49 protein-coding genes (2 of these 49 cut by a window edge) are annotated in these 57,671 nt (G+C 74.0%); 39 read left to right on the forward strand and 10 right to left on the reverse strand.

All coding sequences use genetic code 11. The features are described from left to right. The 4 genes from ACIG3E_RS35355 to ACIG3E_RS35370 all read left to right on the forward strand — a co-directional run. A protein-coding gene (locus ACIG3E_RS35355) for an ADP-ribosylglycohydrolase family protein (RefSeq protein ID WP_399624123.1) crosses the window boundary here: on the forward strand, positions 1–1,050 show its 3' portion. 27 nt of this gene lie to the left of the window's left edge; the window shows 1,050 of its 1,077 coding nt (coding positions 28–1,077); the start codon falls outside the window, past its left edge; its stop codon occupies positions 1,048–1,050. 68 nt (positions 1,051–1,118) lie between these two features. Beyond that, complete coding sequence (locus ACIG3E_RS35360; RefSeq protein ID WP_399624125.1) at positions 1,119–1,451, forward strand: 4a-hydroxytetrahydrobiopterin dehydratase; 333 nt, start codon at positions 1,119–1,121, stop codon at positions 1,449–1,451. A gap of 23 nt (positions 1,452–1,474) precedes the next feature. After that, positions 1,475–2,221, forward strand: coding sequence for a class I SAM-dependent methyltransferase (locus ACIG3E_RS35365; RefSeq protein WP_399624293.1), 747 nt, complete (start codon positions 1,475–1,477; stop codon positions 2,219–2,221). A 106-nt stretch (positions 2,222–2,327) separates the two neighbouring features. Continuing rightward, complete coding sequence (locus tag ACIG3E_RS35370; protein WP_399624126.1) at positions 2,328–3,275, forward strand: class I SAM-dependent methyltransferase; 948 nt, start codon at positions 2,328–2,330, stop codon at positions 3,273–3,275. A gap of 59 nt (positions 3,276–3,334) precedes the next feature. Here ACIG3E_RS35370 and ACIG3E_RS35375 read toward each other — a convergent pair whose 3' ends face one another. Further along, positions 3,335–4,057, reverse strand: coding sequence for a bleomycin resistance protein (locus tag ACIG3E_RS35375; RefSeq protein WP_399624128.1), 723 nt, complete (start codon positions 4,055–4,057; stop codon positions 3,335–3,337). A gap of 121 nt (positions 4,058–4,178) precedes the next feature. On the opposite strand from ACIG3E_RS35375, the gene ACIG3E_RS35380 reads away from it, so the two are divergent. The 4 genes from ACIG3E_RS35380 to ACIG3E_RS35395 are packed head-to-tail and all read left to right on the forward strand — an operon-like array spanning position 4,179 to position 11,703. Next, entirely contained in the window at positions 4,179–4,535 is a 357-nt protein-coding gene (locus ACIG3E_RS35380; protein WP_399624130.1) for a CU044_2847 family protein, read from the forward strand. 8 nt (positions 4,536–4,543) lie between these two features. Further along, the gene (locus ACIG3E_RS35385) at positions 4,544–6,259 is read left to right on the forward strand and encodes a trypsin-like peptidase domain-containing protein (protein ID WP_399624133.1); all 1,716 of its coding nucleotides are present in this window, start codon (positions 4,544–4,546) and stop codon (positions 6,257–6,259) included. A gap of 1 nt (position 6,260) precedes the next feature. Continuing rightward, entirely contained in the window at positions 6,261–7,307 is a 1,047-nt protein-coding gene (locus tag ACIG3E_RS35390) for an AAA family ATPase (protein WP_399624136.1), read from the forward strand. After that, positions 7,297–11,703 (forward strand): SAV_2336 N-terminal domain-related protein, encoded by a 4,407-nt coding sequence (locus tag ACIG3E_RS35395; protein ID WP_399624138.1) that lies wholly within the window; start codon positions 7,297–7,299, stop codon positions 11,701–11,703. Before ACIG3E_RS35390 ends, ACIG3E_RS35395 begins: the two co-directional genes overlap by 11 nt. Positions 11,704–11,718: 15 nt before the next feature. On the opposite strand, the gene ACIG3E_RS35400 is transcribed toward ACIG3E_RS35395, so the two are convergent. Then, positions 11,719–12,510, reverse strand: a complete 792-nt coding sequence (locus tag ACIG3E_RS35400; protein ID WP_399624295.1) for an aldo/keto reductase — start codon at positions 12,508–12,510, stop codon at positions 11,719–11,721. A gap of 380 nt (positions 12,511–12,890) precedes the next feature. Here ACIG3E_RS35400 and pqqA point away from each other — a divergent pair, with 380 nt between their 5' ends. The 8 genes from pqqA to ACIG3E_RS35440 all read left to right on the forward strand — a co-directional run bounded on the left by pqqA (position 12,891) and on the right by ACIG3E_RS35440 (position 19,322). Then, entirely contained in the window at positions 12,891–13,022 is a 132-nt protein-coding gene (gene pqqA, locus ACIG3E_RS35405) for a pyrroloquinoline quinone precursor peptide PqqA (protein WP_399624141.1), read from the forward strand. A 9-nt stretch (positions 13,023–13,031) separates the two neighbouring features. Further along, positions 13,032–14,000 (forward strand): pyrroloquinoline quinone biosynthesis protein PqqB, encoded by a 969-nt coding sequence (pqqB, locus tag ACIG3E_RS35410; protein WP_399624143.1) that lies wholly within the window; start codon positions 13,032–13,034, stop codon positions 13,998–14,000. Between the two features lie 146 nt (positions 14,001–14,146). Further along, complete coding sequence (gene pqqC / locus ACIG3E_RS35415; protein ID WP_399624297.1) at positions 14,147–14,815, forward strand: pyrroloquinoline-quinone synthase PqqC; 669 nt, start codon at positions 14,147–14,149, stop codon at positions 14,813–14,815. 6 nt (positions 14,816–14,821) lie between these two features. Then, a complete protein-coding gene (gene pqqD / locus ACIG3E_RS35420) occupies positions 14,822–15,094 on the forward strand; it encodes a pyrroloquinoline quinone biosynthesis peptide chaperone PqqD (protein WP_399624145.1) in 273 nt (90 codons plus the stop codon). Next, the gene (pqqE, locus tag ACIG3E_RS35425) at positions 15,091–16,224 is read left to right on the forward strand and encodes a pyrroloquinoline quinone biosynthesis protein PqqE (protein WP_399624146.1); all 1,134 of its coding nucleotides are present in this window, start codon (positions 15,091–15,093) and stop codon (positions 16,222–16,224) included. Before pqqD ends, pqqE begins: the two co-directional genes overlap by 4 nt. After that, a complete protein-coding gene (locus tag ACIG3E_RS35430; protein ID WP_399624147.1) occupies positions 16,221–17,387 on the forward strand; it encodes a glycoside hydrolase family 105 protein in 1,167 nt (388 codons plus the stop codon). The genes pqqE and ACIG3E_RS35430 overlap by 4 nt, the downstream gene beginning before the upstream one ends. Positions 17,388–17,394: 7 nt before the next feature. Further along, positions 17,395–18,174 carry a Tat pathway signal sequence domain protein gene (locus ACIG3E_RS35435; protein WP_399624150.1) on the forward strand — a complete coding sequence of 260 codons (780 nt, stop codon included), beginning with the start codon at positions 17,395–17,397 and terminating at the stop codon, positions 18,172–18,174. 47 nt (positions 18,175–18,221) lie between these two features. Then, complete coding sequence (locus tag ACIG3E_RS35440; RefSeq protein ID WP_399624151.1) at positions 18,222–19,322, forward strand: PQQ-dependent sugar dehydrogenase; 1,101 nt, start codon at positions 18,222–18,224, stop codon at positions 19,320–19,322. A 30-nt stretch (positions 19,323–19,352) separates the two neighbouring features. On the opposite strand, the gene ACIG3E_RS35445 is transcribed toward ACIG3E_RS35440, so the two are convergent. After that, the gene (locus ACIG3E_RS35445; RefSeq protein ID WP_399624153.1) at positions 19,353–21,176 is read right to left on the reverse strand and encodes an AMP-dependent synthetase/ligase; all 1,824 of its coding nucleotides are present in this window, start codon (positions 21,174–21,176) and stop codon (positions 19,353–19,355) included. Between the two features lie 204 nt (positions 21,177–21,380). After that, a complete protein-coding gene (locus ACIG3E_RS35450) occupies positions 21,381–22,886 on the reverse strand; it encodes an MFS transporter (RefSeq protein ID WP_399624156.1) in 1,506 nt (501 codons plus the stop codon). Positions 22,887–23,014: 128 nt separating this feature from the next. Between ACIG3E_RS35450 and ACIG3E_RS35455 the strand changes: the two genes are divergently transcribed. After that, positions 23,015–23,992 carry an Lrp/AsnC family transcriptional regulator gene (locus tag ACIG3E_RS35455; protein ID WP_399624159.1) on the forward strand — a complete coding sequence of 326 codons (978 nt, stop codon included), beginning with the start codon at positions 23,015–23,017 and terminating at the stop codon, positions 23,990–23,992. Between the two features lie 13 nt (positions 23,993–24,005). Here ACIG3E_RS35455 and ACIG3E_RS35460 read toward each other — a convergent pair whose 3' ends face one another. Continuing rightward, positions 24,006–24,884 (reverse strand): LysR substrate-binding domain-containing protein, encoded by an 879-nt coding sequence (locus ACIG3E_RS35460; protein WP_399624161.1) that lies wholly within the window; start codon positions 24,882–24,884, stop codon positions 24,006–24,008. Between the two features lie 149 nt (positions 24,885–25,033). Between ACIG3E_RS35460 and ACIG3E_RS35465 the strand changes: the two genes are divergently transcribed. Beyond that, a complete protein-coding gene (locus tag ACIG3E_RS35465; protein ID WP_399624163.1) occupies positions 25,034–26,071 on the forward strand; it encodes a bile acid:sodium symporter family protein in 1,038 nt (345 codons plus the stop codon). Here ACIG3E_RS35465 and ACIG3E_RS35470 read toward each other — a convergent pair. The 3 genes from ACIG3E_RS35470 to ACIG3E_RS35480 form a co-directional block, all read right to left on the reverse strand. Beyond that, positions 26,007–27,290 (reverse strand): DUF4185 domain-containing protein, encoded by a 1,284-nt coding sequence (locus ACIG3E_RS35470; protein ID WP_399624164.1) that lies wholly within the window; start codon positions 27,288–27,290, stop codon positions 26,007–26,009. The two genes, ACIG3E_RS35465 and ACIG3E_RS35470, sit on opposite strands and share 65 nt — an antisense overlap. A 10-nt stretch (positions 27,291–27,300) precedes the next feature. Further along, positions 27,301–29,271 carry an exo-alpha-sialidase gene (locus ACIG3E_RS35475; RefSeq protein ID WP_399624166.1) on the reverse strand — a complete coding sequence of 657 codons (1,971 nt, stop codon included), beginning with the start codon at positions 29,269–29,271 and terminating at the stop codon, positions 27,301–27,303. A gap of 196 nt (positions 29,272–29,467) precedes the next feature. Further along, the gene (locus tag ACIG3E_RS35480; RefSeq protein WP_399624169.1) at positions 29,468–30,391 is read right to left on the reverse strand and encodes a zinc-binding alcohol dehydrogenase family protein; all 924 of its coding nucleotides are present in this window, start codon (positions 30,389–30,391) and stop codon (positions 29,468–29,470) included. 90 nt (positions 30,392–30,481) lie between these two features. On the opposite strand from ACIG3E_RS35480, the gene ACIG3E_RS35485 reads away from it, so the two are divergent. After that, positions 30,482–30,919, forward strand: a complete 438-nt coding sequence (locus tag ACIG3E_RS35485; RefSeq protein WP_399624173.1) for a MarR family winged helix-turn-helix transcriptional regulator — start codon at positions 30,482–30,484, stop codon at positions 30,917–30,919. 157 nt (positions 30,920–31,076) lie between these two features. Here the strand turns inward: ACIG3E_RS35485 and fdhD are convergent, their stop codons facing one another. Continuing rightward, positions 31,077–31,928 (reverse strand): formate dehydrogenase accessory sulfurtransferase FdhD, encoded by an 852-nt coding sequence (fdhD, locus tag ACIG3E_RS35490; protein WP_399624175.1) that lies wholly within the window; start codon positions 31,926–31,928, stop codon positions 31,077–31,079. A 251-nt stretch (positions 31,929–32,179) separates the two neighbouring features. Between fdhD and ACIG3E_RS35495 the strand changes: the two genes are divergently transcribed. The 20 genes from ACIG3E_RS35495 (at position 32,180) to ACIG3E_RS35590 (ending at position 56,941) form a co-directional block, all read left to right on the forward strand. Then, positions 32,180–33,514 (forward strand): OFA family MFS transporter, encoded by a 1,335-nt coding sequence (locus ACIG3E_RS35495; RefSeq protein ID WP_399624178.1) that lies wholly within the window; start codon positions 32,180–32,182, stop codon positions 33,512–33,514. Continuing rightward, a complete protein-coding gene (locus ACIG3E_RS35500) occupies positions 33,483–33,644 on the forward strand; it encodes a hypothetical protein (protein ID WP_172382705.1) in 162 nt (53 codons plus the stop codon). The genes ACIG3E_RS35495 and ACIG3E_RS35500 overlap by 32 nt, the downstream gene beginning before the upstream one ends. 123 nt (positions 33,645–33,767) lie before the next feature. Beyond that, positions 33,768–34,715 (forward strand): beta-ketoacyl-ACP synthase III, encoded by a 948-nt coding sequence (locus ACIG3E_RS35505; protein WP_399624180.1) that lies wholly within the window; start codon positions 33,768–33,770, stop codon positions 34,713–34,715. 99 nt (positions 34,716–34,814) lie between these two features. Beyond that, positions 34,815–35,492, forward strand: a complete 678-nt coding sequence (locus ACIG3E_RS35510) for a GntR family transcriptional regulator (protein WP_399624183.1) — start codon at positions 34,815–34,817, stop codon at positions 35,490–35,492. A 389-nt stretch (positions 35,493–35,881) separates the two neighbouring features. Continuing rightward, a complete protein-coding gene (locus ACIG3E_RS35515) occupies positions 35,882–37,063 on the forward strand; it encodes an ROK family transcriptional regulator (protein ID WP_242726096.1) in 1,182 nt (393 codons plus the stop codon). A gap of 98 nt (positions 37,064–37,161) precedes the next feature. Further along, positions 37,162–38,838 (forward strand): ATP-binding cassette domain-containing protein, encoded by a 1,677-nt coding sequence (locus ACIG3E_RS35520; protein WP_399624185.1) that lies wholly within the window; start codon positions 37,162–37,164, stop codon positions 38,836–38,838. Further along, positions 38,835–39,854: an ABC transporter permease gene (locus ACIG3E_RS35525; protein ID WP_399624187.1), complete on the forward strand. Its 1,020-nt coding sequence runs from the start codon at positions 38,835–38,837 to the stop codon at positions 39,852–39,854. The genes ACIG3E_RS35520 and ACIG3E_RS35525 overlap by 4 nt, the downstream gene beginning before the upstream one ends. A 24-nt stretch (positions 39,855–39,878) precedes the next feature. Continuing rightward, positions 39,879–40,928 (forward strand): substrate-binding domain-containing protein, encoded by a 1,050-nt coding sequence (locus tag ACIG3E_RS35530; protein WP_399624189.1) that lies wholly within the window; start codon positions 39,879–39,881, stop codon positions 40,926–40,928. 66 nt (positions 40,929–40,994) lie between these two features. After that, positions 40,995–42,395, forward strand: coding sequence for a Gfo/Idh/MocA family protein (locus tag ACIG3E_RS35535; RefSeq protein ID WP_399624191.1), 1,401 nt, complete (start codon positions 40,995–40,997; stop codon positions 42,393–42,395). Between the two features lie 49 nt (positions 42,396–42,444). Continuing rightward, positions 42,445–43,443 carry a sugar phosphate isomerase/epimerase family protein gene (locus ACIG3E_RS35540; protein WP_399624194.1) on the forward strand — a complete coding sequence of 333 codons (999 nt, stop codon included), beginning with the start codon at positions 42,445–42,447 and terminating at the stop codon, positions 43,441–43,443. A 390-nt stretch (positions 43,444–43,833) separates the two neighbouring features. Beyond that, positions 43,834–46,281, forward strand: a complete 2,448-nt coding sequence (locus ACIG3E_RS35545; protein WP_399624196.1) for a PQQ-dependent sugar dehydrogenase — start codon at positions 43,834–43,836, stop codon at positions 46,279–46,281. A gap of 15 nt (positions 46,282–46,296) precedes the next feature. Next, positions 46,297–47,709, forward strand: a complete 1,413-nt coding sequence (locus ACIG3E_RS35550; RefSeq protein WP_399624198.1) for a ThuA domain-containing protein — start codon at positions 46,297–46,299, stop codon at positions 47,707–47,709. Positions 47,710–47,804: 95 nt separating this feature from the next. Continuing rightward, complete coding sequence (locus ACIG3E_RS35555; protein ID WP_399624299.1) at positions 47,805–49,151, forward strand: inositol-3-phosphate synthase; 1,347 nt, start codon at positions 47,805–47,807, stop codon at positions 49,149–49,151. A gap of 2 nt (positions 49,152–49,153) precedes the next feature. Then, on the forward strand, positions 49,154–50,446 hold the full coding sequence (locus tag ACIG3E_RS35560; RefSeq protein ID WP_399624200.1) for a UbiA family prenyltransferase: 1,293 nt from the start codon (positions 49,154–49,156) through the stop codon (positions 50,444–50,446). Continuing rightward, on the forward strand, positions 50,443–51,516 hold the full coding sequence (locus ACIG3E_RS35565) for a sugar phosphate isomerase/epimerase family protein (protein WP_399624202.1): 1,074 nt from the start codon (positions 50,443–50,445) through the stop codon (positions 51,514–51,516). The genes ACIG3E_RS35560 and ACIG3E_RS35565 overlap by 4 nt, the downstream gene beginning before the upstream one ends. After that, positions 51,513–52,211 carry an EboA domain-containing protein gene (locus tag ACIG3E_RS35570; protein ID WP_399624204.1) on the forward strand — a complete coding sequence of 233 codons (699 nt, stop codon included), beginning with the start codon at positions 51,513–51,515 and terminating at the stop codon, positions 52,209–52,211. Before ACIG3E_RS35565 ends, ACIG3E_RS35570 begins: the two co-directional genes overlap by 4 nt. Next, positions 52,211–53,059, forward strand: coding sequence for a TatD family hydrolase (locus ACIG3E_RS35575; RefSeq protein ID WP_399624206.1), 849 nt, complete (start codon positions 52,211–52,213; stop codon positions 53,057–53,059). The genes ACIG3E_RS35570 and ACIG3E_RS35575 overlap by 1 nt, the downstream gene beginning before the upstream one ends. A gap of 3 nt (positions 53,060–53,062) precedes the next feature. Beyond that, positions 53,063–54,268: a metabolite traffic protein EboE gene (gene eboE, locus ACIG3E_RS35580; protein ID WP_399624208.1), complete on the forward strand. Its 1,206-nt coding sequence runs from the start codon at positions 53,063–53,065 to the stop codon at positions 54,266–54,268. Further along, positions 54,265–55,665 (forward strand): nucleotide pyrophosphatase/phosphodiesterase family protein, encoded by a 1,401-nt coding sequence (locus ACIG3E_RS35585; protein ID WP_399624210.1) that lies wholly within the window; start codon positions 54,265–54,267, stop codon positions 55,663–55,665. The genes eboE and ACIG3E_RS35585 overlap by 4 nt, the downstream gene beginning before the upstream one ends. Before the next feature lie 199 nt (positions 55,666–55,864). Then, on the forward strand, positions 55,865–56,941 hold the full coding sequence (locus ACIG3E_RS35590; protein WP_399624212.1) for a sugar phosphate isomerase/epimerase family protein: 1,077 nt from the start codon (positions 55,865–55,867) through the stop codon (positions 56,939–56,941). A 131-nt stretch (positions 56,942–57,072) separates the two neighbouring features. Here ACIG3E_RS35590 and ACIG3E_RS35595 read toward each other — a convergent pair whose 3' ends face one another. Then, positions 57,073–57,671, reverse strand: the end of a protein-coding gene (locus ACIG3E_RS35595; RefSeq protein WP_399624214.1) for an OFA family MFS transporter. 919 nt of this gene lie beyond the right edge of the window; only the last 599 of its 1,518 coding nucleotides appear in the window; its start codon lies beyond the right edge, outside the window; its stop codon occupies positions 57,073–57,075.

Raw genomic sequence — 57,671 nt, forward strand, 5'->3', positions numbered from 1 at the left:
CCGCTGTCGTGGGAGGCCGCCGCCAGCTACCGGGCACGGGTGCGCGGCTGTCTGCTGGGCGGCGCGATCGGTGACGCGCTCGGCTACGCCGTCGAGTTCGACTCGCTGGCGGCCATCCGCGCCGCCCACGGCCCGCGCGGCGTGACCGGCCCGCTGCCCGACGCCGACGGCGTGTGGCGGATCAGCGACGACACCCAGATGACGCTGTTCACCGTGGAGGCCCTGGAGGCCGCCCACGCGCGCGAGCGCCGCAAGGGCATCGGCGGCGCGGCGCCCCAGCTCGTCCTTCAGGCGTATCTGCGCTGGCTGGACACCCAGCAGCGGCCGGGCCCAGCGGCACAGACACGCGGCGGCCTCGCCGCCGAGGCCTGGCTCTACGCCCGCCGCGCGCCCGGCAACGCCTGCCTCAGCGGCCTGGCCCACGCGCACGCGCCCGACCCGCGCGCCCCGCTCGGGCCGCCCGGGCCGGTCAACCCGGAGTCCAAGGGCTGCGGCACCGTCATGCGTTCCGCGCCCTTCGGGCTCACCCGCGCCCCCGCCGGGCGGGCCTTCGAGCTCGCCGCGCGCTGCGCGCGGATCACCCACGGCCACCCCACCGGCTCCTACGCCGCGGGCGCGCTCGCCGCGATCGTGGCGCACCTGGTCGCGGGGGACTCGCTGGAGGGCGCGGTCCTGCGCACCCTGCGGCTGCTCGCCCGGTACCCCGGGCACGAGGAGACATCCACCGCGCTCGCCCGCGCCGTCGACCTGGCCGCCGAGGGGGAGCCGGACGCCGCCCGGGTGGAGTCCCTGGGCGCGGGCTGGATCGCCGAGGAGGCCCTCGCCATCGCGGTGTACGCGGCCCTGGCCGCGCCCCGGGCCGAGGACGCCCTGACCCTTGCCGTGAACCACTCGGGCGACAGCGACTCCACCGGCTCGGTCTGCGGCAATCTGCTCGGCGCGCTCCACGGCGACCACGGCCTTCCGGCCGACTGGCTGAAAGCCGTCGAGGGCCGGGCGGTGATCGCGGCGCTCGCGGACGACCTCGCGACGGAATGCGCGCGCCGCTGAGTGCCGTGCCCGCGACGCGTTGTGGCAGGCTGACAGCGCACCCCCGACACCAAGGAAGGAGCGCGGCCATGCCTCTCGAACCGCTGTCGCAGAAGGAGATCGAGGACCGGCTCGCCGAGCTGCCCGGCTGGTCCGTCACCCAGGACACGGGCGGCGCGGGCACCTCCGGGAGCGTCCTCACCCGCTCCTACCGCCTCGGCTCGCACTACGCGGCCACCGCGCTCGTCGTCCACGTCTCCCAGGTGCAGCAGGAGCTCGACCACCATGCCGAGATCACCCTCGGCTACGACACGGTGGCGCTCGCGGTGTGCACCCACAGCGCGGGCGGCGCCCTCACCGAGCGCGACTTCGAACTCGCCCGCAGGGTCGAGGAGCTGGCGCCCGGCCATGGTGCCGCGTGACGACCGACGGGCCGGGCGGCGTCATGCTCGACTACGCCAAGGAGGCCGTCCGCTACGACGCGTCGCGCGGCGGCGAGCCTAGGGCCGCCGCCGCGGCCGATGCGGTCCTCTCGCTGCTGGCGCCGGGCACCCGCACCCTGCTCGACGTGGCCTGCGGCACGGGCCTCGTCACCCGGCGGCTCGCCGACCGGCCGGGCCTCGGCGTGACCGGGGTGGACGCCACGTACGCCATGGCCCGCATGGCCGCCGAGCGCGTTCCGGGCGCCGTCGTCCTGGGGGACAGCCGCCGACTGCCCTTCCCCGACGGCGCGTTCGACGCGGTGGCCACGGTCTGGCTGCTGCACCTGTTCGCCGATCCCGCACAGGCCGCGGCCGTGGTGGCGGAGTGCGCCCGGGTCCTCAGGCCCGGCGGCCGCTACGTCACCACCGTCGACAAGGCCGCGTCCCACGACGTGGGCAGCGACATCGACGCCGTCCTGGCGGGCCGCCCCGTCCGTGAGCCCGTGGACGGGGCCGCCCGCGTCGAGGGCTACGCCGCGGCGTGCGGGCTGACCCCCGCGGGCCGCGCCCGCTTCACCGGCCACGGCCAGGGCCGCAGCCCGCGCAGCACCGCGGAGGACCTGTTCCGCGGCTGGTTCACCAGCATCCCGACGGACAGCGCGATGGCACGGGAGTACGCGGAGCGGCTCGCGCGGCTGCCGGACCAGGACGTGCGGCGGCCCGACCCGGAGTTCGCGCTGCGCGCGTTCACGAAGGGCGCCCCTGGGTGAAGGCCCTGGACGCCGTTTGCCGAAACAGCAACGGAAGTGGCCGTTCGGGGAACGCCGACGCACGCTGGCAGCGTTCGCGAAGACCAGGCGAGAGGGCGGCGGAACGATGACGGCGTACGAGACCAAGACCGGCGGCCACGACCACGGCTCCGGCCACAGCCACGGGCACGGCCACAGCCACGGCCACGGCGACCACGACATCGACTGGGCCGAGATGGCGCCCGTCCTGGAGCAGAACGCCGAGGTCACGGCCCCGCTGTACCGGCAGGTCGCCGCGTGGCTGCGCGAGCTGCGCGCGGCGGCCGCGGAGCCGTCCCTGATCGTCGACGCGGGCAGCGGCCCGGGCGTCGTCACCAGCCTGCTCGCCCAGGCGTTCCCCAAGGCCGAGGTGGTCGCGGCGGACCCGGAGCGGGCCCTCCTTGAGCGGGCCGAGGCGCGGGCCGCCCGGCTCGGCCTGGCGGACCGGGTGCGCGCGCACCGCGCGGAACTCCCCGACGGCCTGGGCGAGCTGCCGCCCGCCAACCTGATCTGGGCGGCACGGTCCGTGCACCACGTGGGCGACCAGGTCGCCGCGCTCACCGCGCTCGGGGAGCGGCTCGCGCCGGGCGGCGCGCTCGCGGTCCTCGAAGGCGGCCTGCCGCCGCGCAGCCTGCCGCGCGACATCGGCGCGGGCCGCCCCGGCCTGCAGGCCCGCCTCGACGCGGCCAACGAGGAGTGGTTCGCGCGCATGCGCGCGTCCCTGCCCGGCGCCACGGAGACCACGGAGGACTGGGCCGCGCTGCTCACGGCGGCGGGCCTGCGCCACACGGCGACCCGCACGTTCCTGCTCGACCTGCCCGCGCCCCTGGACGAGCGGGCGCGGGCGCACGTCGTCGACACCTTCGAGCGCTACCGAGGCCTCGCGGCCGCCGAGGGGCCGCAGGCGCTCGCGGCGGACGACATGGCGGTCCTGAACCGCCTGCTCGACCCCGAGGACGAGCTGAGCCTGCACCGCCGCCGGGACGTCTTCCTGCTCGTGGCGCACACGGTGCACGTGGCGGTGAAGGAGGGCTGACCCGGGGCCCCGGCCCACCTCGGGGCCCGCCGTGCACCGCGACCGCCCTCGGCCCACCCTTACGACCGCAGCTCGTCGAGCCGCGCCAGCGCGTCCCGTACGGCCTCCCGCTCGTCCTCACCGAGTTCGCCGAGCCGTTCGCCGAGCCCGATCCCCGCGGCCCGCTCCAGGAGGCGCTCCGCCAACTCGTCGTCGCCCTGCCGCTGGGCGATGTCCCCGCGCAGCACGAGCAGCCGCAGGTGCTGCGCGGGCGTGGGCCGCTCGTCCCGAAGGGCGAGCGCCCGGTCGACGACCTTGGCGGCGCCCTCCAGGTCCTCCTTGGAGTCGACGAAGAGATCGGCGATGTGCAGCGCCCGCGCGAAGGTCTCCTTCGGCGCGGGCCGGTGGCTCTGGTCCTCGCTCAGCTGCTGCCCGACGCGGATGCAGTTGCCCGCGGGGTCGGTCATCAGGAACTGCCGCACGCCGTACGACATGTCCTTCAGCGGCCCGATCCGGGGCAGCCCCCGCCGCGGCACCTTTCCGTACGCGGCCTTGAGCCCGGCCCGGAACGCCGCGTACAGCGCCTCCACGTCGTCGGTGAGGACGTAGCACCCGGAGTACGACCCGGCGGGGTCGTACTGCTTCATGCCGAAGAACTGGAGCTCCACGGGGCCGCGTTCGACGACGGCGTACGCGTACGGGCTCTTCTGGAGGTAGGTCGTCTCGAAGCCGAGGGCGGTGTAGAAGTCGACGACCGGCTGGATGGCCGGACAGGGGAGCAGCGGGATGGTTTTCTCAGCCATTCCGTCAGTCTAGTCAAACTTGAATAATTGGAGGGAGGGGATGCGTATTCGCGCGCTGTAGTGGACGTAGATTTCGCCACTTCCCTGCTCCGGCAGGCCTGTTGCGTCTACGTTCTGCGCCATGAGGGAGCTGATGCGCTGGGAGTCCGACGACGGGCCCGTCGTCGTGGAGATGGACTCGCGGGACGTGGGCTACCGGTCTGTCTCGCGCCGGGACGAGGACGGGGTCAGGGAGGTCGAGGGCCGTTTCGAGTCGGCCCTCGGCAATGTGCGCGGCGCCGCGCTCTCGGCGCTCCGCACGTTCCGGGAGCAAGCGCTCGACCCGGACGGGATCGAGCTGGAGTTCGGCGTGAAGCTGAGCGTCGCCGCGGGCGCCGTCATCGCGAAGACCGCGGCCGAGGGCCATCTGACGGTCAAGCTGACGTGGTCGAAAGGGGGCGCCCCAGGGGGCGCGGAAGGCGCGGCGCGGGGCGAATAATGGCGGACATGCACTGGTGTGCCCGCATCCACGCGGTCGGCGGCGGCCCGCCGTTGGGAGCGGGCGTGCTGGTCGACGGCGAGCGGGTGATCACCTGCGCCCACGTCGTCGACGGCCACGCCGAGGTCCGCGTGGCGCTGCCCGGAGACGGCGGCGAGGAACCGGCGCGCGTCGTGTGGAGGGGCGCCTGGCGCACCCTCGGCGACCCCGGGGACCTCGCGGTGCTCGCGCTCGACCACCCGGTCCGCGCGGCGCCCTGCGCCCTCGCCCCCCTCGGCGCGCTGCGCCCGGACCGCGGCCGCCCCGCCCACGTGCTGCGCGCCCTCGGCTTCCCCGAGGGCCACGAGCGCGACGGCACGTACGTCACGGTGACCACCAGCGCCGACCGGCGACTGCACGGCGAATGGCTGGAGCTGGACGTCGACAAGGCCCATCTGCGCCGCCTCGACGAGGGGTTCAGCGGCGCCGGGGTGTACGACCCGGTGAGCGGCGAGGTCGTCGGCATCGTCACCGACGCGGACCTCGAGGGCGAGCGCGGCGGCACCCAGGGCCGCATGCTGCCCCTCGACACCGCGCGCCGCCACTGGGAGGGCCTGGACGACCTGCTGCCCCTCGGCTGGATGGAACCCGCGCCGCGCCGCGAGCTGCGGGCCGCCCTCGGCGGCGGCGAACTGGCGCCCGCCGCCGTGGCGTTGGCGGTGCGCCAGGCCTTCCCGACGTTCCTGCGGGAGCTGCCCGCCTTCCGGTCGGCCTGGCACGCCGTGCGGTACGTCGCCGAGGAGCTGACCGGCGAGGGCCGCGTCGAACGGCTGCTGCGCGAGCTGCGGGACCACGCGCCCGGCGCCGTCGCCGCCCGCCTCACCGCCTGGACGCGGCGCTGGCAGCCGGACGACGCAGGGCGCGGCCCGGCCGCCGGGGCCGTGCGCACCGGGTCCCTCATGGTCCGGGTGGAGCCGATGACGAAGGCCAAGAGCCTGGATTTGTCCGTGTGCGCCCTCGTCGACGGGGTCCCGGTCGGCCGGGCGGGACCCGTCCGCGTCCGCCCCCAGCAGCTGCGGGCGAAGGTCGAGGCGCTGCTCGCCGCGCAGGTCGGCGCCGTCGCCGACTTCGACTGGATCGCGGAGTTCGTCGTGCCGCAGGGGCTCATGGACGAGCCCTTCGAGGAGTGGCTGCTGCACGAGCCCGGCGCGGCCCGGCCCCGGGCGCTGCGCGCCGTGCCTGTCGTGGTCCGCCACACGGACCGCCTCAAACCCCTCATGGTCTGCCGCTTCACCCGTCGGCGCTGGGAGACCGTGCGGGCCCGCGGCGAGACCCGGCCCCACCCCGTCGCCTGCTCCCTGACGTGGGACTACCAGGAGTTCTACGACTGGCTCGACGGCCAGGAGCAGCTGTGCGCCCTCGCCTACGCGGCGACCCCCGGCGACGCCTGGCTGTCGGCGGCGCTCGACATCGGCATGCCCATCATGCTGTGGCGGCGGCGCGACTGCGGCGGCGGGGGCCACGCGGACTGCGCGTCCGCCGCCTTCCTCGACCGGCTCACCCGGGCGGTGTCCGCGCTCGACCCCGACCGGCTCCCGTACGAGGTCATGAGGTTGCGCAAGGAGGCCCGCTCCCCGGAGCGCGGCGGCGACGGCCACTGCGGACACCGCCTCGCGCTGTTCTGGGACGACCCGGAGCGCAGGCCCGACCCGCCGCTGGCCATGGGAAACAAGGAGAGAGGCTGAGGTGACCGCACACCCGTCGCGCGCCTGGCACGTCTACACCGGCGGCCGCACCCCGCACGACCGCGTCGACCTGCTGCCCGACCCGCCGCCCTGGCGGCGCTTCACCGGCGGCCCGCCGCTGCCCACCCCGCCCGGCGACAGCGGCAACCGGCACGCGGCCGTCAGCTACCGCCCCGGCGCCGACGCCGTCCGCCAGGTCAACGCCGCCCTCTATCTGCGCAGGCCGCTCCTGGTCACCGGCGCCCCCGGCACCGGCAAGTCGTCCCTCGCCTACGCCGTCGCCCACGAACTCGGCCTCGGCAAGGTCCTGCACTGGCCCATCACCAGCCGCGTCACCCTGCGCGAAGGGCTGTACGCGTACGACCCGCTGACGCGCCTGTACGCCGCCGGGCGCGCCCGCGACGGGGCGCAGGGCTCCGAACGGGCCGACGACATCGGCGACTACCTGCGCCTCGGCCCGCTCGGCACCGCCCTGCTGCCCTACGCCCGCCCCCGCGTGCTGCTCATCGACGAGATCGACAAGAGCGACATCGACCTGCCGAACGACCTCCTCACCATCTTCGAGAAGGGGTCGTACGAACTCGTCGAGCTGGCCCGGCGCGCCGAGCCCACCGCCGAGGTGATGACGGCCGACAGCATCACGGAGCGGGTGGAGATCCGCGACGGCACCGTCACCTGCCGGGCCTTCCCCTTCGTGGTCATGACCAGCAACGGCGAGCGCGAGTTCCCGCCCGCGTTCCTGCGCCGCTGCGTGACCGTCGACCTGAAGCAGCCCGCCACGGTCGAGGAGCTGACCGCGATCGTCGGCGAACACCTCGGCGGTGTCGTCGGCGACGCCTCGGGCGCCCTGCCCGAGGGCGCGCACGACGTGATCCGGCGCTTCTTCGACCGGCGCAGCGACGGCCTGCTCGCCAACGACCAGCTCCTGAACGCCATCTACATGTGCCACCACGCGGCCTTCAGCGAACCGCCCGAGAGCGTGGCCGAACTGGCCGAGCAGGTCGCCCCGTACCTGAGCGGCGAGGCGACGGGCCCCGATGACGCTTGACCGGCTGCGCGCCGCCCTTGAGGCCCTCGGCCCGCCGGTCACGCCCCTCGAACTCGCGGAGATGCTGTGGCTCGCCCGTACGCTGCCCGAGGCACCCGAGAGCCCCGAGAGCACGGACGGCCCCCGGCCGCCTCCGGGCGGGCCCCGCCTGCCGCCGGACGCGCTCGCGCCGGGCGGCGCGGGGGAGCGGGCGCCGACGCCGCGCCCGGGGCCGGAGCACCCCGAGGAGCAGGCCGAGGGCGACCTGGCGGCGGCCGCGGAGCCCGGCGGGAAGCCCCTGCACCTGCCGCGCGGCGCCGCCCGGCCCGGCACCGACGCCGACGACGTGCTCGTGCCCGCCCCGCAGGCGCTGCGCCACGAACTCGCCATCCAGCGCGCCCTGCGCCCCCTCAAGCGGCGCGTGCCCGACCCCCGCCGCCGCGTCCTGGACGAGGACGCCACCGCCGCGCGCGCCGCCGAGCACGCCGCCACCGCCGGGCACGCCGAACGCCGCCCCTGGGCACCCGTCCTGGTGCCCGCCGCCTGCCGCCCGCTGCGCCTGGCCCTCGTCGTCGACACCGGCTCCGCGATGGCCGTGTGGCGGCCGCTGGCCGGGGAGCTGCGGGCCGCGCTCCAGCGCACGGGCGCCTTCCGCGACGTCCGCCTCTGGTACGTCGCCGACCTCGGCACCCGCGTCGGCCTGCGGCCCGCACCCGGCCGCCCGGCCGTGCCCCCCGCCGCCGCGGTCGACCCCACGGGCCGTCAGCTCACCCTGGTCCTCAGCGACTGCTCCGGCCCTCACTGGTGGGCGGGGCGCGCCGGACAGACCCTGCACACCTGGGCGCGGCGCGGCCCCACCGCCGTCCTTCAGCCGCTGCCCGAACGCCTGTGGCGGCGCACCGCCGCGCCCACCGTGCCCGGCAGGGCGACCGCCGCGCGCGCCCACGCCCCGAACACCGCGCTCCGCTTCACCCCGCACCACGGCCGCGCCCACCGCCCCGCCGGGACCCTGCCCGTGCCCGTACTCGAACTCGCGCCGGAGTGGCTCGCCGATTGGGCCGCCCTGGTCGCGGCGGCGGGCGACCGGCCCCGCGACACCGCCGTCACCTACGTCGGCGCCGCCCCGCCCGCCCTCGCCGAGCCCCTCGCGGAAGAGAGCGACCTGCCCATCGCCGAGCGCGTCCTGCGCTTCCAGCTCGCCGCGTCCCGCACGGCCGCCGACCTCGCCGCGCACGTGGCCCTCTCGGTGCCCGCGCTCCCCGTGATGCGCCTCATCCAGCAGCGCGTCACCCCCGGCTCCCGGCCGAGCGACCTCGCCGAGGTCCTGCTCAGCGGCCTCCTGGAACCCGTCGATCTGGAGCGCGGCCTCTACGACTTCGCCCCCGGCGCCCGCGCCGCCCTCATCGAGACCCTGCCGCGCCCCGAGTCCCTGGCCGTCGCCGACCTCCTCACCCGCCTCGGCGAGGAGATCGAGTCCCGCATGGGCTCCACCGCCCGCTCCTTCCGCGCGGTGGTCCCCGTGGCGGACGGCGGGGGCACCCGTCAACTGGGCCCGGCGGGGCAGCCGTTCGCGCTGGTCAGCGAGGAGGCGCTGGAGGTGCTTCGGGGGGCGGCGATCCGGGTGGCGCCCAGGCCCGGGCCGGACACGGACGCCCTGTCCGCCACGGGGGGAGAGCCCTGGGCGACCGCTCTCCCCGCGCCCCACGAGGTGGCGGCTCCGCCGGGGCTGACGCACGCTCCGCGCCCGACGCCGTTCGTGGGCCGGGTGGCGGAACTCCAGCACCTGGACGAGGCGCTGCTCGCTCCCCGCCCGCAGCCGGAAGGCCCGCACGCGGTGGTCGTACGGGGAAGCGCAGGATCGGGCAAGTCGGCGCTGGCCGCGCGGTGGGCGGCGAGCGACGCCGTCCGCGCGTCACTGAACCCGATGTGGTGGCTGCGCGCGTCGTTCCTGACCGAAGGCCTCGCGGAGCTCGCCCACGACCTGCGGCCCGCGTCCTCGGACGCCGTGACGCGGGAGCAGGCGAGCGAGTGGGCCGTCGCCTGGCTGGCCGCGCACCGCGACTGGCTGCTGGTCCTCGACGACGCGGACAACCCGGCCGACATTGCCGCGCTCCTGGAACGCCTGGGCACGGGCGGCCGCGTCCTGGTCACCAGCAGGCGGACCCACGGCTGGGAGGCCGTCGGCCCAGTCCTCGAACTCGGCGCCATGGAGCCGACGGAGGCCGTCGACCTGCTCCGCGTCCGCCTGAACCAGGACCTGGCGGAGGGGGACGCGCACCGCCTGGCCGAAGCCCTCGGCCGACTGCCGCTCGCCTTGTTGGTAGCGGCCGCGCACATGGCGGGGAAGGGGATGTCCCCTGCCCAGTACCTGAGGCTCCTCGAACGCGATCGGACCCTGCCGCGCGGGGACCGGCCCGTGGCCGCGAACGTCCTCCGCGCCACCTTGCGCGGGGTGGACGACCCGACCGCACACCGCGTCCTGACCGTCCTCGCCCGGCTGGCCCCCGAGCCGGTCCCGCTGGGCCTGCTGTCCGGCATCGACGCCGTCGTCGCTCTGGAGACCTTGGCGGAGCTCGGCCTCGTCAGCGCCGACGGCGACACGCTGCGAATGCACCCCGTGGTGCACGAGTTCCTCAACGAGCCGGACGAGGACGACCCGTGGCGCAGCCCGGCGGCCGTGCGGGCGGCACGGTCGGATGCCACGGCCTGCCTCGACGGCGCGCTGCCTGAAGACGCCGAGGACCCCGTCACCTGGCCGCGCTGGCAGGCCCTGCTGCCGCACGTCGACCACGTGGCCGAGCGGGTCGCGCCCGAGGACGACGACGCGGACTTCGTCCACGTCCTGGAGGCGACGGCGGAGTTCGTCACCGGGCAGGGCCAGGTGGAGCGCGCCGTCGCCCTGCTGGAGCGCGCGGAGGCGGGCCGGGAGCGCGGTCCCGGGCTCGGTTCCCCGGAGAGCCTGCGGACGACCCGGCGGCTGGTGGACGCGCTGCGGCGGGCGGGCCGCCTGCCGGAAGCGGTGCGGCGCTGCGAGACCGCGCGCTGGCTGCCCGTCCCGAACGACCCCGAAGCCCGCCTCGACGTCCTCCTGCTGCGGGTCGAACTCGCCTCGCTCAAGCACCAGTTGGGAGACGTGGACGCGGCGAGCGAGCAGTTCACGAAGATGCGCGAGTCCGTGTTCCGCGCCCTCGACAGGCAGGTGTCCCCCCAACTGGTCCTGCCCTGCGCGGCCATCGCGGACCTGGCCCTGACCCTGGGGAGGTCGCACACGGCGGTGGAGCTGTACGAGGTGACCCTGGCCGCCGCGCGCCGGGAGCTGGGGGAGGACCACCCGGACACCCTCGCGGTCCGGGGCCGCCTCGCCGCCGCCCTGTACGCGGCGGGGGTGCGGGGGCGGGCGTCGCGCGAGGGCACGCGGGTCCTCGTCGACCTCACCCGCGTCTTCGGGCCGGACCACCCCCGGGTGATCAGCGCCCTCAGCGACGTCGCCCACGCCCTGGAGGGCGGCGATGAGACGCTGCCCGACGCCGTCAACGCGTACGGCGAGGCCCTGCGGCGCAGTCGCGCGACGCGTGGCGAGGCGCATCCGGAGACGCAGCGGCTGTGGGGCCACCTGGTCGACGTCGAGCTGCGGGCGGGGAATCCGCAGAGCGCGGTCGAGGCGGCGAAGGAGTGGCGGTCCGTGGCGGACGAGGTGCTCGGCCCCCGGCACCCCGCCACCCTGCGCGCGTCCGCGTGCCTGGCCCGCGCGTACGGGGAGAACGGCGCGTGGAGCCTGGCCATTCCGCTGTACGAGCGCACGCTGGACCTCCAGCGCGAGGTGCTCGGCGAGGACTCCCCGGAGACCTGGGAGTCGTACGACCGCCTCGCCGCGTTCTTCGCGGAGGTGGGCGACGTGGCCCGGGCGCTGCCCCTGTACAAACAAGCGCTGCGCGTACGGCGGGAGAGCCTGGGGGACGAGCACGAGGAGACCCTGGCCGCGCTCGACCGCACGGCGATCGCGCTGCTCGGCGCCGGACGCCACGACAGGGCCGTCGCCCTGCTCGACCAGGTCCTAGCCCTGCGCCGCCGGGCGCTCGGCGACGGGCACGCCGACGTGCTGAAGACGTACAGCTATCTGGGATACGCGCACCTGGAGGCGAGGAACCCCGCGCGGGCCGTCGTGACGTATCGGACCGCGCTCCAAGAGTGCGTCGAGCTGTTCGGCTACGCGGACCCCCGCACCGTGGCGATGACCAGGAACCTCGTCGACGCGCAGCTCTCCGGAGGCGACCGCCTCGCGGCCGTCGAGGTCCTGGAACGCGCGGTGGCCGCCCTCGTGCCCGCGCTCGGCACGGAGCACCGCGACGTCCTCGCCTTCCTGGGCGAACTGACCCGTCTGCGCCCCCGGGAAAGTGGGGGCGCGGACGGGCCGTGATGCCGCTCGCGCGCGTCAGGCGACGTGGAAGTCCGCCGGGTCGGGGCCGAGCCGCCGGTCCTCGTTCAGGGCGCTGATCGCCGCCATGTCCTCCGGGTCGAGCTCGAAGTCGAACACCGCGATGTTCTCGGCGATGCGGGACGGGGTCACCGACTTGGGGATGACCACGTTGCCCAGCTGGAGGTGCCAGCGCAGGACGACCTGGGCCGGGGTGCGGCCGTGCTTCTGGGCGATCGCGACGATCGCCGGGACCTCCAGGAGGCCCTTGCCCTGGCCGAGCGGCGACCAGGCCTCGGTGGCGATGCCCTGCTCCGCGTGGTACTCGCGGGCGGCGCGCTGCTGGAGGTGCGGGTGCAGCTCGATCTGGTTCACGGCCGGGATCACCGACGTGGCGTCGATGAGGCGCTCCAGGTGCTCCGGCAGGAAGTTGGAGACGCCGATCGACTTGGCGCGGCCGTCCGCGAGGACCTTCTCGAAGGCCTTGTACGTGTCGATGTACGTGTCCTTGTCCGGCATCGGCCAGTGGATCAGATACAGATCCACGTAGTCGAGGCCGAGCTTGCCGAGGGACTCGTCGAACGCCCGGAGCGTCGAGTCGTAACCCTGCGCGCTGTTCCAGAGCTTCGTCGTGACGAAGAGCTCCTCGCGGGCGACTCCGGAGGCGGCGATGGCCTTGCCGGTGCCCGTCTCGTTCTCGTAGACGGCCGCCGTGTCGATGCTGCGGTACCCGGACTCCAGAGCCGTCGCGACGGCCCGCTCCGCCTCGTCGTCCGGCACCTGCCAGACGCCGAAGCCCAGCTGGGGCATCTCGATGCCGTTGTTCAGGATGATCGGGGGGACCTTGCTCACGGGCTTTCGATCCTTATGCGTCGTCGGGTGGTACGTCCATGGTCAACGATCAGGGGCCGTGCCGCATTCCTGGCGGGGGATCCGGGACGCACCGGGGCAGGTCCGGGCCGTGGCGGCGCCTGGAGAACGGCCGGAGGGCCGTGATGGCCCCCTGGAGAATGGCCGGATATAGCTCCGACCTCATCGGTCCGAACCATTGACCGCGTCCCGTCATGCCGCGACTCTGTTGCACGTCACTGAACGCAGGCCATCCATGTGAACACCCTGTGCACAGCGATGGTGGTGTATCCCAGTGGCTCCTGAACCCCCCACTTCTTCAGGAAAGGCAGGACACGCCCATGAACAGCCACGACACGCAGACGTCGGAGCTTCCTGCGGACCCGGCCGCCCCCACGGCCTGGCAGACCCCCGAGTACACAGTCGTCGAGACCTCGCTCGAGGTCACCGCGTACCGCCTCGCCGACCGGTAAGCAGCGGCCGTGCTGCTCCAGGTGCTCGGCACCGCGGCGGGCGGCGGGCTGCCCCAGTGGAACTGCGCGTGCCCCGGCTGCGCCGGGGCCCGTGCCCACCCCGGGCGCCGCCGACGCCACGCCTCGCTCGCCGTCCGCGCGGGCCCGGGCCGCTGGTACCTCGTCAACGCGACCCCCGACATCGGCGAGCAGATCGAAGGGTGCCCCGATCTGCTGCCCGACCCCTCGGCTCTGCCCGACCCCTCGGCTCTGCCCGACCCCTCGGCTCTGCCCGACCCCACGGCCGACATCCGCCGCTCCCCGCTCGCCGGAGTCCTGCTCACCGACGCGGAGCTCGACCACACCCTCGGCGTCGCCCGGCTGCGCGAGGCCCGCGACGGCGTGGACGTGTGGGCCACGGCGCCGGTGCGCCACGCCGTCCGCGACCGGCTCGGCCTCGGCGCCGTGCTCGGCCCCTACACCACCTTCCGCTGGCACGAGCTGACCGCCGCGGCCGTGCCCCTGGGCGAGGGGGCCGAGGTCGCCGTCAGCGCGGTGCCCGTTTCGGCCAAGCGCCCGCGCTACGCGGCCGATATCACCGGGCCCGCCGCCGAGGGGGACGCCTGGTCCGTCGCCCTGCTCCTGCGGGACACCGGGACCGGCGCCACCGCCCTGTACGCACCGGCCCTCGCCGCCTGGACCGACGCCTTCGAGGAGGCCGCCCGCGCGGCGGACCTCGTCCTCGTCGACGGCACCTTCTGGGACGACGAGGAGCCGCTGCGGGCCGGGTTCTCGCGCGCCACCGCCACCGGGATGGGCCATCTGCCGATCACCGGTCCGGGTGGCACCGCGGACCGGCTCGCGCGCCTGCCGGGCCGCTGCCTGTACACGCATCTGAACAATACGAACCCCCTCGGGGACCCCGGCGCCGAGCAGCACAAGCAGCTCGCGGAGCGGGGACTCGACGTCGCGGCGGAGCGGATGGTGATCGAGCTGTGAGGACGGCCACCCAGGACGACACGGGGCCGGACGGCACGACGGCGGACGGCGCGGTGCCGGACGACACGAGCGCGAGGCCCGGCGAGCGCGAGCCGTGGACACCGGACGGGCGCCAGCCGTGGACGCCCGACGAGCTCACCGAGCGGCTGCGGGCCGTCTCCGCCGAGCGCTACCACGACCACCACCCCTTCAACGTCCGCATGCACGAAGGCGACCTCAGCCCCGGCGAGCTGCGCCGCTGGATCGCCAACCGGTTCCACTACCAGCGCCACATCCCCGTCAAGGACGCCCTGATCCTGGCCAAGTTCGACGACTCGGCCGTGCGCCGCGGCTGGCTGCGCCGGATCCGGGACCACGACGGCGAGCGCCCCGGCGACGGCGGCATCGAGCGCTGGCTGCGGCTCGGCGAGGCCGCGGGCCTCGGGCGCGACGAGCTTCAGGACGCGTCGCGGGTGCTTCCGGGGGTGCGGCTCGCCGTCGAGGGATACGTCAACTTCTGCCGCCTCAGGCCCGCCCTCGACGCGGTGGCCGCCTCGCTCACCGAGCTGTCCGCGCCGGACCTGATGCGCACCCGGATCGCCGCGTTCGAGAAGCACTACCCGTGGATCGACGCCGACGGGCTCGCCTACTTCCGCGGCCGGGTGGAACAGGGTGGCCGCGACGGACAGGAGGCGCTGGGCCTGGTCCGCGCGTGGGCGCGCACCCGCGAACAGCAGGAGCGGGCCGTGGCCGCGCTCGCCTTCAAGTGCGACGTGCTGTGGTCGCTGCTCGACGCCGTCGACCGCGGCCCCGCCGGGGCCCACGCGAAGGAGTGAGCCGCCGTGACCGACCTCGTACGACTCGACTGGCGGCCCGTGCTCGCCCGTTCGGTGACGCTCCGGCACGACCGGGTGCGCGGCGTCGATCTGCTCGTCCTGCCCGAGCGGGTGGTGGTCCTGCGGGGCGCCGCCGGGAGCATCGTGGCGCTGTGCGACGGGAGGCGCGACGTGGAGGCGATCGTCGCGGAGCTGGCACGGCGCCACCCTGAGGCGCCGGTCGCCGCCGAAGTGCCCGTCTTCCTGGAGCAGTTGCGGGACGAGGGGTGGCTGCGGTGACCACCGCCGAGCCGCCCCCGGCTCCGGAGCCGCCCCCGCCCCCGCCCCCGGAGCCGCCCTGGGCCCTCCTCGCCGAGCTCACGCACGGCTGTCCGCTGCGCTGCTCCTACTGCTCCAACCCGACCGAACTGGTGGGTCGGTCAGCCGAGCTGTCCGGTGCGGAGTGGGCCGACGTCTTCCGTCAGGCCGGTGACCTCGGCGTCGTCCAGACCCATCTGTCCGGCGGCGAGCCGCTGGTGCGCCGGGACCTGGCGGACATCGTGGCCGCCGCCGACGGCGCGGGCATCCACACCCAGCTCGTCACCAGCGGCGTCGGCCTGCACGAGGCCCGGCTCGCCGCCCTCATGGCGGCGGGCCTGCGCAGCGTGCAGCTGTCCGTGCAGCACACCGACCCGCGCGCCGCCCGGCGCATCGCCGGGGCGCGGGCGTCCGCCGCCAAGGAGCGGGCGGCCCGCCTCGTCCGCGACGCCGGACTGCCGCTCGGCCTGAACGTGGTCCTGCACCGCGCCAACCTGGACGCCCTCGACTCCCTCGTGGAACTCGGCCTGGCCTGGGGCGCGGAGCGCGTCGAGCTGGCCAACACCCAGTTCTACGGCTGGGCCCTGCGCAACCGCGACGCGCTCCTGCCGCACCCCGAGCAGGTGGCCCGCGCCCGCCGCACCGTCGAGCGGTGGCGGGCCGACCTCGCCGGGCGCATGGAGCTGGTGTGGGTGGCCCCCGACTACGTCGACGCCACCGCCAAGCCCTGCATGGGCGGCTGGGGCGCGGTGTCCCTGACCGTGGCGCCCGACGGCACGGTCCTGCCCTGCCCGGCCGCCGCCGAGCTGCTCGGCGCGGCCGCCCCCAGCGTGCGGGAGCGGCCGCTGGAGTGGATCTGGCGGTCCTCGCCCGCCTTCGCGCGCTACCGGGGCGAGGCCTGGATGCCCGAGCCCTGCCGCTCCTGCGAGCTGCGGAGCGTCGACTTCGGCGGCTGCCGCTGCCAGGCGTACGCCCTGACGGGCGACGCCGCCCGCACGGACCCCGCCTGCCACCGCTCGCCCGACCACGGGATCGTGCGGGCCCTCGTGGACGCCGCGCGCGGGCCCGCGCGGGCCGACGGCGGCTACGCCTACCGCGAAGGAGGATCATGAGACGTCCCGCCCTGTCCGTGGCGGCGTGCGCCCTCGCCCTGGCGGGCCTCGTGGGGACCGCCCCCGCGACCCCGGCCGCCCCCACCAGGACGCCTCCCGCCGAGGACTGGTCCGTGGCCCTCGTCGAGTCCACCATGGCCCGCCACACGCCGACGTCCATCGGCGGCTGGTCGTACCCCGTCGGGCTCTACCTCTACGGCCAGTACCGCACGTATCTGCGCACCGGCGACGCGCGCTATCTGACGTACGTGAAGGCGTACGTCGACCGGTTCGTGGACCAGGACGGGAACACCGCGCAGAAGTTCACCAGCCTCGACAGCATGCAGGCGGGGCGGCTCCTGGTGATCCTCCACCACGAGACGGGCGAGGACCGCTACCGGATCGCCGCGCGCACGATCCGGGAGCGCCTGCGGACGTACCCGCGCACCGCCGACGGCGGCTTCTGGCACGCCGACACCGCGAGCCGCGCGCACCAGCTCTGGTCGGACGGCGTCTACATGGTGACCCCGTTCCTCGTCGAGTACGGCGCGGAGTTCGACGACGAGGCGTACACCGACCGCGAGGCGCTCGCGCAGCTGAACACCTACGCCCGCCACCTCCAGGCGGACAACGGCCTGTTCCAGCACGCCTTCGACGAGTCGCGCACCGCCGCCTGGGCCGACAAGGAGACGGGGCGCGCCCCCGAGCAGTGGTGCCGGGCCATCGGCTGGTACGCGATGGCCGCCGTCAACGTCCTCGACGCCACCGCGAAGGACCGGCCGGGCCGCGAGGAGCTCCTGCGCACCGTGCGCAGGCTCGCGGCGGGCATCGCGCGCACCCAGGACCCGGCCACCGGCCGCTGGTTCCAGGTCGCCGACAAGGGCGGCCAGGAGGGGAACTGGACCGAGACGTCCTGCTCCAGCATGTTCACCTACGCCCTCGCGCGCGCCGCCGAGAAGGGCTACGTCTCCGCGTCGTACCGCGAGGTCGCCCGGCGTGGCTACCGAGGGGTCCTGGAGAAGATCTCGCGCGGCCCCGACGGACTGACCGACCTGACCGACATCTCCATCGGCACGAACGTCGGCGACTACGCCTTCTACGTCGCCCGGCCCCGCCGGACCAACGACTTCCACGGGCTCGGCGCCTTCCTGCTCATGAACGAACAACTGCGGAAACAGAGGTGAGCCGGGCATGACCCCGTCGCGAAGGGCCGTCCTGGGCGCGGCACTCGGCGCCGCCGCCACGGCCGCCGGAGCGCCGCCCGCCGGAGCGGCCGCCCCCGCGTGGCGGCTGCGCTGGGCGCCGTCCCCCCGCGAGGTCGGGACCCGCGCCTTCGAGACCCTGGAGGACGACCGCGCCCACTCGCACCCCGAGGCCGCGCCGCACATCACCGCCGAGGGCGACACCTTCCGCTTCGCGATCCACACCGTCGACCGCGACACCAGCACCGACCGCCAGCGCCAGGAGGCCACCGGCTGCCGCACCGGCGACACCTACCTGAAGTGGCGGCGGGGCGAGACCTGGCGGGTCACCTACCGCATGTTCCTGCCGAGTTCGCTGCGGGCGACCACGACGTTCACGCACATCATGCAGATGAAGCAGCCCGGCATAGGCAGCGCGCCGCTCGTCGTGCAGTCCCTGCGCCGCTTCGGCGGCGACCAGACCATCGAGCTGAAGGTCGTCGGGCAGGACGTCCTCGTCGGCCGCACGGCCCTGGAACCGCTGCACGACCGGTGGACCGACGTCGACTTCCGGATCACGATCGGCGACGGCTCGGCGGGCTCCGTGCGCTGGATCCTCAACAGCGGCGGTACGACGGTCATCGACCGGGAGGCGTCCGGCGTGGACACCTTCCTCGCCGACCGGGTGCGACCCAAGTGGGGCATCTACCGCTCCCTCGGCGACACCTCCGGCTCGCTGAAGGACACCTACATGCTCCTGTCCGACCTGCGCGCCTACCAGCTCGTCTGACGCGTCCCACCGGCATCTCCCACCCCCCCGGCCCACAGGAGGCACCCATGCACGGCACCAGCAGGCCGACCGCCCGGAGCATGGCGCTTGCGGCCACCGCCGTCCTCACCGCGGGACTCGTGACCCACGTCCCCGCGGCGGTGGCCGCGCCGCCCGCCCCGGCCGGTGAGCCCACCGGCGTCAAGACCGTCTCGAACGGCTGGACCATACCGTGGGGCACCGCTTGGCTCCCCGACGGCACGTCAGCGCTCGTCACCGAGCGGGACGACTTCCGCGTCTGGTCGGTGTCGGCCGACGGCGCCACGAAGAAGCAGCTCGGCACGGTGCCTCAGGCGCAGACCACCGGCGGCGAGGGCGGCCTCATGGGCATCGCCGTCGACCCGCAGTGGGCGTCCAACCACTACGTGTACGTCATGCACACCGCGGCCGAGGGCAACCGCATCGCCCGCATGACCTACGACGGCTCCTCGCTCGGCGGCTACCGGGTCCTGGTCAAGGGCATCAAGAAGGCCAAGTACCACAACGGCGGCCGCCTCGCCTTCGGCCCCGACGGCCAGCTGTACGCCACCACGGGCGACGCCCAGGACCGCGACCTCGCCCAGGACAAGAACTCCCTCAACGGCAAGATCCTGCGCCTGACCCGGGACGGCGAGCCCGCCCCCGGCAACCCCTTCGGCACGCTCGTCTACAGCCTGGGCCACCGCAACCCGCAGGGCATCGCGTTCGACCCGCAGGGCCGCCTGTGGGAGGCCGAGCTCGGCGACGCCACCAGGGACGAGCTGAACCTCATCAAGCCCGGCAAGAACTACGGCTGGCCCCGCTGCGAGGGCACCTGCGACGTGTCCGGGATGACCAACCCCAAGCAGACCTGGGGCGTCGCCGAGGCCTCGCCGAGCGGCGTCGCCGTCGTGGACGGGGCGGTCTACATGGCGGCCCTCAAGGGCCAGCGCCTGTGGCGCGTCCCCATCAACGCCGACAACGAGAACGTCGGCTCCGCCAAGGCGTTCTACGTCGGCCGGTACGGCCGCCTGCGCGCGGTGACGGCCGTGCCCGGCGCGCGGGCGCTGTGGCTGTCCACGACCAACGCCGACAACAACGGCGGCGAGCCCGACGGCGCGGACAAGATCCTGCGCGTCTCGATCGGCTAGCCCCCGGCCTGTCAGGGGCACCCCGGGCCGTCAGGGGTACAGCGCCGCGACCTCGTCCGCGTACGCCTGCTCGATGGCCTTGCGCTTCAGCTTGAGGGAGGGCGTGAGCAGGCCGTGCTCCTCGGTGAACTGGTGCGCCAGGATCCGGAACGTCCGGATCGACTCGGCCTGCGAGACCAGGGTGTTGGCGGCGACCACCGCGCGCCGCACCTCGGTCTCCAGGTCCGGTTCGCGCACCAGGTCGGCCAGGGCGAGCGGGGGCTTGTCGCGCAGGGCGAGCCAGTGCTCGACGGCCTCCGCGTCCAGGGTGACGAGCGCCGCGACGTACGGGCGGTCGTTGCCGACGACGATGCACTGCGCGACCAGCGGATGGTCGCGCACCCGCTCCTCCAGCTGGGCGGGGGACACGCTCTTGCCGCCGGAGGTCACCAGGATCTCCTTCTTGCGGCCGGTGATGGTGAGGTAGCCGTCCTCGTCGAGGGCGCCCAGGTCTCCGGTGGCGAGCCAGCCGTCGTGCAGGGCCGCGTCGGTGGCCTTGGGGTCGTTGAGGTAGCCCTGGAAGACGTGGGGGCCGCGCAGCCACACCTCGCCGTCGTCCGCGATGTGCACGGTCGTGCCCGGGATGGCCTGGCCGACCGTGCCGTAGCGGGTGCGCTCGGGTGGGTTGGCGGTCGCGGCGGCCGAGGACTCGGTGAGGCCGTAGCCCTCGAAGACGGTGACGCCCGCGCCCGCGAAGAACAGGCCGAGGCGCCGGTCCATGCCCGAGCCGCCGGACATCGCGTGCCGCACCCGGCCGCCCATCGCCTCGCGCACCTTGGCGTACACCAGCTTGTCGAAGAGCTGGTGCTGCATCCGCAGGCCCGCCGAGGGCCCTGGCCCGGTGCCGAAGGCCTTGGCCTCCATCGCGTCGGCGTACTTCACGGCCACCTCGACGGCCTTGTCGAACGGGCCCGCCCTGCCCTCCCGTTCGGCCTTGCGCCGGGCCGCGTTGAAGACCTTCTCGAAGATGTACGGCACGGCGAGGAAGAAGGTGGGCCGGAACGCGGCCAGGTCCGGGAGCAGCGCCGCCGCGGTCAGGCTCGGCTGGTGCCCCAGCTTGACCCGGCCGCGCACCGCCGCCACCTGCACCATGCGGCCGAAGACGTGCGCGAGCGGCAGGAAGAGCAGCGTGGCCGCCTCGTCGCCGCGCTTGGAGTGGAACACCGGCTCCCAGCGCCGGATGACCGTGTCCACCTCGAACATGAAGTTCGCGTGGGTGAGCACACAGCCCTTGGGGCGGCCCGTGGTGCCGGAGGTGTAGATCACGGTGGCGACGGAGTCGGGCGTGACCGCGCGCCGGTGGCGGTGCACCACCTCGTCGTCCAGGCCGCGGCCCGCCTCGCCGAGCTCGCGCACCGCGTCCCCGTCGAGCTGCCACAGGCAGCGCAGCAGCGGAAGGCGGTCCACGACCGAGCCGATCGTCATCGCGTGGTCCTCGTGCTCGACCATGGCCGCGGTGACCTGCGCGTCGTGCAGCATCCAGAAGACCTGCTCGGCCGACGACGTGGGGTAGACGGGGACGACCTGCGCGCCGACCGTCCACAGGGCGAAGTCGAACAGCGTCCACTCGTAGCGGGTGCGGCACATGATGGCGACCCGGTCCCCGAAGCGCACGCCCTGGGCGAGCAGCCCCTTGGCGAGCGCGAGGACCTCGTCGCGGAACTGCGCCGAGGTCACGTCCCGCCAGACGCCGTCGTCGCCCTTGCGCCCGAGCACGACGCGGACCGGATCCTCCAGGGCATGGTCGAAGACGGCGTCGGCGAGGCCGCCCGCTTGGGGAGCCGACGCCAGGGGAGGGTTCGTGAACTCGCGCAATGGTGCTCCTTGTGGCGCTCCGCACAGCGCCGGTGACGGTACCCCACCCCAGTCCCGTGCGGGAGGGGGGTGGGGAACGGGCCCATGGGCACGATCGTCACAGGTCAGCTGGTGAAATGCGGCCACAAGGGGAAGGGCCGGACAGTTTCCTGACGGATGAGTAAGTTCCGGTGGCGTGATCTCCACCGAATCTGTACGCGGAAGTTACGCCTGGAGCTGCTTCGCGGGCGCGCCCTCGACCGTCCGTTCGGATGCGGCGGGCCCCTGGCCTGCGTCGGCCGTCCGCTTGGTCCGGACCATCACGAGGACCGCGACACCCGCCACGAGGCCGGTGATCCCCGCCGTGAGCGAGGCGCTGTTGAGCCCGGACGCGAACGCCTCGCGCACGCTGTGCTCGGAGAACGCGCCCCGGACGGCCGCCGCCCCGCCGCCCGCCACGGCGTGCGCCGCGTCGTGGCCGAGCGTGTCCTGCATCCGCGCGGTCAGGACCGTGCCGAAGAGGGCGACGCCGAGGGCGTAGCCGAGCTGCCGGAAGGTGTTCACCGCGCCGCCCGCCATGCCCGCGTCGCGCGGGGGCACCGCGGCCAGCGCGGCGCCCGCGAGCCCCGGTGAGACCAGGCCGATGCCGACGCCCGCGAGCATCAGGCCCGGCACGAGCGCGCCCCAGGACGAGCCCGCGTCGAGCACCGCCATCGCCAGGCCGCCCGCGCCGATCAGGAGCAGCCCGACGCCGATGACGTACCGCCCCGCCACCCCGTGCAGCAGGCGCCCGCCGACCGCCGCCACCACGAACGACGTGGCCGACAGCGGCACCAGGACCAGGCTGCCGCGCACCGGGCTCATGCCGAGCACCGTCTGCAGCCAGATCGAGAGGTACGGGACCACGCCGAACGCGGCCGCGTTGTAGCCGATCGCACCGATCAGGACCCCGGTGAACGCGGGCTTGCGCAGCAGCCGCAGATCGAGCAGCGGATACGCGGCGCGGCGCTCGACCACGACGAAGGCGAGCAGCGCGAGCGCCGCCACCGCGAGCGTCACCCCGGTGCGCGCCGAGGCCCAGCCGACCGTCGACGCCCGCACCACGCCGAACGTGAGCGCGCCCGCGAACAGCGCGAACGTCGCCGTGCCCGCCCAGTCCACGCGCCGCTCCGCGCGCCCCCGCGACGGCGGCACCGCGCGCAGCGTCAGCCACACCGAGGCCACGCTCACCGGCAGGTTGACGAAGAAGATCCAGCGCCAGCCGGGCCCCTCGGTGAGCAGCCCGCCGACGATCGGCCCGAGGGCTGCGGCGGCACCGCTCACCGCGCCCCACAGGCCGAGCGCCACCGAGCGCTCCTTGCCCTGGTACGCGGCGCCGAGCAGCGGCAGCGTCGTGGCGAACATCGCGGCGGCCCCGAGCCCCTGCACCGCGCGCGCCGCCACCAGCAGCTGCGCGTCGGCCGCGAGCCCGCAGCCGAGCGAGGCGACCGCGAAGACGACGGTGCCCGCGAGCTGCACGCGTCGGTGGCCGACCACGTCGGCGGCGGCGCCGATGCCGAGCAGCAGCGCGGCGAGCGCGAGCGCGTAACCGTCGATGACCCACTGCAGATCGCTGAGCGAGGCGTCGAGCGCCCGCGCCATGTCGGGCAGCGCCACGACCACGATCGTCACGTCGAGCAGCAGCATGAACGTGCCCAGGCACACCGCCGTCAACGGCCCCCATGAGCGCATGGTCTTCCTCCCGTTCCCTGGTCCGTACGCCACCGGGCGGTGGCTCCGATGCCGTACGATCCGTCGCGGCCGGACGATCGTGACGGCCACCGGCCGCACTTCGGCGGGATCCGACATCTCGGGGGCGCATGACGATGGAATCCTCCACACTCGACGTACTGGACCAGCAGCTGCTCCAGGCCCTGGAGACCGACGGGCGCGCGCCGTTCAGCAAGATCGCGGCGGTGCTCGGCGTCTCGGACCAGACCATCGCGCGCCGCTACCGCCGCCTCACCGCCCGGGCCGGGCTCCGCGTCGTGGTGCTGCGCAACGCCGAGCGGCTCGGCCAGGACCACTGGATGCTCCGGCTGCGCTGCGCCCCGGACGGCGCGCAGACCATCGCGCACGCCCTGGCCCGCCGCCCCGACACGTTCTGGGTGGGCCTGGCCGCCGGGGGCACGGAGGTCCTCTGCATGACCAAGCCCCGCACCCCCGGCGACCACGACCTGCTGCTCGGCAAGCTGCCGCGCACCCCGCACATCGTGGACATCCGCGCCCACCAGCTCCTGCACACCTTCTTCGGCGGGCCCCGCGGCTGGCTCGGCAAGCTCGCCCCGCTGAGCGCCGAGCAGCTCGCGGCGCTGACCCCGCCGCTCCCCCCGCGGCCCGCGGCCCCGGCCCGGATCTCCCCGGAGGACGAACCCCTGGTGGCCGCGCTCGAAGCCGACGGCCGCGCCGGATACCCCGAACTCCAGCGCGCCACCGGCCTCTCGGAGTCCACGGTCAAGCGCCGCCTGACCGCGCTCCTGGAGTCCCGGGCGATCTACGTCGACATCGAGTACAGCGCCGAGGCCCTCGGCTACCGCTGCGGCGCCACCCTGTGGATCACGACGGCCCCCGCCGCCCTGCACTCCGTGGGCCAGGCCCTTGCCGAGCACTACGAGATCGCCTACGTCGCCGCCACGGCGGGCCCCTCCAACCTGGTGGCGACCGTCGTCACCCAGGACACCGCGGGCCTGTACGCCTACCTCAGCGGGGAGATCGGCGGCCTGGAGGGCGTGCGGCACGTGGAGACCACGCCGTACCTGCGCCGCGTCAAGCAACTCACCTACCAGCCCACGCGCTAGGGCCTGTCCGGCGTCAGGGGCGCCCGCGCTGCAAGCGGTCACCGCCCGCCAGGATCGCCGCCGCGAGCGCGTCCGCCGCCGCGTGGGCGCCCGGTGCGGCCGGGCGCCGCTCGCCGTGGCGCAGGACGAAGTCCACCGCGCCGAGCTCCGGCAGCCCGAGCCGGTCGGAGACCCGCACCAGGCCGGGCGGGATGAGGCCGCGCGAGTGCGCCATCACGCCGAGCCCGGCGCGCGCGGCGGCCACCAGGCCGTTCAGGCTGCCGCTGGTGCAGGCGATCCGCCAGGGGCGGCCGCTGTCCTCCAGGGCCCGCAGCGCGAGCGCCCGGGTGATGCCCGGCGGCGGGTACACGATGAGCGGCACCGGGCGCCCCGGGTCAAGGCGCAGCCGGGGCGTGCCGATCCACACCAGGTCGTCGTGCCAGACCAGTTCGCCGCGCGGGTCCTTCGGGCGCCGCTTGGCGAGGACGAGGTCGAGCTTGCCCGCGTCCAGGCGCTCGTGCAGCGTGCCGGACAGCTCGACCGTCAGCTCCAGGTCGACCTCCGGGTGCTCGCGCCGGAAGGACTGCAGGATGTCGGTGAGCCGGGTCAGGACGAAGTCCTCGGACGCGCCGAAGCGCAGCCGCCCGCCGAGCCGGGCGCCGGTGAAGTGCGCCGTGGCCTGCTCGTGCACCTCCAGGATGCGGCGCGCGAAGCCGAGCATCGCCTCGCCGTCCTCGGTCAGCTCCACGCGGTGCGTGTCCCGCGCGAACAGCGGCCGCCCGGTCGCGTCCTCCAGGCGCCGCACGTGCTGGCTGACCGTCGACTGGCGCAGGCCGAGCCGCCGCGCGGCCTGCGTGAAGCTCAACGTCTGGGCCACCGCGAGGAACGTACGCAGCTGAGCGGGGTCGTACACCCCACCAGGTTATCGCGGTACGTGATGACAGTCAGAGCGGTCTACGGGATTCCCGATGACGTGGAAGAGGAGGACCATGGAGAGGGCACGTACCGGGTCCGGCCCGTGGACGGGCCCGAAGAACCGAGACCCCGAGAGCACGGAGCCCTGTGAAACGCCCGTCCTGGCCGTCGTGGATGCCGGTCGACCCCTTCATCGCGGTGCTGCTTTGCACCGTCGGCCTCGCCGCGCTCCTGCCCGCCCGGGACACCGCGGCCGACGTCGCGTCCGGGGCCTCCACCACGGCCGTCGCGCTGCTGTTCTTCCTCTACGGCGCCCGCCTCTCGACCCGGGAGGCGCTGGACGGGCTGCGGCACTGGCGGCTGCACCTCACCGTGCTCCTGTGCACGTTCCTGGTGTTCCCGCTGCTCGGCCTCGCCGCCAAGGCGCTCGTGCCGCACGTCCTGACGCCCGCGCTCTACAGCGGCTTCCTGTTCCTGACCCTGGTGCCCTCGACGATCCAGTCGTCGATCGCCTTCACCTCGCTGGCGCGCGGCAACGTGCCCGCGGCGATCTGCGCGGGCACCTTCTCCTCGCTCGCCGGGGTGGTGCTCACCCCGCTGCTCGTGGCCTGGCTGCTCGCCGACACCGGCGGCGGCTTCTCCGCCGACGCGTTCGTGAAGATCGTGCTCCAGCTGCTCGTGCCGTTCCTCGCGGGGCAGGTGCTGCGGCGCTGGATCGGGGGTTTCGTCACGCGGCACAAGAAGGTCCTGAGCCTGATCGACCGGTGCTCGATCCTGCTCGTCGTCTACACCGCGTTCAGCCAGGGCATGGTGCGCGGCATCTGGAGCCAGGTCACCCCGGCCCGGCTCGCCGCGCTGCTCGGCGTGGAGGCGGTGCTGCTCGCGCTGATGCTCAGCCTGACCTGGTACGGCGCCAAGCGGCTCGGCTTCGACCGCGCGGACCGGGTCGCGATCCAGTTCGCGGGGTCGAAGAAGTCCCTGGCGGCCGGGCTGCCCATGGCCAGCGTCCTGTTCGGCGCGCAGGCCTCCCTCGCGGTGCTGCCCCTGATGCTCTTCCACCAGATGCAGCTGATGGTCTGCGCGGTGATCGCCAAGCGCCGCTCCCACGACCTTCAGGAGTTCACTCCGGCCGGGCCAGGCGCAGCGTCACGAACCGCGGCCGGTACAGCTCCACGTTCCGGTTGACGTTCGCCTGCCCCGCCGCCGTCGCCGTGGCGTCCGGCGCGTTCACGTCGTAGCTCAGCACGAGGCGGCCGCCGCCGCTCAGGGCGGGGTGCGCCTGCGGGTTGTACGCGGCCGAGTCCGCGGGCAGCGGCGGCGCGAAGCCCTTGGCGGGGCCGTACCAGGGCCCGCTGGGCGAGCACGCCCAGTACGACGTGACGGTGGTCAGGCCCCGCGCGCCCGCCGCCATCGTGAACAGCACGTACGTGCCGCCGTCCCGGACCACGGTGAACGCGCTGCCGACCCCATTCTGGTCGTCGTCGCCGAGCACCGAGCGCGGCTTCGCCCCGGCGCGCGACCAGTCGCCGCCGTCCCAGTAGCGCCAGGCCGAGGGGTCGCCGAGGCCGCCGTGCGGGACGCGGGCCACGTAGGCGCGCGAGGAGGGGCGCGAGGCGGTCTGGGCGTCGTTGCCGCCGAAGACGTACGTCCAGTCGCCGTCGTCGACCGTGGTGGTGCCGTACAGCACCCGCCGCTCGGGGTCGGCGACGCCGCGCTGGTCGGAGATCTGCGTGATGCCTTCGAGGGCGAGGTCGGGCAGGGTGAGCGTGGCGACCTCGGTGGCGGCGGGCACCCCGAAGATCCACGGCGCGGGCCCCGCGGCCCGGGTCCACAGCAGCACGCGCACGACCTGCTCGCCGCCGCCCGGCGTGCGCGGCTCGACCTTCGCGGCGACCGGCCAGCGCCACTGCCCGGGCCCCGGGTCGTGGAACAGGGGCGTGGGCAGGGTCCGCTCCAGGGCCCCGGAGCGGGACGTCACCACCCCGGAGTTGCGGACCATCGGGGCGCCGCCGTCGCGCCACTTGTGCGGCTTGCCCTGCTGGTTGGGCGGCGGGTGCACCCGGCCGAGGAAGGTGTCGGAGAACAGCCACAGGACGCGCCCGTCGGGCAGCTTCACCGAGTGGGTGCCGTCGCCGCCGCTCCAGTCGTCGTCGCGCGCCGCGTCGTCGCCGTACGCGGCGAACGCGTTCGTCAGATCGGTCTCGGGCTGCCAGGAGTCCACACCGCGGGCCGTGCACGCCGCCGGGCCCTTCCGGTCGTCCTCGTCGTCCGGAAGGGCCCTCAGGAGCAGGGCGGCGCAGGCGAGCGCCAGCAGCAGGGCGACCCACAGCAGGGGTGAACCGGGGCCGCCCGGCTGCCGGTTCGCCTCCGTCGGACCGGTGAGCGGGCGTGTGGCTTGGGACACGCCCGGGACGCTAGTTCCTCGGGCGCACGCGGTCCATGGGCAGCCAGGCGACGGTGTCCGGTGTCACAGCGGACCGGCCGGTCCGCCCTCGGCCGGACCCGCTGGGCGAGCCCAGCTCGTCCACCTCCGCGTCGGTCAGGGCCCGCTTGAAGACCCGCACCTCGTCGATGGCTCCGGCGAAGTGGGCCCGGCTGTCGACGCGCTGCCCGATGTGCACGCCGAAGGGCGAGGTGCGGCTGACCGTGCCCGGCACGTCGGGCCGGGACAGCTCGGTGTCGTCCACGAACAGCGTGAGCTCCCCGTCGCCGCGCCGCAGCACGGCGTGGTGCCACGCGCCGTCGTTGTACGCGCCCTGGGTGCTCAGGGAGGCCGAGCGGGGCGGCGTACCGCCCTCACGGGTGGTGATCAGGCCCGTGACGCGGCCCGCCGCGGGTTCGCCGCGCAGCCACACCTGGGGCTGGTTCGTGCCGACGCCGCCCATCCACAGCAGCGGCTGCTCCCCGCTGGTGGCGGAGTAGCGGAACCACAGCGACAGGGTGAAGTCGCCGGAGCCCAGCGGCAGTTGGGGTCTGAAGCGCAGGCGTACCGCGTCGTCGGTGCCGTCGAAGGCGAGCGCGTCGCCCGTGACGCCGTCGGTGGGGCGCGCGCCGCCGAGCACCGCGGCGCCGGGCGCGCCGGGAGCCCAGTCGCTCGTGTGCGGGTCGGGGCCGCGCCGCGGCTTCAGCCAGTCCTCGGTGAAGCGCGCGAAGCGGATCTCGTCGCGGGCGTCGACCGGGCCGCCCTCGTACATCAGGCCCACGTGGTCGGCGTCGGCGTGCACCATGTCCGAGTAGCCGGACCAGTCGGTGGTGACGACGGTGGAGCGGTCGAAGCTGTCCCAGGTGCGGCCGCCGTCGTAGGAGGACCGGACGGTCATGGTGCGGCGCCGGTCCGGGTCGCCCGGGCAGGCGAGCAGGAGCCGGTCGCCGAGCCGCAGCGTCGAGCCCTGCACCTGGGGCGTGTACAGGTCGGGCTGGGGGCGGAAGGGCGCGATGAAGCTGTCGCCGCCGTCGCGGCTGACGGTGTGGGAGCGGTGCCCGAGGTCGGTGCCGTCCTGCTCGCGCCCGCTGACGTAGATGGAGCCGTCCTGGCGCTCGGTGACGGTCATCTCCGACGGCTTCTGCCGGAACGTGCCGTCGGCGGCGTCGACGGGGTACGAGTCGGTGGCGCCGATCCGCCACCGCTCGCCGCCGTCGTCGCTGACGATGAGCGCGGCGTGGTTGGCGGTGACCCGGCTGCCGTTCCACGTCTCGGCGTTCACGGCGAAGACGAGGCGGCCCTTGTGGCGGCCGCGGGTCAGTTGCAGGCCGTGCACGGGCCCGGTCGCGTACCAGGAGTTCCAGCCGGCGGGCAGGATCTCCTTGCTCAGGTCCCGCGGCGCCGACCAGGTCACGCCGTCGTCGTCGCTGTACTGCAGGTGCGGGGTGCGGTCGCACGGCACCTCGCAGTTCTTGCCGTCCGTGCGTCCGGTGTTGTACGTCTCCGCGAGGACGACGCGGCCCGTGTCCCGGTCCACGATCGGCGTCGGGTTGCCGTGGGTGTTCCCGGCGCCCTCGTTGATGACCTGCATGGGCCCCCAGGTGCGGCCGCCGTCGTGGGACCGCTTGAGGACGAGGTCGATGTCGCCCGCGTCGCTGCAGTCGTTGACACGGCCCTCGGCGAAGGCGAGGAGCGTGCCCTTCACCGTCTTCACCACGGCCGGTATACGGAAGCAGGTGTACCCGGGATCCTGGGAAGCCTTGAAGAGGACCTGCTGCTCGAAGGACGGCAGCGCCCGGTCACCGGCCGCGGCCGAGCCGCTCAGCGCCGACGGCAGGGCGAGCGCGGTGAGGGTGGCCGTGGTCAGCGCGGCGACGGTGCGCCGGGGCGGGCGGCGGCGGGATGGGGGTGCGGCGAGGTCGAGCCGGGGAGGTCTGGGGCGTGCGCGGTGTCTCAGGGGCATTCGGCGGCCCTTCGTAGTGACCATATCGACCGGACATATGGACATCCCATGTCCAAGGTGCGGGGCGCCGACGCTACTTGGGCTGCTGGGGCCGCACAAGAACCGCGCGTGTAGCTGAAGCCATACGGGCGAGCGGCTCCGGAATCAACCCTCCCAACGGGTGAGAATGCCGCCGGAGCGACCACCCTGTCGGCCGCTACGGAACGAGGACGACCTTGCCGAGATTGGCGCGGGACTCGATGGCCTCGTGCGCCTTCGCCGCCTCCTCCAGGGGGAAGGCGGCGTGCACGGCGGGCCGCAGCGCGCCATCCCCGAACAGTCGCCACAGCTCCCGCCGCCACGCCTCGTAGGTGTCCGGGTGGCCCCGGGCGATGAGCGCCAGCTGAAATCCCGTCACGGACTTGGCGCCGACGAGCAGGTCGTACGCCCGCACGGTGCCGCCGCCCGAGCTGTAGGCGACGAGGCGGCCGAGGGGGGCAAGGGCGGCCAGGGCCGGGGCGAGCAGCTCGCCGCCCACCGCGTCCAGGCAGTAGTCGACCGGCTCGCCCCAGCTCTCCCGGTCGTACGCGACCACCTCGGTGGCGCCCAGGGAGCGCACGAAGTCGCGCTTGGCGGGGTCCGACACGGCGCCCACGACCCGCCCGGCGCCGCCGAGCGCGGCCAGCTGCACCGCCAGGTGGCCCACGCCGCTGGCCGCCCCGGTGATCAGCGCGGCCTCGCCGGGCGCGGGCCGCGCCGCCTGGAGCGCGCCGTAGGCGACCAGGCCGCTGCGGACCAGGGCCACCGCGTCGGTCGCGCTCGCGCCGTCCGGCACGGGGGAGGCCATGGAGGTGTGCAGCAGGGCGTAGTCGGCGTAGCCGTGCCCGAAGGTCAGCCCGGTGACGCGGTCGCCGGGCGCGAACCCGGTGACGCCCGGGCCGAGCCCGGCCACCTCGCCCGCGATCTCGCCGCCGAGCGGGATCGGCTCGGGGGACTCGCGCACCTTGCGCACGACGGGCAGCGTCACACCGGCCGCCGCGACGCGCACGAGCAGCTCGCCGGGCCCCGGCGCGGGCAGGGGAGCCTCTTCGAGCCGCAGGACCTCCGGGCCTCCGCTGTGGTCGTACCGAACGCGACGCATGCGTGCCTCCTTAAGGCGGAACCATTGGTAGGCCCAACGGTAACCCTAACTTCATTGGGAAGTCCAACGGTTCTTCGGTACGCTCCTCCCATGCCCGAGACCCCGCCCGCGCCCTCCACCATCCGCACCCTGCCCAGCTGGCTGCTCGGTCGCGCCGCCGCCCGCGGCCGCGCCCTGGTCGCCGACGCCCTCGCGGCCGAGGGCCTGCGGATGTGGCACCACGTGGTCCTGTCCGCCGTCGCCGACCTCGGCCCCGTCGCCCAGGCGGAGCTGGGCCGCAGCGTGTCGCTCGACCCCAAGGACATGGTCGGCGTCCTCAACGACCTCCAGGACGCGGGCCTGGTCGACCGCACGCCCGACCCCAAGGACCGCCGCAAGAACGCCGTGACCATCACGGCCGAGGGCCACCGCATGGTCCAGCGCTGCGCCCGCGCCGCCCAACGGGCCAACGCCGACCTCCTGGCGCCGTTGTCGCAGGAGGAGCGCGCCCGCTTCACGGAGATGCTGACGCGAGTGGCGGACACGTGACGACGGACGCGATGGGGAAGGGATCAAGCCCGTCCGGCGCTTGAGGACGAGCCGCGAAGCGGCAATGATCAAGCCGGTCCGGCGCTTGAGGACGAGCGCGCAGCGCGATGGCCCCCGCTGCAAGCGGGGCGCGGCCGGGGGGCAGCTCGGGCCCCGCCTAGCCCCGGTCGGCCATGGCCTGCAAGGCCACCCGGTGCTGGCCCGCGTACACGTTCATGGAGGCACCCCGCAGGAACCCCACCAGCGTGAGCCCCGTCTCGGCCGCGAGGTCGACGGCGAGCGACGAGGGCGCCGAGACGGCCGCGAGCACGGGGATGCCCGCCATCACGGCCTTCTGGGCCAGCTCGAAGGAGGCGCGGCCCGACACGAGCAGGACCGTCCGGGACAGCGGCAGGCGGCCGCTCTGCAGGGCCCGCCCCACCAGCTTGTCGACGGCGTTGTGGCGCCCCACGTCCTCGCGGACGTCGAGCAGCTCGCCGTCCTCGGAGAACAGCGCGGCCGCGTGCAGGCCGCCGGTCCGGTCGAAGACGCGCTGGGCCGCACGCAGCCGTTCGGGAAGCCCCGCGAGCAGTTCGGGGGTGAGCCGCAGCGGGTCGGGGCCGTCGTCGACGGCCCAGCGGGCCGTCGTGCGGACCGCGTCCAGGCTGGCCTTGCCGCACAGGCCGCACGACGAGGTCGTGTACACGTTCCGTTCGAGGGTGAGGTCCGGGATGACGACGCCGGGCGCGGTCGACACGTCCACCACGTTGTACGTGTTCGAGCCGTCCTGGGTGGCGCCCGCGCAGTACACGATGTTGCTCAGCTCGTCCGCCGCGCCGAGGACGCCCTCGCTGACGAGGAAGCCCGCGGCGAGCGCGAAGTCGTCGCCCGGCGTGCGCATGGTGATGGCGAGCGGCCTGCCGTTGAGGCGGATCTCCATCGGCTCCTCGGCGACGAGCGTGTCGGGCCGCTCGCTGACCGCGCCGTCGCGGATGCGGAGGACGCGGCGGCGCTCCGTGACTCGTCCCATGTCGATCAGTCCCGGTTCTGTCCGTGCTGGTGGCCGGAGCGGCCCTTGCTGCCGTGGGTCACCGGGCGGGGAGGTGACCTTCGCGATCTCATTGTCCTGCACGCGTGACGTGCGGCGGCGGCCGCCTCATGGAATATTGTCTACAGTATGGAAGTTGGGGCGGCAAGGGCCCCGTGCGACATCGCATACCGTCGACGAATCCCGGCCCGCCCCCTTCCCAACGGCCCGCCGGATTCCTACCGTTCGGGATCATGAGGCCCCCCGTCGCACCTCCCGGCTGGAGCCGGTGGCTCGTGCCGCCCGCCGCCCTGTCGGTGCACCTCTCCATCGGCCAGGCCTACGCCTGGAGCGTCTTCAAACCGCCCCTGGAGTCCGCGCTCGACCTCAGTGGCACCCAGAGCGCGCTGCCCTTCCAGCTCGGCATCGTCATGCTGGGCCTGTCCGCCGCGTTCGGCGGCACGCTCGTGGAGCGCAACGGCCCGCGCTGGGCGATGTCCGTCGCGCTCGGCTGCTTCTCCTCCGGCTTCCTGCTCGCCGCGCTCGGCGCCGCCACACGGCAGTACTGGCTCGTCGTCCTCGGCTACGGCTTCGTCGGCGGCATCGGGCTCGGCATCGGCTACATCTCCCCGGTGTCCACGCTGCTCAAGTGGTTCCCCGACCGGCCCGGCACGGCCACCGGCATCGCGATCATGGGCTTCGGGGGCGGCGCGCTCATCGCCTCGCCGTGGTCGGCGCGGATGCTGGAGTCCTTCGGCACGGACTCCTCCGGCATCGCGCTCGCCTTCCTGGTGCACGGCCTGACGTACGCGGTCTTCATGGCGCTCGGCGTGCTCCTGGTACGGGTCCCGGCGCCGCGGGGCGCCCGCGGCCCGGCTGCGGCGGACGCGTCCGCCGGGCCCCAGGTGTCGGCCCGCGAGGCCGTGCGCACCCCGCAGTTCTGGTGCCTGTGGGTCGTGTTGTGCATGAACGTGACCGCCGGGATCGGCATCCTGGAGAAGGCCGCGCCGATGATCACGGACTTCTTCGCCGACTCCTCGACGCCGGTCTCCGCGTCGGCGGCCGCCGGGTTCGTCGCCCTGCTCTCGGCCGCGAACATGGCGGGCCGCATCGGCTGGTCGTCCGCCTCCGACCTCCTCGGGCGCAAGAACGTGTACCGGGTCTACCTCGGCGTCGGCGCGCTGATGTACCTGCTCATCGCCCGCTTCGGCGACGACTCGAAGCCGCTGTTCGTCTGCTGCGCCCTGGTCATCCTCTCCTTCTACGGCGGCGGCTTCGCGACCGTCCCCGCGTATCTGAAGGACCTCTTCGGCACCTACCAGGTGGGCGCCATCCACGGCCGCCTCCTGACGGCCTGGTCGCTCGCCGGGGTCCTCGGCCCGCTGATCGTGAACTGGGTGGCCGACCGGCAGGAGGGCGCGGGCAAGGAGGGCGCGGCCCGGTACGGGCTCTCCTTCTCGATCATGATCGGTCTGCTGGTCGTCGGGTTCGTCGCCAACGAACTGGTCCGCCCCGTCCACCCGCGCCACCACCTCGCCGCGCCGAAGGAGGCCGCCGATGACGACACCGCCGAGCCCGCCGCCCGCTGACGGGGGCGCCCCCGCGCCGCCGCCGCGCCGCCGCGCGCTGATCCTGGGCTCCTGGCTCTGGGTGACCGTGCCGCTGGCATACGGCCTCTACGAACTCGTACACAAGGCCAGACAGCTCTTCACCGGGTGACGCGATGATGAGAAGCATCCAAACGAGCGGTCCCAATCCTGTCGCATTACGTCACCCGCTACCCGTGAGTCGCTCAGCAGACTGGACGGTCCCGCACATCCGGCACCACGAGGGGACCCGCCCATGCCCGGCTCACGCATCGCCGCCGTCGGCCACTACCAGCCCGCCAGGGTGCTGACCAACGACGACCTGGCGGGCATGGTGGACACCAGCGACGCGTGGATCCGTTCCCGGGTCGGCATCCGCACCCGGCACATCGCGGGCCCCGAGGAGCCCGTCGACGAGCTCGCCGCGCACGCCGCCGCCAAGGCCCTCGCGGCGGCGGGCCGGGCCCCGGCGTCCGTGGACCTGGTCGTCGTGGCCACCTCCACGGCGATCGACCGCTCGCCGAACATGGCCGCGCGTGTGGCCGCCCGGCTCGGCCTGCCCTCGCCCGCCGCGCTGGACGTCAACGTGGTCTGCGCGGGCTTCACGCACGCCCTCGCCACCGCCGACCACGCCGTACGGGCCGGGGCCGCGACCCGCGCCCTGGTCATCGGCGCCGACAAGATGTCCGACATCACCGACTGGACGGACCGCACCACGTGCGTCCTGGTCGGCGACGGCGCGGGCGCGGCCGTCGTCGAGGCCTGCGGGGAGGACGAGGAGCCCGGCATCAGCCCCGTGCTGTGGGGCTCCGTGCCGGAGATGGGGCACGCGGTGCGGATCGAGGGCCAGCCCGCGCGGTTCGCCCAGGAGGGCCAGAGCGTGTACCGCTGGGCGACGACGCAGCTGCCGCCGCTGGCCCGCGCGACCTGCGAGCGGGCCGGGCTCACCCCCGCCGATCTCGCGGCGGTCGTCCTGCACCAGGCCAACCTGCGCATCGTCGAACCGCTCGCCGAGCGCATCGGCGCCGTGAACGCGGTGGTCGCCCGCGACGTGGTCGACTCGGGCAACACCTCGGCCGCGTCCGTGCCGCTCGCGCTCTCCAAGCTGGTCGAGCGGGGCGAGATCGTCACCGGCGACCCGGTGCTGCTCTTCGGCTTCGGCGGGAACCTGTCGTACGCGGGGCAGGTCGTGCGCTGCCCGTGACGCGGGCCGATGCGGGCCCAACTCCTTCTGGCCCCGGCCGTGGTGCTCGGTAAACTGTAGACAAAAGCCCATGCCCAGGAGGCGCAGGAGGGGGACGGGATGTTGTCCGCAGGACTGCCGCAGGGGACGGTGCCCAAGCTGGAACGGCCGGGCCCGCTGCGCGAGCGCGTCTACGAGGCGCTGCTCGAACTCATCACCACCCGCGCCCTCAGGCCCGGCCAGCACCTCGTCGAGAGCGAGCTGGCCGGACACCTCGGCGTCTCCCGGCAGCCGGTGCGCGAGGCCCTCCAGCGGCTCAACACCGAGGGCTGGGTGGACCTCAGGCCCGCGCAGGGCGCGTTCGTCCACGAGCCGACGGAGGAGGAGGCGGACCAGCTGCTCACGGTCCGTACGCTCCTGGAGGCGGAGGCGGCCCGCCTGGCCGCGGCGAACGCGGGCTCCGCGGGCATCGCCGCCCTCGAAGAGCTGTGCGCCCGGGGGGAGTCGGCCGTCGCCGACGGGGACGTCGACCTCGTCGTCGCCACGAACGCGGCCTTCCACGCCAAGGTCATGGAGCTCGCGGGCAACGTGGTCCTCGCCGAGCTCGCGGGCCGGGTGGACGGCCGGGTCCGCTGGTACTACACGCCGGTGGCGCGGCAGCGGGGGATCCGCTCCTGGGTCGAGCACCGGGAGCTGATCGCGGCGATCGCCGCGCGGGACGAGGTGCGGGCCGTGGCCGTGATGCGGGCCCACACGGAGCACACCCGCCGCACCTACCACGACCGCGCTCCCGCCTGACGGGACGCTTCCCTCCCGCCCGCCCGCCCTCAATCGCCGGGCGGGCTCTTCCCCGCCCACCCGCCCCTCCATCGCACTGGCGCGCTCGTCCTCAAACGCCGGACGGGCTGAAAATCTCCGGCGCGCGCCGTGGGAATTCAGCCCGTCCGGCGTTTGAGGACGAGGCGCGGAGCGCCGACAAACGGGGGCACGGGGGCGGAGCCCCCGGATCGGGAAGGGGCGGGTCTGGGGCGCGCCGCGAGGCCCGGCTTTGTCCTGCCGCAGGAGAAAGTGGAGGGCAATTCCCGCGCAAGTTCTTCCCACTCCCGGCACCCACTGCTACGTTCCCCTCGAAAGCCCAACACGCAAGAGGGACAAGGCCGATGAGGCGGGAGGGGCGCGTGAGACGCATGACGGCACGGCCCGCCAACGCGCACCAGGCGCGCCTGCTGCGCCTGCTGCGCGACGGCGGCCCCAACTCCCGCGCCCAACTGGGCGACCAGGTGGACCTGTCGCGGTCCAAGCTGGCCGTGGAGGTGGACCGCCTCCTGGAGACGGGACTCGTGGTGGCCGACGGCCTCGCCGCGTCCCGCGGCGGCCGCCGCTCCCACAACATCCGCCTCGCCCCGAACCTCCGCTTCCTCGGCGTGGACATCGGCGCCACCTCGGTCGACGTCGCCGTCACCAACGCCGAGCTGGAGGTGCTCGGCCACCTCAACCAGCCCATGGACGTGCGCGAAGGCCCGGTCGCGGTCTTCGAGCAGGTCCTCGTCATGGCCGCGAAGCTCCGGGCGTCGGGCCTCGCGGAGGGCTTCGACGGCGCGGGCATCGGCGTGCCGGGCCCCGTCCGCTTCCCCGAGGGCGTGCCCGTGGCCCCGCCGATCATGCCCGGCTGGGACGGCTTCCCCGTGCGGGAGGCGCTCAGCCAGGAGCTCGGCTGCCCGGTCATGGTCGACAACGACGTGAACCTGATGGCGATGGGGGAGCAGCACGCGGGCGTGGCCCGCTCCGTGGGCGACTTCCTCTGCGTCAAGATCGGTACCGGCATCGGCTGCGGCATCGTCGTCGGCGGCCAGGTGTACCGGGGCACGACCGGCAGCGCGGGCGACATAGGCCACATCCAGGTGGAACCCGAGGGGCGCCCCTGCGCCTGCGGCAACAAGGGCTGCCTGGAGGCCCACTTCAGCGGCGCCGCGCTCGCCCGTGACGCCCAGGAGGCCGCCCACCAGGGCCGTTCGCCGGAGCTCGCCGCCCGCCTCGAGGCGGCGGGCGCGCTCACGGCCGCCGACGTCGCCGCGGCGGCCGCCGCGGGCGACCCCACCGCGCTCGACCTGATCCGCGCCGGCGGCAACCGCACCGGCCAGGTCATCGCGGGCCTCGTCAGCTTCTTCAACCCCGGCCTCGTGGTGATCGGCGGCGGGGTCACCGGCCTCGGCCACACCCTGCTCGCCGCGATCCGCACCCAGGTCTACCGCCAGTCGCTGCCCCTCGCGACCGGCAACCTCCCCATCGTCCTCGGCGAGCTCGGCCCCGCCGCCGGAGTCACCGGCGGCGCCCGGCTCATCAGCGACCACCTGTTCTCACCGGCCTGACCCGCCCCCACGGTCCCCGGGCCCCTCTTCCGGCACACCCAGCACAGCGCTCACCCTGCTCTGCCTGAAACCGGCCACACCCGTACGGGGGAACCGTCATGGCACCAGAACCACCGCTGCTCCGCATGTCCGGCATCACCAAGTCGTTCCCCGGCGTCCGCGCGCTCGACGGCGTCGACCTGCACGTACAGGCCGGTGAAACGCACTGTCTGCTCGGTCAGAACGGCGCGGGCAAGTCCACGCTCATCAAGGTCCTCGCGGGTGCCCACCAGCCCGACGGCGGCACGATCGCCTGGCGCGGGGACCCGGTCACCCTGCGCTCGCCGATCGCCGCCATGCGGCTCGGCATCGCCACCATCTACCAGGAACTCGACCTGGTCGAGCACCTGTCCGTGGCCGAGAACGTCTTCCTCGGACACGAGCCGACTAGGGCCGGATGCGTCGTCCGCAGAGGCGCGGCCCAGGCGTCGACCGCCGCTCTGCTCACGCGGCTCGGGCACGCCGAGATCAGCCCCGCCCGCCTCGTGGGGGAGTTGTCCGCCGCCCAGCGGCAGATCGTGTCGATGGCCCGCGCGCTCTCGCACGACGTACGTCTCATCGTCATGGACGAGCCGTCGGCCGCGCTCGACCCGGACGAGGTCGACAACCTCTTCCGCATCGTCGGCGACCTCACCGCCGACGGCGTCGCGGTCGTGTACATCTCGCACCGGCTCGAGGAGATCCGCCGCATCGGCGACCGCGTCACCGTCCTGAAGGACGGCCGGGCCGTCGCGGTCGGGCTGCCCGCGCGACAGACGCCGACGCGCGAGATCGTCGCGCTGATGACGGGCCGCAGCGTGGAGTACGTCTTCCCGAAGCGGCCCGAAAGGGACGCGCGACAACTGCCGTCCGAGCCGCTCCTCACCGTCCACGGCCTGACCAGGGAGGGCGAGTTCGCACCCCTGGACCTGGCACTGCGGCCCGGGGAGATCGTCGGGCTCGCCGGGCTCGTCGGCTCCGGGCGGTCCGAGATCCTGGAGACCATCTACGGCGCGCGCAAGCCGACCGCGGGTCACGTCCGCGTGCACGGCAAGGCCCTGCGCCCCGGCAGCGTCCGCGCGGCCGTGCGCGCGGGGCTCGGCCTCGCCCCCGAGGAGCGCAAGGCGCAGGCCCTGCTGATGCTGGAGTCCGTCACGCGCAACGTGTCGGTGTCCTCCATGTCCCGCTTCTCGCGCGGCGGCTGGCTGGACCGGGGCACGGAGCGGGAGGCCGCCCGCGCCGCGACGCGGGAGCTGTCGCTCCGGCCCGACAACCCCTCGGCGCCCGTACGCACGCTGTCCGGCGGCAACCAGCAGAAGGCCGTCCTCGCCCGGTGGCTGCTGCGCGGCTGCCGGGTCCTGCTGCTCGACGAGCCGACGCGCGGCGTCGACGTCGGCGCCCGCGCCGAGCTGTACGCCGTGGTGCGGCGCCTCGCCGACGAGGGCCTGGCCGTGCTGCTCGTCTCCAGCGAGGTGCCCGAGGTCCTGGGCCTCGCCGACCGCGTCCTGGTGCTGCGCGAGGGCCGGGTGGTGCACACGGCGCCCGCGCGCGAGCTGGACGAACACCGCGTACTGGACCTGGTCCTGGCGTCCGGCACGGCGGCGGGCCGGGCGAGCCCGGGCGGCCCCGCGGACCCGGCAGGCCCCGAAGAACCGGCAGGCCCCGCGGACCCGGTAGGCCCCGCAGGCCCGGCTCGCCCCCAAGACCGTCGAGGCCCGGAAGGCACCGTCACCACGGAAGGGAGCCCGGAGTCATGACGCAGCCCGCATCGCCCGCCCGGCCCGTCACCGAGAAGAGCCCCCCGGCGGAGGGCGCGCGCGGCCCCCTGCGGGCCCTCGTCGCCCGCGCCGACCTGCGGACCCTGTCGCTGCTCGGCGTCCTGGCCGTCCTGGTCGTGATCGGCGGCGTCACCCAGCCCGACGCGTTCCTCGACACCGACAACGTCCAGCTGATCCTCACCCAGGCGTCCGTCATCGGCGTCGTCACCGTCGGCATGACCTTCGTCATCATCTCCGGCGGCATCGACCTGTCCGTCGGCGCGATCGTCGCGCTCGCCTCGGTGTGGGCGACGACCGTCGCCACCCAGGAGTACGGCTTCGCGGGGATCCTCTTCACGGCCGTCGTCGTCGGCCTCGGCTGCGGGCTCGTCAACGGGCTGCTCATCGCGTACGGCGGCATGGTGCCGTTCATCGCGACGCTCGCCATGCTGGCCTCGGGGCGCGGCCTGGCCCTGGAGATCACCGACGGCAAGACCCAGATGGTCACCGTCGACGGCGTCCTGAAGCTGGGCGAGCGCGACGCGTACGTGCTCGGCGTCCCGCCGCTCGTGCTCGTCTTCGCGGGCGTGACCCTCGTCGGCTGGCTGCTGCTCAACCGCACCACGTTCGGGCGCCGCTCGGTCGCGGTGGGCGGCAACGCGGAGGCCGCGCGCCTGGCCGGGATCGACGTACGACGGCAGCGGCTCTACCTCTATCTGCTCTCGGGCCTGTGCTGCGGCATCGCGGCCTTCCTCCTGGTCGTCCTGTCGGGCTCGGGCCAGAACACCAACGGCAACCTGTACGAACTCGACGCCATCGCCGCCGCGATCATCGGCGGCACCCTGCTCAGCGGCGGGCGCGGCACCATCACCGGCTCCGTGCTCGGCGTGCTGATCTTCACCACGATCACCAACATCTTCGCGCTCAACAACCTGGAGACCGCCGTCCAGCAGATCGCCAAGGGGGCGATCATCGTCGCCGCCGTCCTGGTGCAGCGCCGTACGGCCACCACCTGACCACCATCCGAAGGGGTCACCGCCATGCCACACAGCACGAGCCGCAGAGGGCTGCTCTTCGGGGCGGCCGCCGTGTCCGCGGGGGCCGTCCTGACGGGCTGCACCAGCAACGAGCCGAAGGACTCCGACAGCGACGACGCGCCCGCGGGCGACAACCGGCCCGTCGACGACAAGCCCGGCAAGGAAGTCACCATCGGCTTCGCCGGACCGCAGGCCGACCACGGCTGGCTGAACGCCATCAACGACAACGCCAAGGAGCGGGCGAAGAAGTACGAGGACGTCACCCTGGAGGCCACCGAGGGCTCCAACGACACGGCCGCCCAGATCGGCCAGGTCGAGACCCTCATCAACAAGAAGGTCGACGTCCTCGTCATCCTGCCCGCCGACGGCAAGGCCCTCACCCGGGTCGGCCTGAAGGCCATGAAGGCCGGGATCCCGGTGGTCAACCTCGACCGGATCTTCGCCTCCGCGCAGGCCTACCGCTGCTGGATCGGCGGCGACAACTACGGCATGGGCCTCAACGCCGGGCACTACATCGGCGAGAAGCTCAAGGGCACGAGGAACGCCCGCGTCGTGGAGCTCGCCGGGCTCGACAACCTGGAGCTGACCAAGCAGCGCACCAAGGGCTTCGACGACGCCCTGAAGAACTACCCCAACATCGAGAAGGTCGCCCGGCAGGCCGCCGAGTTCACCGTCGAGTCCGGCCAGGCCAAGATGTCGCAGCTGCTCCAGGCGCAGAAGAACATCGACGCCCTGTGGAACCACGACGACGACCAGGGAGTCGGCGCCCTGCGCGCCATCAAGCAGGCCGGACGCGACGACTTCCTGATGGTCGGCGGCGCGGGCGCCCTCTCCGCGTTCCAGGAGATCAAGGCCGACCGGGGCGTGCTGAAGGCCACCGTCCTGTACCCGCCGACGATGGCGGCGTCCGCGATCGACCTCGCCCGCGCGCTCGGCCAGGGCAAGGGCATCGGCGGCATGGCCGAGCACGAGATCCCGGCCTCCCTCACGCTCTACTCGGCCGTCGTCGACAAGGACAACGTCGACCAGTACATGTCCACCGGCTTCAAGTGAGGTGCCCCCAGCCCGCGCAGGAACCGCGAACCAGGCGTCGACGCGCCGACCAGGAGGAGTTACCGCATGAGTGAGACGGAGCACGAGGCCGCTTCCCGGGCTGCCGCTTCTGGGGTCGCCGCTTCCGGGGCTGCCGCTTCCGGGGTCGGGCCGACGGGGAGCCCGGCGGCCGCGCGGCGCCGCCTCGGCGTCGGGATGGTCGGCTACGCCTTCATGGGCGCCGCCCACTCCCAGGGCTGGCGGACCGTGGGGCGCGTCTTCGACCTGCCTCTCGACGCGCGGCTCGCGGCGGTCTGCGGCCGTGACGGCGCGGCCGTGCGCGCCGCCGCCGACCGGCTCGGCTGGGCGGCCGCCGAGACCGACTGGCGCGCGCTCATCGCCCGGGACGACGTCGACCTCGTCGATGTCTGCACCCCCGGCGACAGCCATGCGGAGATCGCCATCGCCGCCCTGGAGGCGGGCAAGCACGTGCTGTGCGAGAAGCCGCTCGCCAACACCGTGGAGGAGGCGGAGGCCATGGTCGCCGCCGCCGAACGGGCCCGCGGCCGCGGGCAGGTGGCCATGGTCGGCTTCAACTACCGGCGCGTGCCCGCCCTCGCACTCGCCCGCGAGCTGGTCGCCGCGGGCCGCCTCGGGACGCTGCGCCACGTACGCCTCACCTACCTCCAGGACTGGCTGGTCGACCCCGGCTTCCCGCTGACGTGGCGGCTGCGCAGGGACCGGGCGGGCTCGGGGGCCCTCGGCGACCTGGGCGCGCACATCGTGGACCTCGCGCACTACCTGACGGGCGAGCACGTCGCGGGCGTGTCGGCCCTGACGGAGACGTTCGTACGGGAACGTCCCCTGCTGGAGGGCGCGTCGCGGGGGCTCGCGGCGGGCGGCGCGGGGGCGGATGGCGCGGGGGCGGGGGGAGCCGGGACGGACGGCGCGGGGGCGGACGGTGCCGGAGCGGGTGGCGCCGGGGCGGGGGCAGGCGGTGCCGGGACGGGCCGGGGCGCGGTCGGCCAGGTCACGGTCGACGACGCCGCCGTCTTCACGGCCCGCTTCCCCTCCGGCGCCCTCGCCACCTTCGAGGCCACGCGGTTCGCGGCGGGCCGCAAGAACGCGCTGCGCCTCGAACTCAACGGCTCCGACGGCTCGTTGGCCTTCGATCTGGAGCGCCTGAACGAGCTCTCCTTCCACGACCACACCGAACCCGCCGCGTCGGCCGGGTTCCGCCGCATCCTCGTCACCGAGTCCACCCACCCCTACCTGGCGGCCTGGTGGCCGCCCGGCCACGGCCTCGGCTACGAGCACACCTTCGTGCACCAGGCCCGCGACCTGCTGCACGCCATCGCCACCGGCACCGCGCCCGAACCTTCCTTCGCCGACGGGCTCGCCGTGCAGCGCGTGCTCGCCGCGGTGGAGGAGAGCGCGCAGAAGAACTCCGTGTACACGCCGGTCGCGGCCGCACCGGCGGCGACCTGAGCCCCCGCGACAGCCCGCGCGACGTCCGCCTTAGGGAAAGGAACCGGCCATGCCCCGCTCGTTCACCCTCTTCACCGGCCAGTGGGCGGATCTGCCCCTGGAGGAGGTCTGCTCGCTGGCCCGCGACTTCGGCTACGACGGCCTCGAACTCGCCTGCTGGGGCGACCACTTCGAGGTCGACAAGGCCCTCGCCGACCCGTCGTACGCGGACGGCCGCCGCGCGCTGCTCGACAAGTACGGCCTGAAGTGCTGGGCCGTCTCCAACCACCTCGTCGGGCAGGCGGTGTGCGACGCCATCATCGACGAGCGCCACCGCGCGATCCTGCCCGCCCGCATCTGGGGCGACGGTGACGCGGAGGGCGTGCGGCGCCGGGCCGCCGCCGAGATGGCCGACACGGCGCGCGCGGCCGCGGCCTTCGGCGTACGGACGGTGGTCGGCTTCACCGGCTCGGCGATCTGGCACCTCGTGGCGATGTTCCCACCCGCGCCCGCGTCGATGATCGAGCGCGGCTACGAGGACTTCGCGGAGCGCTGGAACCCGATCCTGGACGTGTTCGACGCGGAGGGCGTCCGCTTCGCCCACGAGGTCCACCCGAGCGAGATCGCGTACGACTACTGGACCACGCGGCAGGCCCTGGACGCCGTCGGCCACCGCCCCGCCTTCGGCCTCAACTTCGACCCGTCGCACTTCGTGTGGCAGGACCTCGACCCGGTGTCGTTCCTCTGGGACTTCCGCGAGCGCGTCTACCACGTCGACTGCAAGGAGGCCCGGCGCCGCCTCGACGGCCGCAACGGCCGCCTCGGCTCCCATCTGCCCTGGGGCGACCCGCGCCGCGGCTGGGACTTCGTCTCGGCGGGTCACGGGGACGTCCCCTGGGAGGACGTCTTCCGCATGCTGCGCGCCATCTCCTACGACGGCCCGATCTCGGTCGAGTGGGAGGACGCGGGCATGGACCGCCTCCAGGGCGCCCCCGAGGCCCTCCGCCACCTCAAGTCGTACGACTACGAGCCCCCCACGACCTCCTTCGACGCGGCCTTCGCGAAGTAGCCCCTGGCCGTTCATCGGCGCTCCGCGCTCGTCCTCAAACGCCGGACGGGCTGGAACCGTCCGCTGGGCCGCGGTCGAGACCCTTCAGCCCGTCCGGCGTTTGAGGACGAGCGCGCCAGCGCGATGGGCGGCCGGAGTGCCAGGGGCGGCGGGGTGCCAGGGGCGGCCAGCCCCTGGTTCGGGAAGGGGTGGGTCTGGGGCGCACCGCGAGGAACACTCACTTTGTCCCGCCCAAGGAAGAAGCCCAACACCCCCACCGCACAAGGGCTTTCCGCCACGGACAAACGCGGCTACCGTCGCTGAGGTGTACAGGACATATCCCCGGGGTGACGGCGCACCCCGGGCGCCAGGCACCCGCCAGCTCCACACGGCCCCCGACCGGAGGACCCCGTGCACAGACCGCGCCCCACCCCCCGCAAGGCCCTCGCCCTGCTCACCGGCACCCTCCTCACCGCCGCCACCCTCACCGTCGCCGCCCCCCACAGCACGGCCCAAGCGCCGTCGGGGCCGCGCGCGGAGGATTTCCAGCAGGTCACCCTCGCCAAGGGCGAGCCGGAGATGGGCGAGCCCATGACCCTCGCCGTGCTCCCCGACCGCTCGGTCCTGCACACCTCCCGCGACGGCACGGTGCGCCTGACGGACGCCAAGGGAGTAACGAAGGTCGCCGGTAGGATCCCGGTGTACACGCACGACGAGGAAGGCCTGCAAGGCGTCGGCATCGACCCGAACTTCCGCAAGAACAGGGCGGTCTACCTCTACTACGCCCCGCGCCTGAGCACCCCCGCGGGCGACGCGCCCAGCGACGGCACCGCGGCGGACTTCAAGAAGTTCGACGGCGTGAACCGGCTGTCCCGCTTCGTGCTCAAGCCCGACGGCACCCTGGACCTGGCCGGGGAGAAGAAGGTCATCGACGTCCCCGCGAGCCGCGGCATCTGCTGCCACGTCGGCGGCGACATCGACTTCGACCGGCAGGGCAACCTCTACCTCTCGACCGGCGACGACTCCAACCCCTTCGCCTCCGACGGCTACACCCCCATCGACGAGCGCGCGAGCCGCAACCCCGCGTACGACGCCCAGCGCACCGCCGCCAACACCAACGACCTGCGCGGCAAGATCCTCCGCATCAAGGTCAGGGACGACGGCTCGTACACCGTCCCCCGCGGCAACCTCTTCGCCAAGGGCACCGCGAAGACCCGCCCGGAGATCTACGCGATGGGCTTCCGCAACCCCTTCCGGATGAGCGTCGACAAGCCCACCGGCATCGTGTACCTCGGCGACTACGGCCCCGACGCGGGCAAGGCCGACCCGAAGCGCGGCCCGGCCGGACAGGTCGAGTTCACCCGCGTGACGAAGCCCGGCAACTACGGCTGGCCGTACTGCACCGGCAAGAACGACGCCTACGTCGACTACGACTTCGCCACCGGCGCCTCCGGCGCGGCCTTCGACTGCGCCGCCCCGCGCAACACCTCGCCGCGCAACACCGGGCTGACCCAGCTGCCGCCCGCGCAGCCCGCGTGGATCCCGTACGACGGCGGCTCGGTCCCGGAGTTCGGCACCGGCTCGGAGTCGCCGATGGGCGGCCCGGTCTACCGCTACGACGCGAACCTGGCATCGCTGGTGAAGTTCCCCCAGGCCTACGACGGGAACTACTTCGCGGGTGAGTTCGGACGGCGCTGGATCAAGCGCATCGACCAGGGCGCGGACGGCGCCGTGAAGTCCATCAACGCCTTCCCCTGGAAGGGCACCCAGGTGATGGACATGGAGTTCGGCCCGGACGGGGCGCTGTACGTCCTCGACTACGGCACCGGCTACTTCAACGGCGACCACAACTCCGCCCTGTACCGCATCGAGAACGCCACCGGCGGCCACTCGCCGGTCGTCGAGGCCGCGGCCACGGTGACCAGCGGCCAGGCCCCGCTGAAGACCCAGTTCACGGCCAAGGCCACGGACGCCGACGGCGACGCGCTCACCTACGCCTGGGACTTCGGCGACGGCACCACGTCCACCGAGCAGAACCCCTCGCACACGTACGACAAGAACGGCGTCTACACCGCGACCGTCACCGCCAAGGACCCCGGCGGCCGCACCGGCACCGCGAGCGCGCACGTCACCGTCGGCAACACCGCGCCCACCGTGAAGCTGGAACTCCCCGGCGACGGACAGCTGTTCACCTTCGGTGACAAGGTGCCCTTCAAGGTGACCGTGACCGATCCCGAGGACGGCGCCGTCGACTGCTCCAAGGTCAAGGTCACCCACATCCTCGGCCACGACAGCCACGGCCACCCGGTCACCTCCGCGAACGGCTGCGCAGGCACCCTCCAGACGTCCGCGGACAGCGAGCACGACCCGAACGCGAACATCTTCGGCGTCTTCGACGCCGAGTACACCGACCAAGGCGCCAACGGCCAGCCCCCGCTGACCACCCACGACCAGAACGTCACCCAGACCCGGCACCGCCAGGCCGAGCACTACGGCGCCTCCCAGGGCGTGAGCGTCATCAGCCACACCCCCGCCCACGGCGGCAAGACGGTCGGTGACATCCACAACGGCGACTGGATCTCCTTCACGCCCTACCAGCTGAGCAACGCCACGAAGCTGACGGCACGCGTCGCCTCCGCGGGCTCCGGCGGCACCCTGGAGATCCGCGCGGGCGCGGCCGACGGCACGCTGCTCGGCAGCGCCAAGGTCGACCCGACCGGGTCGTGGGAGACGTACACCGACGTCAGCACGGCCCTCACGGGCGCGCCCGCGGGGACGACCACGCTCTATCTGGTCTTCAAGGGCGCGGGCACGGGCGCCCTGTACGACGTCGACGACTTCACCTTCACCACGAGCTGAGAGGGAGGCACCGCGATGCGCGCACGCGCGCGGCTCGTCGTCGCCACGGCGGCCGCCACCCTGCTGATCGGGTGCGCCTCGGGCCCCGCACAGTCCCGGCCCGACCCCGACGACGGCGGGCGTACGGGCGGCGACGGCGAACGGGTCCTGGTCTTCTCCAAGACCGCCGGTTTCCGCCACGACTCGATCCCGGACGGCATCGCCGCCGTCCGGGACCTGGGCGCCGCCCACGGCTTCTCCGTCGACGCCACGGACGACGCCCGCGCCTTCACCCCCAAGAACCTGTCCCGCTACGACGCCGTCGTCTGGCTCTCCACCACCGGCGACGTCCTCAACTCCGCCCAGCAGACCGCCTTCGAACGATACGTCCGCGCGGGCGGCGGCTACGTCGGCGTCCACGCGGCCGCCGACACCGAGTACGACTGGCCCTTCTACGGCGACCTCGTCGGCGCCCACTTCCAGTCGCACCCGGCCGTCCAGCCCGCGAAGATCAAGGTCGAGGACCACGCCCACCCGGCGACGGCCCACCTCGGCGCCGACTGGGACCGCACCGACGAGTGGTACAACTACCGCTCCAACCCCCGCACTCGGGCCCGGATCCTGGCCTCCCTCGACGAGTCCTCGTACAGCGGCGGCTCGATGGGCGGCGACCACCCCATCGCCTGGTGCCAGAGCTCCGTCGACGGCGGCGCCGGGCGCTCCTTCTACACCGGCGGCGGCCACACCAAGCAGTCCTACGCCGACCCCGCCTTCCGCCGCCACCTCCTCGGCGGCATCCAGTACGCCACGGGCGCCGCTCGGGCCGACTGCCGCCCCGAGCAGGGCTACACCTCCCTGTTCGACGGCACCGCCGCCTCCCTCACCCGGTGGAAACAGGCCGGGCCCGGGTCCTTCGCCCTGGCCGCCGACGGCACCCTCACCTCCGTCGGCGGCATGGGCCTCCTCTGGTACGCCCACCGCTCCTTCGCCTCCTACTCCCTCAAGCTCGACTGGAAGATGACCGGGTCCGACAAGGGCGACAACTCCGGTGTCTTCGTGGGCTTCCCGCCCTCCGACGACCCGTGGTCGGCCGTCAACAACGGCTACGAGATCCAGATCGACGCCACCGACGTCCCGGAGAAGACCACCGGATCGGTGTACGGCTTCAAGTCCGCCGACCTGGCCGCCCGCGACCGCGCCCTGAACCCGCCGGGCCAGTGGAACACCTACGAACTCCGCGTCGAGGGCGAACGCCTGCGGATCTGGCTCAACGGCACCCTGATCAACGACTACACCAACACCGACCCCGCCCGCAGCCTGCGCGACGGCCACATCGGCATCCAGAACCACGGTGCCGACGACCAGGTCGCCTTCCGCGACATCCGCGTACGGGACCTGGCCGCGGCCCCCGCCCCCGCCCCCGAGGCCCAGGGAGCGGGCGCCCGATAGACGGCGGTGGGCGGAGGACGCCGGACCTCCGCCCACCGTCCCAACGTCTTGTCGCCGTCTTGCCTCCTCGCGAGGCACATGTGATGACTGAGCGCATGCGCACCGACCGCGTGCCGAGACAGGAGGCAGCCGTGTCCACTACCGCTACCGAGGAACCCACGGGGGTGTGGCTGATCGGCGCCCGGGGATCCGTCGCGACCACGGCCGTCGCGGGCTGCGCGGCGATATCGGCAGGACTGCACCCACCGACCGGCATGGTCACGGAGACCCCGCCCTTCGCCCGCGCCGGGCTGCCCGCCCTGTCCTCCCTCGTCTTCGGTGGCCACGACACCGTGGAGTGCCCCCTGCCCAAACGCGCCGAACAACTGGCCGCCCAGGGCGTCCTGCCGCACGGCCTGCCCACGGCCATCCGCGCCGAACTCGTCGCCGCCGACGCCGAGATCCGCACCGGCGGCCCCCTGCCCGGCGACACCCGCACCGACGAGGAGCTCATCACCGCCTTCACCTCCGAAATCTCCGACTTCCTCCACCGCCACGGCCTCACCCGCGCGGTCGTCATCAACGTGGCCTCCACGGAACCGACCCGGCTCGCGGCGACACCTGGGCCTGCCGGGGCGACGGGGGCTGCCGGGGCTGCCGGGGACAGCGGGCCTCTCGGGATGGCTGGGTCCGCCGGGGCACCCCGGCCTGCCGAGGCCAGGGGGGCTGTCGGGTCTGCCGAGGTCACCGGTGACGCCGGGCCCACCGAACTGCATCGCGGCGCGGGGTCGCCCCCGGGCCGCCGCCTCCCGGCCAGCTCCCTCTACGCGACAGCGGCCCTCCGCGCGGGCTGCCCCTATGTGAACTTCACCCCCTCCATCGGCCTGCACCACCCCGCCCTCGCCGACCTCGCCACGTCCAGCGGGCTCCCGTACGCGGGCCGCGACGGCAAGACGGGCCAGACCCTCCTTCGCTCCGTGCTCGGCCCGATGTTCGCCCAGCGGGCCCTGGCCGTCCGCGCCTGGTCCGGGACGAACCTCCTCGGCGGCGGTGACGGCGCCGCCCTCGCCGACCCGGACGCGGCCGCCGCCAAGAACGCGGGCAAGGAGCGCGTCCTCGCCGACACCCTCGGCGCCGTCCCCCAGGGCGCCGTCCACATCGACGACGTCCCCGCCCTCGGCGACTGGAAGACCGCCTGGGACCACATCGCCTTCGACGGCTTCCTCGGCACCCGCATGATCCTCCAGACCACCTGGCAGGGGTGCGACTCCGCCCTCGCCGCCCCCTTGATCCTCGATCTGGCCCGCCTCCTCTCCGCCGCCCACACCCACGGCCTCACCGGCCCCCGCCCCGAACTCGCCTTCTACTTCAAGGACCCCGACCCCGGCGCGCCCGCGGCCCTCGGGGACCAGTACGCCGCGCTCACCGCCTTCGCCGCCCGCCTCCAGGGACGGGGTGAGTAACCGTGCCCTCCCTCCGTGCCCACGCCCGCGCCTGGGCCGAACTCCTGCGGCTCCCCGCCCTGTTCACCGTCCCCGGCGACGCCCTGGCAGGCGCCGCCGCCACCGGCCTGCGCCCCGGCCGGGGCACCGCCCTCGCCCTCACCTCCTCCCTCTGCCTCTACGAGGCGGGCATGGCCCTCAACGACTGGGCCGACCGCGCCGAGGACGCCGTGGACCGCCCGCACCGCCCCATCCCCTCCGGCCGCGTCCACCCCACCGCCGCCCTCACGGCCGCCGCCGCGCTGACCGCCGCGGGCCTGGCCCTGGCCGCCCGAGCAGGCCGCCCCGCCCTCACCGTGGCCACCGCCCTGGCAGGCACCGTCTGGGCCTACGACCTGAGCCTCAAGCACACCAAGGCAGGCCCCACCACCATGGCCACGGCCCGAGCGCTGGACCTCCTCCTCGGTGCGATGGCTACGGCTTCGGGGTCGGGCGCGGGACACGTGGGAGCGGGGTGGGGGCGGGGGGCTGCCGGGCCAGCCGGGGTTGCCGGACCCGCGAGGACCGACGGGGCAGCCAGGCGCGCGAGGACGGCCACGGTTACCAGGACTGCGGGGGCTGCCCGGCCAGTCGATGCCGCGGGGTCCGCCGGGGCAGCCGGGGGCGACGGCCCTGGCAGGGCCTGGCGTGTAAGTGGCCCAGGTCGGCCTCCCCGGGTGGTCCGTTCGGGACGGGCCCTCCGGGGGAGCGCGGGCCGGGTGAGCTCCGCGCTGCCCGCCGCCCTGGCCCTCGGCGCGCACACCTTCGCCGTCACCTCCGTCTCCCGCCATGAGACCCAAGGCGGCTCAACCACGGCCCCGTTGGGCGCTCTCGCCACGACCCTCGCGCTGGCCCACGCGGTGGCCCGGCCTCGGCGGCCAGCGGGCGGTCCTCCTTCGCACTGGCGGGCGGCGCACGACCCTCCTGCACTCCCGCAGACGGCGGACGGCCCTCCGCTCCCGGCAGGCCGACGGCCAGCAGCCAGGCTCGGCCTGCCGGGCACCACGCGACCGGCCCGCCCGGCCGTAGACCCCGGTGCCCTCACCCGGACCGCCCTCGCCCTGGCCTACACCGCGACCGCCGGTCGGCCCTTCCTCCACGCGGCCCTGAACCCCTCACCTCCCTTGACCCAGCGCGCCGTCGGCGGCGGCATCCGTGCCCTCATCCCGCTGCAGGCCGCGCTCGCCGCGCGGTCCGGAGCTCTCGGCAGCGCCCTCGTCGCAGCGAGCCTGGCCCCGGCGGCCCGCCGCTTCGCCCGCCGGGTGAGCGTCACATGACCGCCGCGAACGAGCGCCCACCCGCGCGGGGAGCCTCGCGCTGCGATGGCCCCGGCGCCGGAGCCCCGGCCTCCCCGGCGGCCCCGGCCGCAGGTCACCCCGCTGACGGCGCCCCCGCGCACCTCCGCTTCGGCTATGGCACCAACGGCCTCACCGACCTCCGTCTCGACGACGCCCTCGGCCTCCTCGCCGACCTCGGCTACTCCGGTGTCGGCCTCACGCTCGACCACATGCACCTCGACCCCCTCGCCCCCGACCTGGCCGCCCGCACCCGGAGGGTGGCCCGGCGCCTGGACCGGCTGGGGCTGACGGTCACCGTGGAGACGGGCGCCCGCTATGTGCTCGACCCACGCCGCAAGCACGGGCCCTCCCTGCTGGACCCCGACCCGCAGGGCCGTGCCGAACGGGTCCGCCTCCTCGTCCGCGCCGTGCAGGTCGCCACGGACCTCGGCGCCCTCGCCGTGCACTGCTTCAGCGGCATCACACCGGACGGCACCCCCGTGGACACCGCCTGGTCGCGGCTCACCGACGCGCTCCTGCCCGTCCTGGACGCCGCGTCCGAGGCCCGCCTGCCGCTGGCCGTCGAGCCCGAACCCGGCCATCTCCTCGCCACCCTCGCCGACTTCCACCACCTCCGTCATCTCCTCGGCGACCCCGAACTCCTGGGTCTGACCCTCGACATCGGCCACTGCCAGTGCCTCGAACCGCAGCCGCCCGCCGACTGCGTCCGCGCCGCCGCCCCGTGGCTGCGGCACGTCCAGATCGAGGACATGCGCCGAGGCGTCCACGAACACCTCCCCTTCGGTGACGGCGAGATCGACTTCCCGCCCGTCCTACGCGCCCTCGCCGACACCGGCTACCAAGGCCTGACCGTCGTCGAGCTGCCCCGCCACTCCCATGCGGGCCCACAACTCGCCGCCCAGTCGCTGGACTTCCTCCGCCGGGCCGCCGCCATCGCGCGGCCACATCTCGACCCCCGCGGCACCCTCACCTCCCCTCGTGCTCCCTCCGGTCCTGTCACTGTCCCGCCGCCGCCCCGCGAGGCCTCACCCCGAGGACGAACCCCGTGACCGACACGCCCGCCGTCGCCGACCTCCGCTCCCGCCTCGACGCCACCCTCGGTGGCGCCGCCCGTGCCTGGCTCGACCAGGCCGTCGCCGAAGCCACCGCGAACCCCACCGCCGACGACCTGGCCGCCCATCCCACTTGGGAGCTGCGGTTCGCCGAGGCCGGTCGCCGGTGCGGGCCCGAGCACGCCGACGCCGCCCGCCTGCTGCTGCTCCACGCCGCCCGCGCCGACACCGCCACCCTCACCCGCCTCTACGACCAGGGCACCGCCGCCGAACGCCGCGCCGTCCTGCGCTCCCTCCCTCTCCTGGTGGCGGGCCCCGACGCGCTGCCGCTGGTCGACGACGCCCTGCGCACCAACGACACCCGCCTCCTCGCCGCCGCCCTCGGCCCCTACGCCGCCGCTCACCTCCCCTCGCACGCCTGGCGGCACGCCGTCCTCAAGTGCCTGTTCACCGGTGTGCCCGTGGACGCCGTCGCCGACCTGGAGCGCCGGGCCCACGCCGACGCCGAACTGGCCCGGATGCTCGCCGACTACGCGGACGAACGCACCGCCGCCGGCCGCCCCGTCCCCGGCGATCTGCGTCGCGTCCTGGCCCTGGCCGCCCCACCGGACCCTTCGGACCGCCCGGACCCAGTGGCTTCCGTGACCGTCACGGCCCCTTCGACCCCGATCGGCGAGGAGCAGGAGTCCTGATGCGCATCTTCGACCCCCACATCCACATGAGCTCCCGCACCACCGACGACTACCAGGCCATGCACGCCGCAGGGGTGCGCGCCGTCGTCGAACCGGCCTTCTGGCTGGGGCAGCCCCGCACCTCGCCCGCCTCCTTCGTCGACTACTTCGACTCCCTCCTCGGCTGGGAGCCCTTCCGCGCCGCCCAATACGGCATCGCCCACCACTGCACGATCGCGCTCAACCCCAAGGAGGCGAACGACGCGCGCTGCACCCCCGTCCTCGACCTGCTGCCCCGGTATCTGGTGAAGGACAACGTCGTCGCCGTCGGCGAGATCGGCTACGACTCCATGACACCCGCCGAGGACACCGCCCTCGCGGCGCAATTGCAGCTCGCCGCCTACCACGAGCTGCCCGCGCTCGTGCACACCCCGCACCGCGACAAACTCGCGGGACTGCGCCGCACCCTGGACGTCGTCGCGGAGTCCGCGCTGCCCCTGGACCGGGTCCTGATCGACCACCTCAACGAGACCACTGTCAAAGAAGCCAAGGACGCGGGCTGCTGGCTCGGCTTCTCCATCTATCCCGACACCAAGATGGACGAGGAGCGGATGGTCGCGATCCTGCGCCAGTACGGCCCGGAGCACGTCCTCGTGAACTCGGCGGCCGACTGGGGCAGGAGCGACCCCCTCAAGACCCGCAAGGTCGGCGACGCGATGCTCGACGCCCGGTTCACCGAGGACGACGTCGACCGCGTGCTGTGGCGCAACCCCATCGCCTTCTACGGGCTCAGTGGCCGCCTCGCCCTGGACGTCGCGGACACCGACGCCACCCACGAGGGCAACTCCATCCTCCGCGGCGGGGCGTGACCCATGCGCTTCCGCCATCCCGACGGCTCCACCGTCCACCTCGCCTACTGCACGAACGTCCACCCCGCCGAGACCCTCGACGGTGTCCTCGCCCAGCTCCGCGACCACTGCGAACCCGTCCGCAAGCGGCTCGGCCGCGATCGCCTCGGCATCGGGCTGTGGCTCGCCAAGGACGCCGCCCACGCCCTCGTCACGGACCCGGCCGCGGTGCGCGGGCTGCGCACCGAACTCGACCGGCGCGGCCTGGAAGTGGTCACCCTCAACGGCTTCCCCTATGAGGGCTTCGGCTCCGCCGAGGTCAAGTACCGCGTCTACAAGCCGGACTGGGCCGACCCCGAGCGCCTGGAGCACACCACCTCCCTGGCCCGCGTCCTCGCCCAACTGCTGCCCGACGACGTCACCGAAGGCACCATCTCCACCCTGCCGTTGGCCTGGCGCACCGCCTTCGGCCCGGCCCGCGCCCAGGCCGCCCGCGCCGCCCTCGGCTCGCTCGCCCAGCGCCTCGACGCCCTCGCCGAACTCACCGGGCGGTCCATCCGCGTCGGCCTGGAACCCGAACCCGGCTGCACCGTCGAGACCACCGGCGACGCCATCGAACCCCTCACCGAGGTCGGCCACCACCGCATCGGCGTCTGCGTCGACACCTGTCACCTCGCCACCTCCTTCGAAGACCCGCACACCGCCCTCGACGCCCTCGCCGCCGCGGGCATCCCCGTCGTCAAAACCCAGCTCTCCGCCGCCCTGCACGCCGAACACCCCCACCTCCCCGAAGTACGCGCGGCCCTCGCCGCCTTCGACGAGCCCCGCTTCCTGCACCAGACCCGCACCGTGCCGCACGGCCCCGCCCGCCCGGCCACGGCGGGAGCCCCGGGCGCCGTCCTGCGCGGCACCGACGACCTCGGCGAGGCCCTCGCCCCCGGCGCCCTGCCCGACACGGCACCCTGGCGCGCCCACTTCCACGTACCGCTGCACGCGGCCCCCGCGCCGCCGCTCACCTCCACGCTCTCCGTCCTCAAGGACACGCTCGCCCTGCTCGTCGGCGGACCGCACTCACGCACCCGCCACCTCGAGGTCGAGACCTACACCTGGCAGGCCCTCCCGCCCGAGCTGCGCCCGCGCGCCCGCCCCCAGCTCGTCGACGGCATCGCCGCCGAACTCACCCTCGCCCGCGACCTCCTGACGGACCTCGGCCTGAAGGAACTGCCATGACACCTCCCGTTCCAGGACGGCCGAACCCGCTCCTCGTCCTCGACGTCGTCGGCCTCACCCCCCAGCTGCTCGCCCATATGCCCCACCTCGCGGCCCTCGGCGAATCCGGCTCCCGAGCACCCCTCGGCACCGTCCTGCCCGCCGTCACCTGCGCCGCCCAATCGACGTTCCTCACCGGCGCCACCCCCGCTGAGCACGGCATCGTCGGCAACGGCTGGTACTTCCGCGAGCTCGGCGAGGTCCTGCTGTGGCGCCAGCACAACGGCCTCGTCGCGGGCGACAAGCTGTGGGACGCCGCCCGCCGCGCCCACCCCGGCTATACCGTCGCCAACATCTGCTGGTGGTACGCCATGGGCGCCGACACCGACATCACCGTCACCCCCCGCCCCGTGTACTACGCAGATGGCCGCAAGGAACCCGACTGCTACACCCGGCCCCCGGCCCTGCACGACGAACTCACCGAGAAATTCGGCACGTTCCCCCTCTTCCACTTCTGGGGCCCCGGCGCGGACATCGTCTCCAGCCGGTGGATCGTGGACGCCACCCACCACATCATCGATACCCGCCAACCTGACCTCGCCCTGTGCTACCTCCCTCATCTCGACTACGACCTGCAGCGATTCGGCCCCGACGACCCGCGCGCCCACCAGGCCGCCGCCGACCTGGACGCGGTGATCGCCCCGCTCCTCGAAGACGCGAAGGCCGAGGGCCGGACCGTCGTCGCCCTGTCCGAGTACGCCATCACACGGGTGAGCCGCCCCGTCGACATCAACCGCGCGCTGCGCCGCGCCGGACTCCTGGACGTGCACACCCAGGACGGCATGGAGTACCTCGACCCGATGGCTTCCCGGGCCTTCGCCGTCGCGGACCACCAGATCGCCCACGTGTACGTGCGGCGCCCCGAGGACGTGGAGGCCACCCGCGCGGCCCTCGACGGCCTGGCCGGTATCGACCAACTCCTCGACGACGAGGGGAAGAAGGCCCACCACCTGGACCATCCCCGCTCGGGGGAGCTGGTCGCCGTGGCCGAGGCCGACGCCTGGTTCACGTACTACTACTGGCTCGACGACGCCCGCGCGCCCGACTTCGCGCAGCTCGTCGAGATCCATCGCAAACCCGGCTACGACCCGGTCGAACTGTTCATGGACCCCGAGGATCCCTACGTCCGGCTGAAGGCCGCGGGCGCGCTCGCACGCAAGAAGCTCGGCATGCGCTACCGCATGGCGGTGGTGCCCCTGGACCCGTCACCTATTCGCGGCAGCCACGGCCGCCTCCCCACGAGCGAGGATCCCGATTCCGGACCGCTCATTCTGTGCTCCACCCCCCGCGCTGTCACCGGCCGCGTCGCGGCCACCGATGTGAAGTCCCTGCTGCTCCGGCTCGCCGGACTGGACTGAAGGCCCGCGAGCGCTCACGCGGACGCGGCGCCGTCAGCGCCCCGCTCGGCGGTGGCGTCGTCCACGCCGCCCCGTCCGCGTGGTTTCCACTGAACCAGAGAGCGCGGGCGTTGCCATCAGGGTTCGCCCCTGACCTGACCCCGAGGCGTTCTTCGAACCCATCCCTGACACCACCCTGACCCCTTCCTGGGAGGCCCGCATGAGCCGCAAGCCGACCCCCGACGACCCCGAGCTCGCCCACCGACTGAGCAGGCGCGGCGTGCTGGGCGTCGCCGCGGGCGCCACCGCGGCCGCGCTCGCCGGTACCGCTACCGCCGGGGGCCCGGCCTCGGCCGCCACCGCCCCGATCGCCGCCTCATCCCAGCCGTCCGGCAAGGGGCGCGGCCGCCCCGTCCTGCCGCCCGGCCGACTCGGCGTCCAGCTCTACAGCCTCCGCGACAAGGTGTCGTCCCTCGGGTTCGCCGCCGTCTTCGCCGAACTGGCGAGGTACGGATACGACGAGATCGAGTTCGCCGGGTACGCCCAGGGCTCCGCGGGCGCCATCACGCTCGCCCAGCTCAAGAGACTGGTCCGCGACCACGGGCTCACCGCCGTCGGCAGCCACGTTGGCTACTACAACGACGGCGACCCGAACGCGTACACGTTCGCGCAGAACCTCACCAAGGTCCTGGACGACGCAGAGGCCCTCGGTCTGCCGCACATCGGCACCGCGTCGGGCCCCTTCCGCCACGGCACGACCGTCGACGCCTGGAAGCGCGCCGCCGAGGACTTCAACACGTACGGCGAGGCCGCCCGGGCGCGGGGCATGAAGTTCTACCAGCACAACCACGCGGAGGAGTTCTCCTTCGCCACGGACAAGCCGAGCGTGCGCCTCTACGACGTGCTCCTCGCCGAGACCGACCCCGATCTCGTCTACCTGGAGATGGACATCTACTGGGCGTACAGCGCGCGGTTCCGCTTCGGGAAGCAGGTGGACGGCACCCCCAGGCCCTTCGACCCGATCGACTACGTCCTGCGGCGGCCGCACCGCTATCCGCTGTTCCACGTCAAGGACGGCATCCGTGACGACTCCACCCGCGACGGCTACCGCATGGTCGATGTCGGGGACGGCGACATCGACTACAAGAAGTTCCTGTCCAGGGTGACCGCCCGCACCCATGGAGGGCGCCGTTACCACCACTGGCAGGCGGAACACGACTCCCCGTCCGACTCCTTCGCCTTCGCGCGGAAGTCCAGCGCGCACCTGCACGCCCTGAGGGAGCGCTGCGGGGACTGACCGGGCCGGAAGGTCGGACCGGCCACGGGCCCGTACGAGGGTGCCGATCGACGCCCTGGGCGAGCCGACCGCTGCCAGGGGCCCCGACCGCCGCGGAGACGGCCGGGGCCCTCCCTGGGACCGGGAACGGCTCAGCCCGACCGTGCCAGCTCTCCACGCGCGCGTGGCGAGCTCGGCTGACGCAGCAGCAAGGAGAGGCCCGCCGCTAGCAGCGACACCGCTCCTGCCGTCGTATAGGCGCCGATGTAGCCCCAGGAGTGCACGACCATCGCGCCGACGCCCCCGCCGAACAGCCCGCTGACCAGCTTCGCGCTGTAGACCATGCCGTAGTTGGAGGCGTTGTTGTTCTCCCCGAAGTAGTCCGGGACCAGGGCGGCGAACAGCGGATAGAAAGCACCGCCCGCGAAGCCCGACAGGAAGGCGAAGACGAGGAACAGGGGCTCGTTGCGGATCTCACCCGCCCACAGGACGCCGAACTGCGCCACCGACAGGGCCAGGCACACGTACGTCAGTGTGGGACGCCGTCCCAGCAGGTCCGAGAGCCAGCCCACGACACCGCGCCCCGTGCCGTTGATCACCGACATGACGCCCATGGACGACGCGGCGATCATCGGCCCGAACCCCATCTCCTTGGCGAACGGCACCTGGAAGGAGATCCCGAAGATGGACACTCCCGCGCAGCAGAGCATGCACACCCACATCAGCGGCACGACGCCGGTGCGTAACGCCT

The sequence above is a fragment of the Streptomyces sp. NPDC053474 genome, from assembly GCF_044544845.1.
Taxonomy (GTDB): Bacteria; Actinomycetota; Actinomycetes; order Streptomycetales; family Streptomycetaceae; genus Streptomyces.

Bases quoted from the DNA above. Each gene is read 5' to 3' on its own strand.
- ACIG3E_RS35495 (WP_399624178.1), top strand. From the start codon at position 32,180: ATGAGGCCCCCCGTCGCACCTCCCGGCTGGAGCCGGTGGCTCGTGCCG.
- ACIG3E_RS35500 (WP_172382705.1), top strand. From the start codon at position 33,483: ATGACGACACCGCCGAGCCCGCCGCCCGCTGACGGGGGCGCCCCCGCG.
- ACIG3E_RS35365 (WP_399624293.1), top strand. From the start codon at position 1,475: ATGCTCGACTACGCCAAGGAGGCCGTCCGCTACGACGCGTCGCGCGGC.
- ACIG3E_RS35380 (WP_399624130.1), top strand. From the start codon at position 4,179: ATGAGGGAGCTGATGCGCTGGGAGTCCGACGACGGGCCCGTCGTCGTG.
- ACIG3E_RS35480 (WP_399624169.1), bottom strand. From the start codon at position 30,391: ATGCGTCGCGTTCGGTACGACCACAGCGGAGGCCCGGAGGTCCTGCGG.
- ACIG3E_RS35370 (WP_399624126.1), top strand. From the start codon at position 2,328: ATGACGGCGTACGAGACCAAGACCGGCGGCCACGACCACGGCTCCGGC.
- ACIG3E_RS35585 (WP_399624210.1), top strand. From the start codon at position 54,265: ATGACACCTCCCGTTCCAGGACGGCCGAACCCGCTCCTCGTCCTCGAC.
- ACIG3E_RS35505 (WP_399624180.1), top strand. From the start codon at position 33,768: ATGCCCGGCTCACGCATCGCCGCCGTCGGCCACTACCAGCCCGCCAGG.
- ACIG3E_RS35375 (WP_399624128.1), bottom strand. From the start codon at position 4,057: ATGGCTGAGAAAACCATCCCGCTGCTCCCCTGTCCGGCCATCCAGCCG.
- ACIG3E_RS35455 (WP_399624159.1), top strand. From the start codon at position 23,015: ATGACGATGGAATCCTCCACACTCGACGTACTGGACCAGCAGCTGCTC.
- ACIG3E_RS35525 (WP_399624187.1), top strand. From the start codon at position 38,835: ATGACGCAGCCCGCATCGCCCGCCCGGCCCGTCACCGAGAAGAGCCCC.
- ACIG3E_RS35515 (WP_242726096.1), top strand. From the start codon at position 35,882: ATGACGGCACGGCCCGCCAACGCGCACCAGGCGCGCCTGCTGCGCCTG.
- ACIG3E_RS35540 (WP_399624194.1), top strand. From the start codon at position 42,445: ATGCCCCGCTCGTTCACCCTCTTCACCGGCCAGTGGGCGGATCTGCCC.
- pqqA (WP_399624141.1), top strand. From the start codon at position 12,891: ATGAACAGCCACGACACGCAGACGTCGGAGCTTCCTGCGGACCCGGCC.
- ACIG3E_RS35435 (WP_399624150.1), top strand. From the start codon at position 17,395: ATGACCCCGTCGCGAAGGGCCGTCCTGGGCGCGGCACTCGGCGCCGCC.
- ACIG3E_RS35385 (WP_399624133.1), top strand. From the start codon at position 4,544: ATGCACTGGTGTGCCCGCATCCACGCGGTCGGCGGCGGCCCGCCGTTG.
- ACIG3E_RS35535 (WP_399624191.1), top strand. From the start codon at position 40,995: ATGAGTGAGACGGAGCACGAGGCCGCTTCCCGGGCTGCCGCTTCTGGG.
- ACIG3E_RS35360 (WP_399624125.1), top strand. From the start codon at position 1,119: ATGCCTCTCGAACCGCTGTCGCAGAAGGAGATCGAGGACCGGCTCGCC.
- ACIG3E_RS35510 (WP_399624183.1), top strand. From the start codon at position 34,815: ATGTTGTCCGCAGGACTGCCGCAGGGGACGGTGCCCAAGCTGGAACGG.
- ACIG3E_RS35395 (WP_399624138.1), top strand. From the start codon at position 7,297: ATGACGCTTGACCGGCTGCGCGCCGCCCTTGAGGCCCTCGGCCCGCCG.
- ACIG3E_RS35400 (WP_399624295.1), bottom strand. From the start codon at position 12,510: ATGCCCCAGCTGGGCTTCGGCGTCTGGCAGGTGCCGGACGACGAGGCG.
- ACIG3E_RS35575 (WP_399624206.1), top strand. From the start codon at position 52,211: ATGCGCATCTTCGACCCCCACATCCACATGAGCTCCCGCACCACCGAC.
- ACIG3E_RS35430 (WP_399624147.1), top strand. From the start codon at position 16,221: ATGAGACGTCCCGCCCTGTCCGTGGCGGCGTGCGCCCTCGCCCTGGCG.
- fdhD (WP_399624175.1), bottom strand. From the start codon at position 31,928: ATGGGACGAGTCACGGAGCGCCGCCGCGTCCTCCGCATCCGCGACGGC.
- ACIG3E_RS35550 (WP_399624198.1), top strand. From the start codon at position 46,297: ATGCGCGCACGCGCGCGGCTCGTCGTCGCCACGGCGGCCGCCACCCTG.
- ACIG3E_RS35590 (WP_399624212.1), top strand. From the start codon at position 55,865: ATGAGCCGCAAGCCGACCCCCGACGACCCCGAGCTCGCCCACCGACTG.
- ACIG3E_RS35530 (WP_399624189.1), top strand. From the start codon at position 39,879: ATGCCACACAGCACGAGCCGCAGAGGGCTGCTCTTCGGGGCGGCCGCC.
- ACIG3E_RS35520 (WP_399624185.1), top strand. From the start codon at position 37,162: ATGGCACCAGAACCACCGCTGCTCCGCATGTCCGGCATCACCAAGTCG.
- ACIG3E_RS35555 (WP_399624299.1), top strand. From the start codon at position 47,805: ATGCGCACCGACCGCGTGCCGAGACAGGAGGCAGCCGTGTCCACTACC.
- ACIG3E_RS35475 (WP_399624166.1), bottom strand. From the start codon at position 29,271: ATGCCCCTGAGACACCGCGCACGCCCCAGACCTCCCCGGCTCGACCTC.
- ACIG3E_RS35565 (WP_399624202.1), top strand. From the start codon at position 50,443: ATGACCGCCGCGAACGAGCGCCCACCCGCGCGGGGAGCCTCGCGCTGC.
- eboE (WP_399624208.1), top strand. From the start codon at position 53,063: ATGCGCTTCCGCCATCCCGACGGCTCCACCGTCCACCTCGCCTACTGC.
- ACIG3E_RS35485 (WP_399624173.1), top strand. From the start codon at position 30,482: ATGCCCGAGACCCCGCCCGCGCCCTCCACCATCCGCACCCTGCCCAGC.
- ACIG3E_RS35450 (WP_399624156.1), bottom strand. From the start codon at position 22,886: ATGCGCTCATGGGGGCCGTTGACGGCGGTGTGCCTGGGCACGTTCATG.
- ACIG3E_RS35440 (WP_399624151.1), top strand. From the start codon at position 18,222: ATGCACGGCACCAGCAGGCCGACCGCCCGGAGCATGGCGCTTGCGGCC.